Origin of the sequence: Flavobacterium sp., assembly GCF_043779715.1 — a bacterium.
Lineage (GTDB): Bacteria > Bacteroidota > Bacteroidia > Flavobacteriales > Flavobacteriaceae > Flavobacterium.
Genome location: NZ_JAYWDT010000106.1, coordinates 1 through 40,932, shown reverse-complemented (window position 1 = coordinate 40,932; position 40,932 = coordinate 1). Strand labels below are relative to the sequence as shown.

The window sequence follows — 40,932 nt, the reverse complement described above, 5'->3', positions numbered from 1 at the left end:
ATTATTGGGACAGAATATGCCGCGATGCTAAAAAATATTTATGCCATTGCAGCAGGAATTGCTCATGGTTTGGGTTATGGCGATAATTTTCAATCGGTTTTGATGAGTAACGGTATTCGCGAAATGAAAAAATTCATCAAGAAAGTACACAAAATGAAGCGTAATATAAATGATTCGGCTTACTTAGGCGATTTGTTAGTTACAGGATACTCGGTGTTTTCTAGAAATAGAATGTTTGGAAATATGATTGGAAAAGGATATACAGTAAAATCGGCTCAAATGGAAATGAGTATGGTTGCCGAAGGTTATTATGCTACAAAAAGCGCTTGGAAGCTAAACCAAGATTACAAAGCCAAAACTCCTATTATTGATGCCGTTTACGAGATTTTATACGAAGGCAAAAGTGCTAAAAAAGTATTTGAAAAACTAACTGATAAGTTGGATTAATTTTGAGCGAAAGATAAAAATAATAGAAATAATAAAAAAAGAGTTACAGAAATGTAACTCTTTTTTAGTTTAATTATTGAAAATTCTTAGTTTATAACAATATCATCTAACTGAATAGTAGTTGTTTTTCCTGTCGTTCCATCATATTCGAAAATGAAATAACCATTTCCTTCTAATGATGGAGGAATAGGATAAGTTCCACTACTTAAAAAATTTGTTGCGTAACCTGATGTAGATCCTGTAGATATTGCAAATTTAGATGTAATATCTACAAGCGTAGCTTGGCTCATATTTCCACTAGGAACATAATCAGTCGAATAGTAAACTTTTAAAGGATTTCCATCATTGAAACCATCTTTTGTTTTAAACGAAAAACCATTTGCAAGAGCAAAATTTACTGGTACTACGAAATAAGCTTTAGTACAACCATTGTTGAATGCAGATACTTGTAGGTATTTGTTACCGCTAAACAAAACAACATCCCAATATTTGAATCCTACTGCTGCATCATTTACATATTTAGGTAAATTTGCTCCTGTTGTAGTTGTAGCATAACTTGTAAAACCTTCATTTAGAGTTGCATCATATGTGATTGCGCTTCCTCCTTTTGGTAATGAAACTACTTGGGTTCTAGGCCCATTCATTTTCACATCTCTTTCGTTTCTAAGAACAAGCTGGTATCCGTTGCTATATTTAGCCAAAACCCCTCTAATAGTACCTCTTCCAGATGGAACATAATTTCCTGCAAAGTTTGCAAAACGACTTGTTCTAACATCTAAAGTTGTCGGTCCGTTTGTGATTTTTAAACTTGTATCGAAATCTTTTTTACTATATGTAGCACAATCTGTTTTAAACTGAACATCACTTATTTCTACAAGTGTGTTTAAATAAACATCACTTAATGCTTGAGAAATTGTAAGGTGTTTTACAAAAACCTCTTCGTTTCCAGATTCGCATGAAGGCAAAATACTTCCTTTGTAATTAGCAAGTCTGTCTACAGCATAAATATCTGTTGGAGGTGCCCCAAAAGTTAACCCTCTATCAAAACTTGTTGGGTTTGCATAAGCAAGTCCTTTTAGTTTTACAAACACTTTTCTTCCTGGCTCCATATGTTTCGTATAAACGTTTACTTCATCTATAGAAAGAATGAAGCCTTTAGATCCATCTACAGGTTGCAGATACATTTTTTTGTAGAAGTTTCCACCTTCGTCGCTAGAAATCACATAAGCTTCGATAATATCATCCGCAGCATAAATAGCTGTAGTATTTGTAGCAACGGCATAAATATCGCTTACTTCTTTAGTTTTCACCAAACCTGAATTAATACAATCGTCTTGTTTTGGATTTTCAAAAGTGTCGTTTACACAACTAGAAAATAGACCGAAAAGAGCAACGATAGAAAAAACATTTTTTATATTATTTTTCATAATCATTATTTTTTAGAAAGTTAAATAAACATTTACCATATAAGTTCTTCCGTAACCATAAAAATATTTCGGCGCAAAAACACTTGGTCCATTAGATTGATGGTCTTGATAATCTTGCTTATATGATGCATTTCTTGACTGCTCGAAGCCTCCTGTTTTATATGTAAAATCTAAAACATTGTTTACGTTTGCAAAAAGACCTAATGTTTTACCATCTATTCTCCAAGATTTTCCTCCTACTAAATTAAACAAACGGATTGGATTAAACTTCTCTTGTGACAAATATTTATCGGCAAGATCTTGATTTATAATTATACCAGTGTTATTTGATGGGTCATAATAATTTGATGTTCTTCTTATAGTTGAAACATCTAAATAATTATCTGCCATGTAGTTTGCGTTAGCACCAATCCACCAGAATTTAGGGTCTCTATATTCAACACCAACTGAATAGGCTTGTTGCGGCGTTCCAGCTTGTTTGTATCCTGTCATTTTAGCTAAACCATAAGATTTAGGATTTCCTCCAACTGAATCATCTGTAAGGCTTACATTAGGATCATTTGTAAGTGTAAATTCTCCGTAAGCAGCAACCCCTGTAAGTTTTATAGTTGATGTTACTTGGTACTCTAAACCAACTTCAACACCTCTGTTTTTCTTATTTATTCCAGTAACAATTTCCGATACAAATGCACCACTATCTGCTCCCAAACCATCAGCATAATAAAAATTGATGTCAGTAGCATTAGATGTTTCAGAGAAATATCCTGTAAAACGAGCTTTGAAGCTTGGCATTTTGATGATATAACTTAAATCTACTCCTTTTATGTTTTCGTTTGTAATGTCTTCTGTTACAGAATTATTTACACGTGCATTAGGAAATACATCTTTTGTATTTGGCGCTTTTGTCATGTAAATACTGTTGAAGTCAATAAAGTGTCTTCCAGAAATTTTGTATGTCATTCCTCCTTTGAATCCGAAATTATCGAAATTCTTTTTCTCGCTTTTTCCTAAAGAAGTTGTTGGGTAATATCCATTTTTATAAAAACCTTCTCTTTGATATCCTGAACGAGAAAATGTTTGAGCCAAATAGAAATCTACTTTTTTGTAAACAAATTTGAATTGTGTAAACGCTTCTAATCTAGTTGCGTCGATATCATAGTTATAACCATACTTATCGCCAATTCCAACTGTTCTGTTTGGATTGTTCAAATCAGATTGTTGTTGTGGCCCAAATCCAAATGTACTGATGTCTGTATAGTAAGTTCCTCCTAAAAGATCAAGCATGTTCTTGAAATTTTTAGTTTTAGACATTTGATAAGTTGCACCTGCATTTAATACTATATTGTCAGATAGTTGTGAAAACAAATTAGTACTTGCTGTAGCAATATTTTCATCGTTTCTGTCTTCGTATTGTACTATTCTGCTTCCGTTAGCTATATTTTCAGTATTTATTCTGTAAATATTTTTCCAATCTAATTGCTTGTTAGCAAGGAAAGATTCTTTTAATTCTGCAGCAGCAGCAATGTTAGCAGGTGTATTTCCTAGATAAACATTATTAAAAAATTCGTTTGTCTTGAAACTTGGTAGTTTTCTATAGTAAGTTGGGTCTGGATTATCAGCTTTTGTATAATCTAGACGGCTATTTCCTATTTGTCCTATTTGATAAGATACTGTAGTATTTAAATTCGTTTTAGGATTTACTTTCCAATAATGTGTTAACATCATTATTGGTTCTTCTGAGTTTTTAAAACGTGAGTTTCTTTTTTCACCTTCTTGGTAACCCCAATAAGAATTGTATTTTACACCCGCTAAATCTGATTGTTCATCAGTATTTGGAGAATTTTTCCCTCTTTTGTTTTGAGCATAAATTGAAGTAAAGTTCAAACTATGATTTTCGTTTATTTTTTTCTCAACACTAGCAAAGAAAGAGTTTGCACTGTAGTTAGTTCCTTCAAAATAACCATTTTCTGCCCAACGTCTTCCTGCTGAAATAACATAAGCCCAACCATCTGTTCTCATACCAGAAACATGGGTTCCCATCATTCTGAATGCGTAATTTGTGTTGGTATTAAGGAATGAAATTCTAGTTCCTTTTCTGTATAAAGAAGCTCTTGTATTTATTTCTTGTGTTCCTGCAATTCCTCCAAAAACATAATCAGAAGGCGCAGAACCGTTTGTGAATTCTTGGTTACGAGTTGCATCGTTCAATCCTCCCCAATCACCATATTGTGGTCTTCCGTCACCAACACGATTCATAGAAAGTCCATTAATCATAATATTAGAGTACTCATTATCAATACCTCTAACACTAAAACGAGCTTGACCAAAATTATAGGCAGCAGCTTGTAAAAAAGTATCACGAGAAGCTTGTAACAAACTAGCAGTTCCTTCAGAACCACTTCCTTCGTCACCTAAATCATTTTCGGTAATGGTAATTAAACTTGTTTGTTGTTCCTGAGTAATATCTTCCTCTAAAACAACAACACCTAAATCTAGCATTTGGTTCTCTAAAATTTCAATTGGAAATAACTGAATTTTGTAACCATCACTCTTGATTTGTAATAATTGACGACCTTTTGCAAGTCCAGAAAACGTAAATTTACCATCAGCATTAGACATCTGAGTGAAATTTGTGTTTTGAATCGAAGCAACAACATTTTGTAACGGCTTTTGCGTCTTAGCATCAACAACTTTACCTGTAATACCAGTAGTAGTTTGAGCGAAACCAAAAAAAGCTTGTAATACAAATAGTGTACTAATAACAAATTTTTTCATAAATTAAATTAAAGTTAATCCCTATTTAAGTTCATAAACAAATTTAAATGGGGCGACAAATTTACAAGTTTAAATTACATTTTGAACATTTTTTACAAAACTTATGTTAAATTTGATGTTATATTAACCTTAGCTAGCTAATTCCGAGGATTTCACTAACAATTTCTTGTCTGTTTATCAAAAACATACAAGATTTGGCACTCCTTTTGTTCTACTATTTTTTAAAATAAGTATTTCTTAACAAATGAAAATTAGGCTATATCTAATATTATTTTACATTTGTAGCCCCAAAAGCTAATTTAGCTTTTGTAATAACTAATAATATTATTTTATGAAAATTAGAAATTTATTTACTCTTTTACTCCTTTTGTCTTTTACAATAGGTGCAAATGCACAATCCAAAAAATTTGCGATTCACACGGTTGCTTTTTATAATACCGAAAATTTTTATGACACAATTAACGACCCTAATACTAGAGATGATGAGTGGGTGTATAGCTCAGAATATTATCATAAAAAAATTCAGAATCTTTCAAAAGTAATATCTCAAATTGGCGATGGCGAGAATTCGAACCTTCCAACGATTGTTGGTTTGTCAGAAATTGAACACAGAAGCGTTCTAGAAGATTTAGTAAAAGACCCACAACTTACTAGAGGCGATTATGGCGTTGTACATGCTGAATCTCCTGACAAAAGAGGAATAGATGTTGCTTTGATATATCAAAAAAAGCACTTTACTGTAACAAGTTATAACAACATTCCCTTGTATATTTATGAAAAAGACACAAAGGCAATTAAAGAAGATAAGAAATATGAAGATTCTTCAGATGACAAAAAAGAGGCACCTGAAAAAGATTCAAGAATATACACCCGTGATCAACTATTAGTTTCAGGACTTCTTGATGGCGAAGAAATGCATTTTATTGTAAATCACTGGCCTTCTAGAAGAGGTGGCGAAAAAATTAGTAGCTTATTAAGAGAAGCTGCTGCTGGATTAAATCTAAAAATAATAGATTCTCTTCAAAAAATTAATCCAAATGCAAAGGTCATCAGTATGGGAGATTTAAATGACGGACCATTCAATAAAAGTTTAAAAAAGGTATTAAATGCCAAAGGAGACAAAAAAGAAGTTCCTCTTTTAGGGTTTTACAATCCGTCAGAAGGCCTTTATAAAAAAGGATATTCAACATTATTCTATAGAGATGCAGGTGATGTTTTTGATCAATTATTTATAACTGAACCATTCATCAGAGAAGATTATACCTCATTTAGATACTGGAAAGCGGGAATTTGCAACAAGCCTTTTATGATAACAAAGTTAGGTCAGTATAAAGGATATCCTTTGAGAAGTAGTTCTACTTTTGTAGGCTTTAGTGACCATTTACCAGCATATATTTACTTGATTAAAGAAATAAAATAAAATTATTAAATACCAAAAAATCGAATGTCTAATAAAAAAGGCATTCGATTTTTTATTTATATTTATCCGTTATGAAAAATATTCTTATTCTATTTATTTTCTTTTTTTATTTAAACGGTTTCTCACAAGATACCATTACAACTGCAAAAGCAAAAGATTATATAAACAATTTAGCTTGTGTTACAGGAAAAGTAGTCTCGTATAAATTAGCTACTGGAGGGAAAACTACAAATTATATTAATCTAGACGCAACTTATCCCAACAACGTTTTTACCATTGTAGTCACAAACGAATATTTAGAAACAGCAAAAATAAAAATACAAGACTTACAAGATAAAATCATTTTCGCTTACGGACGTATTACCACTTACAAAAATGACCCAAAACAAATTCCACAAATATTTAATCCTAGATGGATTGAAGTAAAAAAGTAGTAATTTTATACTTTAAAAATAAAATTATGGCAATTGCAAAACCCTTTAACCTTAACAAATGGATTGACGAAAATCGTCATTTACTAAAACCACCTGTAGGGAACAAAAATTTGTATGTAGATTCTGGCGATTATATTGTCATGATTGTTGCTGGTCCAAACAACCGAAAAGACTACCATTATAACGAAACCGAAGAGCTTTTTTATCAATTAGAAGGCGATATTACAGTTTATATTCAGGAGGATGGTAAAAAAAGAGCCATGCATCTTTCGGCAGGAGATATGTATTTGCATCCCGCAAAAGTCCCACATTCGCCAGTTCGCTCTAAGGATTCCATCGGATTAGTTATCGAAAGAAAACGCAACGAAACTGATGCAAAAGACGGATTATTATGGTTTTGTGACGAATGCAACCACAAACTGCACGAAGTGTATTTCGGTTTAAACGATATTGAAAATGATTTTCAAAAACATTTTAATCATTTTTATGCTTCAGAAGATCTAAGAACGTGTCCCAATTGTTTAACGGTGATGAAATCGCTCTAAGTAGCGTCTTAAGAAATAATTAAGAATTTTGTGTTTTAAAAGTTTTACTTTCGCAGAAAATTAAATCATCCACATGGATTATTATTCGAGGAAAAGAAAAAATAAACAGGAATAGCTTTTGCATAATGTAATGGCTACCCCAAAACAGTGCTTTACATTATGATTACTTTTTACAAAAACAACAACGGGTTATTTCAAACTGAAAACTCTCAAAACAACTGCTGGATTAATGCAGTTTGTCCCACAAAAGAAGAAACCAAATACCTTCTTGAAGAATTACAAATCCCCGAAGCTTTTTATAACGACATTGAAGATATAGACGAACGTCCTCGTATCGAGACCGAAAACGGTTGGTTTCTTATTATAATTAGGGCACCATTTAAAAGCAATGATGAAAAACTCCCGTTCAACACTGCGCCTATTGGCTTTATTTTTAAGGAAAACATATTCGTATCACTTTGTTTCAGTCAAGTTGAAATTCTTTCTGATTTTGTTTTATATTCCCAACGCAAGAAAATTGGAATAATGAATCACTATGATTTAGTTCTTAAATTACTGTTATCTTCAAGCGTGTGGTTTCAAAAATACTTGAAACAAATCAACCAACGCATCAAGCAAGCTGAACATAATCTTGAAAAATCGATTAAGAACGAAGAATTACAAGCATTACTACAGATTGAAAAATGTTTGGTTTTTTTTATTACTTCATTGAAAGGAAATGATAACTTATTTCGTAGGATAAAAAATTTAAAAGTTTCAGTAGACACTTTCGATCCTGATTTGCTAGAAGATGTAGAGATCGAATTGCGTCAGGCCGAAGAAACCACTAATGTTTACAGCAACATCTTAACTGGTATGATGGATGCTTATGCTTCGGTGATTTCCAATAACCTGAATATTATAATGAAACGCTTAACTTCCATTTCGATAATTTTGATGATCCCAACACTTGTAGCGAGTTTGTACGGAATGAACGTGCCGAATAATTTACAGGAAAATAGTTATGGATTTATGATTATTTTATTAATCTCTCTGATAATTTCAATTTTGGGAGTATTCTTGTTTAAGAAAAAAAATATGTTTTAACATATCTAAAAATAGTTTAAATGAAAATCAAAAAAATACTACTTTTAATTTTTTTAGTAGCAATTTTCAGTAGTTGCAGCGTTTTTAAAGATTCATCAAAATATGAATTTTCTGACGGAAATTATAAAAGCAAAATCTTTAATCAAACAGAGCAAAACGTATATATACGTAATTATGAAGATGTAATAGAAGTGTATCCTATTAGTAAAGATCAAAACAATATATTTATTGTAGATACAATTGCTAATAAAAAACAAATTTTTTCTAAAGCCAATACTTCTAATCTTCAAAAAACAATGTTGTTTTCTCAAAATAGTTTTGACATAGATTTTTTAACGATTCCTTTCAAATATCGATCTTCTCAAAAAGATTTACCAAAACAATTTACAACTAATCTTAATGGGGAAATTTATTTGGGATACCGAACCGATTTTTACAATCTGAGATATAAAGGCAATCCGTTAAAAAAATTTGAACGAAAAATTACACATTACGGATTCTCTTTCGGTTTATTTACTGGTTTTGGTGCAACTGCGATGAATCCTTCAGTAACACAAGAGCAAATCGCGAAAGAATATGATGGTACGGTTTGGTCTAAAGGAATTGCAGGAATCATCGGAATTGATAATTTTACTATCGGTTTGGCTTATGGTTTTGATGATTTGATGGATAGTAATAAAAAGCATTGGATATACCAACAAAAACCTTGGTTCGGATTGGCATTTGGCTTGAATCTTAATTAAATTTTAAAAGTATTCTCGGTTTGAATGCTAAAAAATCAGTTAGAGTTAAAATATTCATCAAGAAATCATAACTTTGCACCAGAATTTTAAAAAACAACAATATAATGTCAACAATAGCACAACAATTCGGTATGACCGAAGCATTAGCACAATTGGGTGTAAAAGCCATCAACGAAGGAACTTCAACAGGAAGTGAATGGTTTTCAAATGGTGAATTATTAGAAAGTTATTCGCCAGTAGATGGTCAATTAATAGGAAAAGTAAGAGCAACTACTGCTGCAGATTACGAAAGAGTAATGCAGAGTGCGACTAAGGCGTTTATTAGCTTCAGAGCTATGCCTGCTCCTCAAAGAGGAGAAATCGTTCGTCAGTTTGGAAATAAATTAAGAGAATTAAAAGAGCCACTTGGTAAGTTAGTTTCTTACGAAATGGGTAAATCTTTACAAGAAGGTTATGGTGAAGTTCAGGAAATGATCGACATCTGTGATTTCGCAGTTGGCTTATCTCGTCAATTAAACGGACAAACTATTCCTTCAGAGCGTCCAGGTCACGTAATGAGAGAACAATGGCACTCTATTGGTGTTGTTGGAATTATTTCGGCATTTAATTTTCCAGTTGCAGTTTGGGCTTGGAATACAGCGTTAGCTTGGATATGTGGTGATGTATGTGTTTGGAAAGCTTCAGAAAAAGCACCTTTATGTTCAATTGCTTGTCAAAATATTATTGCTGACATCTTAAAAGAAAACAATTTACCAGAAGGTATTTCATGTATTATTAATGGAGATTATAAAGTAGGTGAAATGATGACTACTGATGTGAGAATTCCATTAATTTCCGCAACAGGTTCAACTCGTATGGGAAGAATTGTTGGTTCGACAGTTGCACAACGTTTTGGTAAATCTTTACTAGAATTGGGTGGAAATAATGCTATTATTATTACTCCAACGGCTGATTTAAAAGTAGTTGTTCCAGGAGCTGTATTTGGTGCTGTAGGAACTGCAGGACAAAGATGTACTTCAACTCGTAGATTAATCATTCACGAATCTGTTTATGACAAAGTAAGAGATGCAATTGTTGGTGCTTACGGGCAATTAACAATTGGTAATCCTCTTGATCAAAAAAATCACATTGGCCCATTAATTGACAAAGAATCAGTGAATACTTATTTAGCTGCAATTGAATCTGCAAAAGCAGAAGGTGGAAAAGTATTAGTTGAAGGTGGCGTTTTAACTGGCGAAGGATACGAATCTGGATGTTATGTAAAACCAGCCATTATTGAAGCTGAAAACACTTATAAAATTGTGCAACACGAAACTTTTGCGCCAGTTTTATATTTAATGAAATACAGTGGTGAAGTTGAAAATGCAATCGAAGTACAAAACGGAGTTGCTCAAGGATTATCTTCGGCAATTATGACAAATAGCATGAAAGAAGCAGAAAAATTCTTATCTTTTTCTGGTTCAGATTGTGGGATTGCTAATGTAAACATCGGAACTTCTGGTGCTGAAATTGGTGGTGCTTTTGGTGGAGAAAAAGAAACTGGTGGTGGGCGTGAGTCTGGTTCAGATGCTTGGAAAGTATACATGAGAAGACAAACAAACACAGTTAATTATTCGGATGAGTTGCCATTGGCACAAGGAATTAAATTTGATTTGTAATCAATAAATTAAGCATATAAAAAGGGTTCAAATTAATTTGAACCCTTTTTCGTTTTATAGAAATATTATTATTTCGTTTTCTTAACATATTGCGTCAAAATCACAATGTGTTGTCCTTCTACTCGACCTTCAATTTGCCCAGCATTGTCCCAAACTAGTTTAATGTTATGAACTGCTGCTCCGCGTTTTGCGGTAAACCCACCACCTTTCACATCCAAATCTTTTATCAAAACAACAGAATCTCCATCTTTCAGAATATTTCCATTACCATCTTTGTGAACTATTTTGCCATCTTCATCTTCGCCTTCGCCAGTTGCTCCTGCCCAAACTAAAGTTTCTTCGTCAAGATACATTATATCTAACAAATCTTGAGGCCAACCTTCAGATCGCAATCTATTTAGCATTCTCCATGCCACAACTTGAACAGGTTTGTTTTCATTCCACATACTATCGCTCAGACATCTCCAATGATTAGGATCAGTAGTGATAGTATTTTCTATTTGATTTTTACAAGTAGTGCATACCAATACCGAATTATCTACCGAAATGGTTTCTTCTTTGGTTAAATGTATTCTTAAATCTTCGTTAGAACCACATAATTCACATTTGGAATCGCTTCTATCGTATAATTTTTTTTCTATTGGAGTCATTGAGTTTTTTATTAAAAAAAAATACTAATTCACAAATATTTAGTGTGTAAAATTTGTGAATTAGTGGTTATGTTAGTTTTTATTAATTTATTACAAATTAAAAGATACACCTACATTAAATGTAAATTGATTATTATAATATTTAAATCCTTCCGTGTTTTTGCTGTATTTTGCAATTGGAATTCCTGCTTCTCCAAAAACACCAAAACCATCAGTAAAGAAATAACGGAAACCTGTGTGTGCACCAAAATTTCTTATTCCTAAATCTAATCCTGGATATACGTCCATTTTTTCATCAAGACCTATCACATTTCCTAGATTTATATTAAAACGAGCTTTTGCATCGATTCTATCTATAAATTCTGGTTTGTTCTCTTCAAATACTAATGTTGTTGTGTTGTATGTTAAATACGATTTGTTTGCTGATAACAAATAATTTGTAGAAAAACCAATAGACATATTTTCCCCAACACCAAAATCTCCAGAAACAAATATTCCTGTTCCTCCACTTTGAATATTTGCACCAACTTGCGCCTTAACATCTCCTTTTCCTTTGTATGCTTGCGCATTTGCAATACTTGCTGAAACAACAAGCAAGAGTGTAATAATTTTTTTCATCTTAAATATAAATTTTTAAATATTGGCAAATATATAAATTCGATAGCAATGACAACAGTAAAAATCAATTTCAATAACAAAATTCAATAAAATATAGAAATCTAATTTCTGCCTTTTTCGTTCGGATATAAATCAGATAAGTTTTCGCTTTGCCAAAACTGCTTAGTATTTACCTCGAGAATTGTTAGTGGTCCAGCAAAAGCGGCCCCAGTATCTATGTTCCAAATATTAGCTTTTTTTACGGGTGACGTTTCTCCAATTCTAGTCACAGGAGTATGACCAATATAAATTTCTTCATATATTGTAAATCGTTTTGGATAATACTTATGATTGGTTTCTAAACTTTCGTTTAATGCTAATGCCGTTTCCCAGAGCGTTCTGTCCCAATATAATAGTTTAGGAAAATATTCAAAATACACACCATTCATATTTGTAAAACCTGCGTGAACAAATAATCTGTTATCTGAATCTAAATAATAATTCTGTAACGATCTTAAGAATTGAATATGATTTTCTTTCACTTCTTTTGAAATATTTTGGTATGCTAAAACCGTAGCTTCTCCCCCATGTTTGTACCACATTTCTTGGTTAATATTCTCATTGTTATTTATAAGCCAATCTAGTAACAACTCATCGTGATTGCCTCGAATAAAAATGCAATGATGCGTTTTTTGTAAAGAAATCAGAAAATCTAAAACTTGGGGAGATTCGCTCCAACCATCTACATAATCGCCTAGAAAAATCAACAAATCGTTTTTTGCGGCTTTTGCTTTTTCTAAAATTTGTATTAATGCCTTTAATCCTCCGTGTATATCGCCTATTACTAATGTTCTCATTCTTTAATATTATAGGCGTGAATTTACATAAAATTTTGGTTTTAAATAAATCTTATTTTTTTGAAACTTTAACAAAATGTGAGGAAAAACCGTAAAATTTATTTTTCGAGAGGTTATAATTTTGATAAAATTATAAAGCTAAAAAAGTGCTTTGTATTTAAAAACTAATTTTAAATAAATACCGTAGAAATTATGAAAACTATCATTTACGCATTAGGAATTATCGTTTTATTACTAACATTCTCATCATGCACCGTCGAAGAGATATTAGCGAGCTCTAATAACCAAACAGTTTTGCCGTGTGATTCAGATATTGATCCACCAATTCCAGCGCCAAAACCAATGTAATAATAAAGATAAGCAAATAGTCTTAATCATAATTTTAAAAATAGTAAATTTGATTTTATTTAATAATAAAAGACTTTCCTTGTTTGAAAAAAATAATTCTTATAATCTTATTTCATTACCTTTTCTTAAGCTGTAATCAGAAAGAAAAAAGTGCTGTATTAAACTTAAACGATAATAATATAGATACTTTATTATCTAGATCATATGATTTTAAACTCGACAAGAAACTAAGAGATAAATATGCAAATCAGGTTTTATTCATTTTAAGCAGCAAAACAAATGATTCGCTAACAAGACATTATTATTTTAAACTAGCGGGAAGACATTATAATCTTAACGAAAGTGAAAAATACCTAAAAACATGCAGAAAAGTTTATACTTTGTCGCAAGAAAGTCAAGATTCACTTGGTATAGCAAAATCATTACAATATATAGGTGATTATCATTATAATAAATTTACTAATGACAGCGCTTATTACTACTATAGCAAAGCCGAAAAGACATATTTACGTTTAACTAACAATGAAAACATAGATAGACTTAAACTTTATAAAGCCAATATTTTATTCTACGAAAAAGATTTTTCTGGTTGCGAAACAGCAGTTATAAATATTCTAAAAACTATAAAAAACAAAAAAGACACTAGATTATTATATGATTGTTATATCACTTTAGGAAATGCTCTCGAAGGAAGTAATAATACAAAACAAGCCTTAATATATTACAACAAAGCAAATGAAATTTCGAATCAATTAAAAAATGATTCGCAATATTTATCGCTCAAAGCCCAAGCCTATAATTATTTAGGAAGGGTTTTTCAGAAAGAAAAGGAATACAAAAAAGCTATTTATTATTTCAAAAAAGCACTAAGCCTTTCAGATTTTCGCAACAACGAACCTTTGTTATATGCTAATTTAATTAATAATTTAGGCTATTCTAAATTAAAATTACATGACAAATCGGCTTTTGTATTATTAAATAAAGCATTGCAAATAAGAGACAGTCTGAACAATATTCCAGGAATAGTATCTAGTAAAATAAATCTTTCGGAATATTATTTTAATAATAATGACACTAAAAAAGCTTTATTATTTTGTACCGAAGCAAAAACACTAGCTCATAATAATAAAATATTTGAAGACGAACTAAAATCGCTTGAGTTACTTGCTAAAATTGATGTTATAAATATTTCTTTTTACAATAATCTATTTATTAAACTAACCGATAGTCTTCAGAATAACGAACGAAAAACACGTGATAAATTTGCAAGAATCGAGTTTGAAACCGATGAAATTTTAAATCAAAAGAATTATATTGAAGTCGAAAAAAATAAAATTTCTTCTCAAAGATGGATAATTCTCGGTTTTAGCTTGTTTTTTATATTAATTATAGCCTTATCCTATCTCGCAAAATTGCAACATGCTAAAAACAAGGAATTACAGTTTGAACAGGAACAACGAAAAGCAAACGAACAAATTTATCAGTTAATGCTAGACCAGCAAAGCAAAATTGACGAAGGACGACAAACCGAAAAAAAACGAATTGCACAAGAATTGCACGACGGAATTATGAGCAAACTAACCAGTACAAGACTAAATTTGTTCATCTTGAGTAAAAAAACAGATGAAGAAACTATAAAAAGATGTCTTTTGCACATTGCCGATATTCAAAATATAGAAAAAGAAATAAGAGCAATTTCTCATGACTTGAATAAAGATGTTTTTGCTAGAAAAGACAGTTTCAAAACAATCATAACCGCTTTGTTTGATAACCTAAAAACCATTTCGGAAATAAATAGTCATATCGAAATAGATGATAATATAAATTGGGAAAACATAGAAGCATCAACAAAAATGCATCTTTATAGAATATTTCAAGAAACATTACAAAACATTCGCAAGTATGCAAAAGCCGATATTGTTGCTGCACATATAAGTAAAGACGAAAACCATATTCATATTGAAATAACCGATAACGGAATTGGGTTTAATGTCAAGAAATCAAAATCAGGAATTGGACTAAAAAATATTCAATCTAGAGCAACAATGATTAATGGAACATTGGAAATCAAATCAAATATAGGAAAAGGAACTCAAATTAACTTGATTATTCCTACATAAATTGTATTTTAGTACTAGTCAATAAACCTATGCAAACGAAATTAAAAATCCTAATGGTCGATGATCATCCTTCAATGATTGAAGGATATAAAATTATTCTGTCCTACAACACTTTAGGATTTGAGATTGAAACCACATCTGCTTTTAATTGCGAAAGTGCTTATGAAATAATTACTGATAAATCAAAAAAATCATTCTTCGATTTGGTTTTTTTAGACTACAGTTTACCTCCATTCGAAAAAGAGAAAATCACATCTGGAGAAGATCTCGCTATCTTGGTTAAATCACACATGCCAAACAGTAAAATAGTTATAATAACATCGCATACTGAAGCGCTAGTGTTGTATAATATTTTAAGAAATGTTGAGCCAGCTGGATTATTGGTAAAAAGTGATTTTAGTGCAGATGAATTAATTGTTGCTTTCGATATAATAATGAGAGGAGCAATTTATCACAGCTTTACCGTAAAAGAATGTATGAAAGAGTTACTATCTAAAAAAATCTATTTAGACAACTTCAACAGAGAAATCATAAAACTACTAGCTCAGGGCATAAAAACAAAAAGTCTTCCCAATCATCTCAACCTTTCTATCAGTACTATAGAAAAAAGAAAAGTACAGATAAAAGATTATTTCTGTATTGAAAAAGGCACAGATGAAGATATTATTAGAGAAGCAAAAAGACTAGGTCTAATTTAAAACACAACTTTCCCACTCATCGTTTCATCCATAAATAAATAATATTTTAATCGATTTGATATAATAAATCGATTAAAATATTAACAAAATGTGAGGAAAAACCATAAAATTAGTTTTTTGATATTCTTTAATTTTACAAAAGATTTCTTTAATAATTCAAATATTAAAGACCATTACTAATCATTAAACCCCCAAATTATGATACGACATATCCAAAACCTAGACAATCAAACTAAATATAGTTTACTAATCACAACATTTGCTCTTGCCATATTCGTAATGTTTATTCTAAATGTAGCAGTATCAATTATTTATATGCTCGACCTTATTAAGCAACCAGATTTCGAAACTATTTCATTATCTGTCAAAGAAGGTTATTATGCCATAAATGATAAAATAATAGGTATTCCTATTGTTCTAAATATCATTGCTTTTTTTCTAGTATGGTTTATAATGATATGCCATACAATAAAAAGTATTTATGAGTTAGAGTATTTCCTAGATGAATTTAATAGTTTTAACTAAAATCTTGTTTATCATATTTCATTTTTCTCAAAACACGCAAAGCTTCTTTGAAGCTCACATAAATTTGAGAATATGGTTTTAATAAATTTTTTGCTTCAATTAGTTTTTGTTTTGCTTCATCAAACCCATTAAGATAACAAATCATGAGTGTTGACGGCAAGTTCTCAAGGTCTTTGGCCTCTCTTTCTGTCAATGTAAAACCATTTTCCATTTTTGAAATCAGAGCTAAATTTGCATTATAAATGTGATAAAGCATTTTTCTATTGAATTCTGGCGGTTCAAACAACATTTTATTTTCTATTTTGTAATAACCATTATCAAAAAAGGTAATTGTTACTCTCTCTAGCGGATAATAACTCGTTTTATCGTTTAATCCCAGAGAAATATATTCGGTAATGGCAAAATAATTATTATTGTACTCTATCAAAACTTCGTCTTGTGCCGAATAAAAAAGTTTAATTTGTTCATTTATTAATTCAATATCAACACGAGTATAATAAACATTTTCACGGATTTTTTTCTTATTCCCAGACCAGCAAACCACAAACAATTCTTTAAAAACCTTATATTCACTAAACATATCTTTGTGGCGAATGTTTATAAAGTCTAAAACACCTTCTAGGGTGTAACCTATACTATTTCGCGAATTATTTTCGATACTAATTACAGCTTCTGTATTTTGTTTAGAAAAAGGAATTTTGTCTTCGGTAGGAACGGTATTACTTCCCACACGTTTGAAAGTTGAATTGGCAACAATCGTATGAATTCCTTTCTTAAAAAAGGATACTTTATTGTTTGGTTTTATAGTAACTAAACCAACAACTTTATCTTTCGATAAATTAGGAAACGGTACGTTTTCATATTGAATTTTTGGTGGGTTTTCTAAAAAAGCATTTACTAAATTCTGAATTCTGCTGTCATCAAAAAAATCGTCTCCTACAATCTCATTATCAGCATCTTCAACTCCAACTACAATGTAAGAATTATTGGTAGGATTTGAGTTTGATAAAGCACAAATGTGTTTCAAAAATTTAGCTTTTCCTTCTCGAGAATGCAAGTTTAACTGACGTTTTTTGTCATAAAAACTACACTCATCATTGTGAGCCAAAAGGTTTTTTATAAGGAGTCGTTTGTTTATCAAAACCGTTACATTTTTTTCAATTCTTAAAAATAGGTAAATACTATCACAAATCATCCTTAAAATTGAATGTTTCAAAGAAGTTTTAACCATTTTTTAACATCTTACTTCTAAAAAAAAATTCAATTTGCACCGTAATAAAATACACACTAAATTCACGGCTTTAAAAAAATAGAAATGGAAGAAAACACAACGACTTTAGACATTAGAGCGATTAATGAAAAAATAGAAAGAGAAAGTGCTTTTATAGACCTTCTTACTATGGAAATGAACAAAGTAATCGTTGGACAAAAACACATGATTGAACGTTTGCTTATCGGGCTTTTGGGTCAAGGACATATCCTGCTTGAAGGAGTTCCTGGTTTAGCAAAGACTTTAGCCATAAACACATTGTCGCAAGCTATTGAAGGTTCTTTTAGTCGTATTCAATTCACACCAGACTTATTACCCGCTGATGTCGTTGGAACTATGATTTACAATATAAAATCGAATGAATTCTCTATAAAAAAAGGACCAATTTTTGCAAATTTTGTTCTAGCAGATGAGATAAATCGTGCGCCAGCCAAAGTACAATCTGCACTTTTGGAAGCCATGCAAGAAAAACAAGTTACTATTGGCGATACGACTTTCAAGTTAGACAGACCATTTTTAGTACTTGCGACACAAAATCCAATCGAACAAGAAGGTACTTATCCTTTGCCAGAAGCGCAAGTCGATCGTTTTATGCTTAAAACCGTTATCGATTATCCAAAAATGGAAGACGAGCGCATGGTAATCCGTCAAAATCTAAATGGTGGATTTACAAAAGTAAATGCAGTAGTTTCTGTCGAACAAATCGTTCGTGCACAAGAAGCAGTTCGTGAGGTTTATATGGACGAAAAAATCGAAAAATATATTCTCGATATTATTTTCGCTACCCGTTATCCAGAAAAATACAAATTAGAATCTTTAAAGCCACTAATCAGTTTCGGAGCATCACCTCGTGGGAGTATCAATTTGGCAATGGCAGCAAAATGTTACGCTTTTATAAAACGCCGTGGCTATGTAATTCCAGAAGATGTTCGCGCAGTGGTTCATGATGTTTTACGTCACAGAATTGGAATCACTTACGAAGCTGAAGCTGAAAATGTGACTTCAGTTGATATTATCAACAAAATCGTAAACGAGATAGAAGTGCCTTAATAAGTCATAATGTCTAAAAGCCGAACGTCAAAAGTCTAAATTACTTTAAACGAAAACCATTCGACATTAAGACATTCGACATTTGACTAAACTATGGATACAAAAGAACTCTTAAAAAAAGTCCGAAAAATAGAAATTAAAACCCGAAGATTGAGCGATCATATCTTCTCGGGCGAATATCACACATCTTTCAAAGGACGCGGAATGACTTTCTCGGAAGTGCGACAATACCAGTTTGGTGACGACATTCGTGCTATCGATTGGAATGTAACGGCAAGATATAACGAAGCGCATGTAAAAGTTTTTGAAGAAGAACGAGAGCTTACAATGATGCTCATGGTAGATATTTCTGGCTCGGAAAGTTTCGGGACAAAAAACCAACTAAAAAGCGAAATTGTAACTGAAATTGCCGCAACAATGGCATTTTCGGCAACTCAAAATAACGACAAAATAGGTTTAATTTTATTTACCGATGAAATCGAGTTGTATATTCCACCTAAAAAAGGAAAACCACATGTACTCAGAATTATCCGTGAATTAATAGAATTTAAACCCAAAAGTAATAAAACCGATATTTCGCAAGCGTTGAAATTCTTGTCTGGAACACAAAAAAAGAAAGCCATCGTTTTTATGATCTCCGATTTTATTACAGACGATGATTACGAAAAAACATTGAAAATCGCAGGAAAAAAGCATGATATTACCGGTGTTCGCGTGTATGATATTCGTGAAGAAAAAATGACAAATATAGGTTTGGTTGCTATGCAAGATGCCGAAACTGGCGATACACAATGGGTAAATACAAATTCTAAAAGTGTTCGTTTTGAGTATGAAAAATATTATAACGAAAAAGTAAATTATTTTAAAGATATATTTTCAAAATGCGGTTCAGGAACTGTAAGTACAAGGGTCGACGAAAGTTATGTTACAAAATTATTAGGATATTTTAAATCTAGATAAGGATTTAAGAATGTAGATTAACGATTTTTGATTTCAGATTTAAAAGATATGAATAAACAAGTTTTAGAAGACAGATTGATTGATTTTTCGGTATTGATAATTAAAGTAGCTAATTATTTAGAAAAAAGTTACACTGGAAATCATTTGTCAGGACAAATTATCCGTTCTGGAACGTCACCAGCATTAAATTATGGTGAAGCACAAAGTGCGGAAAGTAAAAAAGACTTTATTCATAAAATGGGGATTTGTTTGAAAGAATTAAGAGAAACATTTGTTTGTCTAAAAATCATCGAAAAAGCAACACTATCATCAAATATAGATATAATTATAAATGCAAAATCCGAAGCCAACGAATTAATATCCATTTTTGTTTCAAGTATTAAAACAGCTAAAACAAATCTTTAAATCATAAAAAATAAAGTAGAAGTAAACAATAAAGGTTTCAATTTTACCAGAATCAAAAAATCTGAAATCAAGAATCGTTAATCTTCAATCAAAAATCAAATGAATTTTAAACTATACATATTATTATTACTTATTTCGACTTCGCTTTTTGCTCAAAAAGTCGAAACATCTATCGATACTACTAAAAATAAGATTGGTGCACAATTTACATTAACACTCAAAGCGAAAGTAAAACCAACTTCGAAAGTTGTGTTTCCAAAAGCAAAAAATTTCGGAAGTTTAGAAGTTATCGAATCCTATCCGATAGATACTATTAAAGACAACGACAAATTTGAGCTAATTAAAAAATATGGTTTAACACAATTCGATTCTGGAAAGTATGTAATTCCTAGAATTCCAGTTTTAATAGATAGAATTCCAGTTTTTTCAGATAGTATAAAAGTGGAAATTTTTAATATTAAAGTCGATACATTAAAACAAAAAATGTACGACATAAAACCAATTATTTTAGTAGAAAAACCGATTGGAGATTGGTGGAAATATCTTTTAGGATTTGTGTTGTTTGTAGGTTTAGGATTTCTAGGTTATTTCCTTTGGAAAAAATACCGAAAAGTACCTGAAAAAGCGATTGTGTATAATTCTCCGATTGAAAAAGCAACGAGTTTATTACAATTATTAGAACAAAAACATTTGCTAGAAAAAGGCGAAATAAAAGAATATTATTCTGAATTAACAGATATTGCTCGTGATTATATCGAAGAAGCGATTGACATTCCCGCCAAAGAAAGCACCACTTCAGAACTGATTCTAGCACTTAGAGCAGCATCGACCAAGAAAAAAATGAAGCTTTCTAAAGAAACACTTTTAAGTTTAGAAAAAGTTTTAAAACAAGCCGATTTGGTAAAATTTGCGAAAGTAAAACCACTAGACTTCGAAATTGCCGATGATAGAGAAAGAATCGAAAAAACAATTGTAATACTCGACAAATCAATCCCTGTTATAGTCGATGAAAACAGTAAAAAGTGGGAATTACAACAACAAGAAATCAAACTTAAAAAAGAAAAAAGAAAGAAAAAAATGACCTTTGTAGGCGTATTGGTCGGAATAATAGCTTTCCTAATAACTTATACGATTACAACCAAAGGTTTAGATTATGTAATAAATGGATTTTCAGGATATTCTACCACCGAATTATTAGAAAGTGATTGGGTAAAAAGTGACTACGGAAATCCATCGGTAACAATCGAAACCCCAAAAGTATTAACACGTTTAGATACTAAAAAAGCGATCCCAAATGATGCAATGGCGCTCATAAAAGACATGCAAATGTTTGGTTATGGAAACTTAATTGGTCAGTTTAATATTATTGTTTCAACCATTCAATTCAAAAAAGAAACGCAAATAGATTTAACACAATCGCTCAACGGAACAATTCAAACATTAGAGTCTCAAGGTTGTCAAAATATCATTACAAAACAAGAAGAATTCACCACCGACAAAGGAATTAAAGGAATGAAAGGTTATGGAACATTTTTCCATAAAAACCACAAAATATATTACGAAATTCTCTTGTTTAGCCAATCCGGAGGATTACAACAAATTATGATTGCGCACAAAGAAGGTGAAGAAAATGCAGAAAAAATATCAGAACGAATGTTAAATTCTGTCGAATTACAAATCACGAATTAGTATGATCAATATCACTTTTTTAAATCCAGAATTTTTTTGGTTGTTTTTACTACTTCCATTTGCTATGGGTTGGTATTTCTTTAAACGAAAAGAAGAAAAACCAACACTGACAATAAGTTCATTACAAGGTTTTAAAGCATCTAAATCGGTTTTACCAAAACTAAAACCAGTATTATTTACCATGAGATTATTGGTTTTAAGCGCATTAATTGTTGCGATGGCAAGACCAAGAACGGTCGATGTGAGTAACAAAAGAAATACTACAAATGGTATCGATATTGTAATTGCAACCGATGTTTCGGGAAGTATGCTCGCCAAAGATTTGAAACCAAATAGAATGGAAGCGTTAAAAAAAGTAGCTGCCAATTTTGTAGAAGCCAGAGTAAATGACAGAATAGGAATTGTGCTATATGCCGCCGAAGCCTACACAAAAACGCCTGTTACCAGTGACAAAGCAGTTGTTTTAGAAGCCATTAATACCATTCAATATGACAATGTTATACAAGACGGAACAGGAATAGGAATGGGATTAGCAACCGCAGTAAACCGACTAAAAGACAGTAAAGCCAAAAGCAAAATTGTAATTTTAATGACCGATGGGGTAAATAATGCAGGATTTATAGAACCTATAATGGCATCTGAAATTGCAAATGAATACGGAATAAAAGTATATACGATTGGAATAGGAACAAACGGAAATGCTATGTCTCCTTATGCTATTGGACCTAACGGAGATTTTCTTTACAAAATGATGCCTGTACAAGTAGACGAACAACTCATGAAAGATATTGCCAAAAAAACAGGCGGAAAATATTTTAGAGCACAAACCAATTCGAGCTTAGAAAGCATTTATAACGAAATCGATAAGCTAGAAAAAAATGAAGTTGAAGAATTAAAATTTGTTAACTATGATGAAAAATATAGACCATTAGTTTGGCTTGCAGGTTTATTATTATTAATAGAAATTATATTGCGAATCACCATTTTTAGAAGTTTCATATAAAGTATTAAAGTCAAAAGTTTAAATGTCATAAAGTCAAAAGTCTTTATACTAAATAAAAAATAAATGAGAATGTCGGATTTAAGTTTTAGAAAAAATCTAAAATCTTAGTTCTAAAATCTAAAATTGAATGGAATTAGACGAATCAAAATATTTATACTTATTATTTCTGCTACCTATTTTGGCTGCAATTTTCTTATATGTCGAATTCTGGAAAAGGAAAAAACAACGAGAATTTGGCGATTTAGAATTAGTGAAAAAGTTAAGTCCTGAGAAATCAAATTTTAAACCCGCATTAAAATTTGGTGTCGTTTTATTAGGAATAGCCATGCTTGTTTTAGGATTAGTTAATCCAAAAATTGGAACTAAAATCGAAAAAGTAAAACGAGAAGGAATAGATATTGTTTTTGCAATCGATATTTCTAAAAGTATGCTTTGCGAAGACATTGCACCAAGCAGATTAGAAAAAAGCAAGCAAGTTGTATCTCAAATCATCAATAATTTAGGAAGCGATCGTATAGGAATTATCGCTTATTCTGGAAGCGCATTTCCAGTTTTGCCCATCACAACCGATTATAATGTGGCCAAAATGTTTTTGCAAAGTATGAATCCAGGCATGATTTCATCACAAGGAAGTAATTTTGACGAAGCTATTAAATTATCTGAAAAATACTTTGAAGGTAGCCCAAATACTAGCAAATTGATGATTCTGATTACCGATGGTGAAGATCATTCTGGAGGAGCAGAAAATGCCGCAGAAGAAGCCAAGAAAATCGGAATGAAAATTATAACTATTGGAATAGGAACAACAGCTGGCGGACCAATTCCTAATAAGAAAAATGGTGTGATTGAAAGTTTTCATCGAGACAAAAGCACAGGCGAAGTTGTAATTACTAAACTGCGTCCAGAAGCATTAGAGGCTATTGCAAAATCAGCAAAAGGTGGTTACATAAACGGAAACAACACGAAAGAAGCAGTGAATTTTATCAAAAAATCACTCAATAATATTCAAAAAACAGAATTTGACGCTACAGAAGTAGCTAGTTTTCAAGCACAATTTCAATGGTTTTTAGGAATTGGATTTTTCTTATTATTATTAGACACTTTTTTATTGGAAAGAAAAACAAAATGGGTACAAAAATTGAATTTATTTAACGAGAAAAAGAAGAATTAATATGAAAAATATCATTTTAATATTGATGTCGTTTTTTTCTGTATCAATATTTTCACAGAAAAAAGACTTCGATTTGCCACAAGCTAACGAAAATTATGTAAAAAAAGAATATGCTTTGGCAGAATCTAATTACAGAGTTTCTAAAGCAAACAATAAGAAAAGAGCTGCAGCTTCGTATAATTTAGGGAACTCTATTTATAAACAAAACCAACCAACAGAAGCAAAATATGCTTATTCGAAAGCGATAGAAAACGCAAAAGGAAAACAACAAAAATTTAGTGCTTTTCATAATATTGGTAATGTTTTTATGAAAGAAAAAGATTATTCAAAAGCGGTAGAAGCTTATAAAAATGCACTTAGAAATAATCCGAAAGATGAGCAAACACGGTATAATTATGCTTTAGCCAAAAAAATGCTTAAAGACAATCCTCCTAAAAAAGACGACAAAAAGAAGGATGACAAAAAAGATAAAAAGGACGAACCAAAAGACGACAAGAAAGACAAGCCAAAAGAAGGTGATGACAAGAAAGACGATAAAGGAAAGCCGAAAAATGACAAGCAAAATGAGCAACCAAAACCACAACAAGGTGGCGCAAATCAGGAAAGAATGAAGAATTTGTTGGATGCGGTGAATAATGAAGAGAAGAAAACACAAGAAAAAGTAAACGGAAAAAAAGTAAAAGGTAAACCTATCGAAACCGATAAAGATTGGTAGATTTGGCTAAAAATCCGTTAAACGATTAAACAAGAAATGAAGAAATACATTATTATATTATTATTAACCTGTCAAGGGATTTTTGCGCAAGTGCAATTCGTAGCACAAGTCAGCAAAAATTCGTTGGGTATCAATGAGCGTCTTCGCATCGATTTTGTCATGAACGATGACGGAGATAATTTTAGCGCACCAGCCTTTGAAGGATTCAAAATCATTGGTGGTCCAAACCAATCAACAAGTTATCTTTGGGTTAATGGCCGAAAATCATTCGAAAAAACTTACTCTTATTATTTGTCGCCTACAAAAAAAGGAACTTTTTTAATCAAACAAGCTTCTATCGAAATAAACGGGCAGGTTTATAAAACCAATCCAATAAAAATCACCGTAGGAAATGCCGTTGCCGAAGAAAGAGATCCTTATAATCCATATTATCAGCAGCAACAGCAGCAATCTCAGGCTTATGCTGGGAAAAGTGGCGTCCAATTGGTCGCAGAAATTTCTAATCCAAATCCATATTTAAACGAACCAATTACGGTAGTTTACAAAATATATGTAAGCAACAGATCGGCAGTTGGTGGTTGGCAAGTGACGGATAATCCGAAATATAATAACTTTTGGAGTCAAAATATCGATGTGAAACAGCTTCAAATTCAGCAAGGAAAATTTAAAGGAGAAGATTATCGATATGCTGTTCTTAGAAAAACTGTTCTTTATCCACAAAAATCAGGGAAATTAGAAATCGAACCATTAACATTAGATGTAGAGGTCGAAGTTCCATCAAATGAAGTAGACTTTTTCGGAAGACCTATTATGACAACTTCCAATAAAAAAATATCGGCTGGAGCAAAAATCATCAATGTAAAACCATTGCCAGAATCAGGAAAACCAGAAGGATTTACTGGAGCAGTTGGAGTTTTTGATTTTAAAGTAACTCCATCGAAAACAAAATTAAAAAACGGAGAATCTCTCGATTTGAATGTAGTTGTTTCTGGAAAAGGAAATCTAAAATTATTTACTTTACCCAAACCTGTTGTGCCAAGTTCACTAGAAATGTACGATCCTGTGCATAAAGAAAATGTAACGACTCCGCTTTCGGGAATGGCGGGAAGTATTTCGGATTTATACACTATAATTCCGCAATATAAAGGCAATTATCCTATACAACCGCTTACTTTTTCGTATTTCGATTTGGCAAGTAAAACCTACAAAACAATTACTTCTCAGGAAATAAATATCGAAGTTCTTGATGGCCCAACAGCAGCAAATAACAATGCCGTTGCAAGTAATAATACGAATAAAACAAAAGTGGCTTCGAACGCAACTTTCGGATTTATAAAGTTAAAAACAGTTTTATCAGATGCTAAAAATATCGATTTTTTAGGCTCCCGATTGTTTTACGGATTGTTGTTCTTACCCTTTTTATTAATTCCAATTATAATGGTAATTCGCAAGAAAAAAGAAGCGATAGATAGCGATGTTGTTGGAAACAGAATTAAACTATCTAATAAATTAGCAAAGAAATATTTATCGGAAGCCAAAAATCAAATTGCAAATAAAGAACCGTTTTACATTGCTTTAGAAAAAGCCATGCACAACTTCCTCAAAGCAAAATTACATATCGAAACTTCGGAAATGAGCAAAGACAAAATAACCGAAATCTTATTGTCCAGAAATGCCAGCCCAGAAGATGTAAGTAGTTTTATAGCTTTGACAGAAAATTGTGAATTGGCAAGATATGCGCCATCAACAAGTGTAACTATCCAACAAGATTATAATAAAGCCGTTGAAATAATATCAATTTTAGAAAAACAAATTTCGTAATTGATAATGAATAATTTAAAATTGATAATTTTAAAAAATCCGTAAAATCAGCGTTTTCGATTTATTGAATCCGTGAAATCCGCGTTCCAAATGAAAAATATACTCTATATATTCCTTCTTATCACCCAAACATTTTGGGCACAAACTGCTTTCAATAAAGGAAATAATTTGTACCAAAAAGGGAATTATGAAGAAGCGATAACCGTTTACGAAAGTGTTGTAAAATCAGGAAAACAATCGGCCGAATTATACTTTAACTTAGGAAATTGTTATTATAAATTAAATAAAGTAGCACCCGCAATTTTTAATTTTGAAAAGGCTTTATTGCTAAATCCTAACGATACCGAAATTCAAAACAATCTCGATTTTGCTCAAAAAATGACGATCGATGAAGTTGTAGAAGTGCCCAAAGTAGGTTTTGCGAAAATCATAAGAGATTTCACTTCAAGTTTTCATTATGACACTTGGGCTTGGATAGCAATTGTATTTTCGGTATTCTTTTTAATCTGTTTTGTGGGTTATTATTTTTCGAATACCACAATGCTAAAAAGGATTTTCTTTACAACTATGCTTTTTGTATTGTTGTTTACCATCATGAGTGTTTTTGCAGGATTTTTCGAAAAAAATCAAAGCATTAATGACAGACCAGCTATTGTTTTTGCAGACATTACATCGGTAAAAAGCGAGCCAAAATCATCAGCTCAAGATGCTTTTGTGTTGCATGCAGGGACTAAAGTTTTTGTTTTAGAGAGTTTAAATAATTACAAAAAAATACAGCTTTTAGACCTAAAACAAGGTTGGATAGAAAAAAGTGCTATTAAGGAGTTGAAGTAAATTATTTGTTAAAATGTTGTTACAAACTAAAGGCAAGTACATTCCCGAACAACATACCGATTACATTTTTATAACAACAAACTCAGAGCTTGAAGTTTCTGTATGGTTTTACGTTTACATTTTAATATTAGTTATTGGAGTTTTTATTTATTTCAAAAACAGAAGAAAAAAATCATAACTAAACCGATTCTTTATCATTGGTAGCTTCCTCTTTCAAATCAGTAAACCAATTCGTTAATGTGGGCAATAAAGCTTCCGATGTATTTATACAAGTATTAAAAAGCAAAGAATTTTCCTGAGTTTCTTTAGAAACAATCATGTCGTTTATGTTCACTTTCTGAAACAAACTCAGCACAATTCCAATCAACAAAGCGGTTTTAATCGTTGCAAAAAGACCCCCTGCCAAAGTATTTGCACAACCTAAAAAAGCAAAACTTACAATGCCTGTAAAAACTTTAGCCAGCAAATGTATTGCAATTACAACAAGTAATAAAGTAAAAATAAATGCCGAAACTTTAATGGTTTTAGGAGACCAAGAAACATTTTTTTCTAAAACAGCAATTATTATATACGAGAATTTGATTGCAACAAAAATTCCAACAAAAAATGAAATCAAAGAAGCCAATTCTACAAAAAGTCCATTTTTGAAACCTTTGTAAAACCCAAAAACTAATAAAGCTCCCAGAACAATATCAATAATTCCCATAAATATATTTTTATCAAATATATCAAAATTGTTTATTACAAATACAACTCACTATCTTTGTAGCCAAGAAAATTTTGTTTTTAGAATAAATCTAAAATCTAAAATCTAAAATCTAAAATTAAAATGTCAAGAGATATACAACTCAAAGAACGCTGGGAACAGCTTGTAAACATATTATCAGATCAGTTTTCGCAAGGAGAAGATTTAGATTTAGACGCCATCATTTATTTAATTGGCGTACAAGAATTAGGAAAATTTCATCAAACTTATAAAAAAGATGAAAAATTAAACCTGATGCATATTGCCATTTGCCGTTTGCTAGAACCCTATGGTTACTACGAATTCGAATTTTTCGATAACGATGGTTGGCCACATTATAAGGTAAAAGAAGAGTTGCCACCACTAAAAGCAGGAGAACAATCGGTATTGATGAAAGATGCTATTGTAAACTACTTTTTAGAGAAAAAACTAATTGAATAAATTGGTGAAAATTCATTAAATTTGCACCTTTATTACCTGAACGATGACAGACAAGATTAAAGAATACATTGCCGAAGCAAAAGCCTTTTCGACACAAAACAAAGAAAAACTCGAAGAATTCCGAATCAAATTCTTAGGAAGCAAAGGATTGGTTAAAGATATTTTTGCCGAATTCAAAAACGTGCCAAACGATCAGAAAAAAGAATTTGGGCAAGTAATCAATTTACTAAAAACCATTGCAGAAGAAAAGGTAAAAACTATTCAGGAAGAACTAGAAAGCAAAGAAGAAATAAAAAGCTTCTATGGTGATTTGTCACGACCTTCAGAACCTATAAAAATAGGCTCTCGTCACCCAATATCTTTGGTAAAAAACCAAATAATCGACATCTTCTCTAACATCGGATTCAACGTTTCCGAAGGACCAGAAATTGAAGACGATTGGCATAATTTTACCGCATTAAACCTGCCAGAATATCATCCGGCACGCGATATGCAAGACACATTTTTCATACAAACCAATCCTGATATTTTACTCAGAACGCATACCTCATCGGTGCAAGTGCGTTATATGGAAAACAACAAACCGCCAATAAGAACTATTTCGCCAGGGCGTGTTTTTCGTAACGAAGCTGTTTCGTCGCGTTCTCACTGTATATTTCATCAAGTGGAAGGATTGTACATAGACAAAGACGTTTCCTTTGCCGATATGAAGCAAACTTTGTTATATTTTACCAAAGAAATGTTCGGAAAATCGAAAATCCGACTACGACCATCATATTTCCCGTTTACCGAACCAAGTGCCGAAATAGATATTTATTGGGGACTAAAAACCGAAACCGATTACCGAATCACAAAAGGAACGGGTTGGCTAGAAATAGGCGGTTGTGGCATGGTCGATCCCAATGTACTAAAAAATTGTGGTATCGATTCTGACGAATTCAACGGATTTGCCTTCGGAATGGGAATCGAAAGAATTGCCATGTTGCTTTATCAAATAGGCGATATTAGAATGTTTTACGAAAATGACGTTCGTTTCTTAGAACAATTCAAATCAAATATATAAATAGTCGAATGTCATAAAGTCAAATAGCAGTTTTTTTGATTTTATGACATTCGACTTTATAACATTATGACCAAATATGAAATCCGACATCAACATACCAACCGTAGAAAACGTTTTCCTTGCCGCTATTCAAGAATGGAGCGATGATTTTATGGAAAAAATTTGGAATATTTATCTCATAAATGATTCCGATTTTCAGCTCGATGGCGTTATGTTAGTCTCGAAAGCTTTTGGAACTATTGACGGCGAAATGAAAAAAACATCATCACTTCGTCACGCTTTTGTAGAAATACCACCAGTTTCGGTAAAAAAAGTCGAAATGATAGAAAAAAGTGTCCTAAGACTTAATAATGAGTTTATGGTGACTTACTTTATTGGAAATACTTTATATGATAAAAAATTTATTTTCAAAACTAATTTTGCAAACGATAATCCTCTAGAGGAAGTGCCAATTTTGTTTGTAGATGGTGTGATTATAAGGTGAATTATTTTTATAATACCATCAAATTACAACCGCGAATATCGGAATTATCGAAACGTCCTAAAATCTCGAACGTATTATTTGTGTATTTCTTGCCTAAATCCTGAGTGGCAATAAACGAACAGGAATTTATATTGGCTAAATCAATCACATTGACTCCACCAGTTTTTCCAGTTGCAATGTAAGTTAAGGCATCTTCGGTATCACGAACTAAGATTTGCATCCAATTAGGACATTCAAACACACCCTTTCCAAGAGAATAAGCTTGCGAAAGTAATTCGGTCATTCCGTATTCAGAATGTATCGCATTTACACCAAATCCATCGCAAAGCTGCTCATGTAATTCTTCTCGAATCATTTCTTTACGCTTGCCTTTCATACCACCAGTTTCCATGATAATGGTGTTGTTTAGGTTAAATTTCTGTTTTTCAACCAAATCTAACAAAGCATAAGTCACACCAATAAGGATTACGTTTTGTCCTTCATTATCTAAAGCAATCAATTTTTGGATTAAATCCTCGTGATTGTGCAGATAAAAGCCACTGTCAGAATTGTTTGATTGCTTTATCAAATCATCGACCATATAAATTAGCGAAGAACCATCGCGCTCTAAATACGATGGAAGCAATGCCAAAACCACATAATCTTCTATATTTCCGTAAAATTGTGAAAATGCATTGCGGTAACTGTCTTCATAGAAAGAAACATCAGTAACCAAATGTTTGCTGGTAATCATTCCTGTGGTTCCGCTACTGCTAAAAGTCGCTTCAATAGGATTTGAATTTGAAAGAACAGCATGGCTTTTGAAAAACTGAATAGGCAAAAATGGGATTTGTTGTATTGTTTTTACTTTATGAACTTCGGTTTTTAAGTAATTACAAAATTCATGATATACCCTATTGTTCTCGTATTGAGAACGAAAAGTTTTTAAAGCTATTTTCTCAAATTGCTTCTGATTTGAAATGCTAAATATATCGGTTGAAGAAATCAAGTCTTTTTTTTACAAAAATACATAAAATAAAAAAGCTCCAACGTAAATTGGAGCTTTCTAATATATTTTAAAAACGAATTACTCGATAACTAATTTTCTAGTAGCTGTTTTTTCAGATTCAGTAACTTTTACTACATAAACACCTTTTGCAAGATTTGCAACGTTTATTGGCGCATTTGTAACATTTGCAGAAAGAACTACTTTTCCTAAAACATTGTAAATTACTACAGTTTTTGTTTCAAAACTATCAGAAGTAATGTTTAATAAGTTTTTAGCAGGATTTGGGTAGATATTTAAACCGTTAATGTTTCCATACTCATTTCTAGATAAATTTTGAGGAGTTACATCTGCCCAAGTTTGTCCGATTCTAAATTCGTCAATTTCAACTTTTGGCGTAGCTGCAGTGTTTCTTAAGAAAATAGAAGCAAAAGCAGTAAATGTCCCTGTTCCTGAGTTATTGCTTACTGATCCTACTGGTTCAGTTGCTCCAAAACTTGCAGAAGAAGGATTAACCCATAAAGATGCAACAGTTGGAATAGCAGCTCTATCATATTTAACAACAACTAAATAAGTGGTCCCATACGCTAGGTCTGTTGCAAAATCAGTAAAAGTTGGAGTTCCTCCAGATATATTTTGTATACTTAATCTGTAGTTTGCACCAGTATTTGTTGAATAAACTCCAAGTCTAGCTCCCAAGGTAGTTACACTAATACCTGCAGTGGCTCCAATTCCAGTAAAATAGTTTGGAGTGGTTGTACTTAATTGAGAATTGTCTACAACATTTAGTAAAAGAGAATAATAGACTGTAGTTACAGAAGTAGTGATAGATCTGTTAATATCTCTAGGCACAGTCGCATTTGAACCTGGTAATAAAACTCTATTTCCAGTAGAAACTTGAAGCCCTGTATAGTTTAAACTTCCCGAAACCAAATCAATAGTACCCGTGTTTCCCGAAGTATTACTATGTGTTATCCAGTTGTTTACTGCAATTCCGTCTAATGGAGCAGTTACTCCAGAGTTTCCTCCTATGTTTCCTGGAACAGTATAATTAAAATCTTCATTTAAAATTGTTTGTCCAAAAGACAAAGTACAAGCTAATAAAGCTCCTAAAAAGTAAATTTTTTTCATTTTTCTATTTTTTAAATTTGGACTACAAAGATAGGCAGTAATTTCTTTAAGATAAAAGAAACCAATGTAAATAAAATATTAAATTTAAATAATCAGTAAATAATCAATTACTTGATAATCAGTTTTCTGGTAGCGCGTTGCTCGCCTTCCTTAATTTTTATAATATAGACACCTGGGGAAAGTGAAGACACATTCAATTCTTTAGTCGAAATTGTGAGTTGCATCACACGCTTTCCTAACACATCAAAAATTTCTATATCTTTAGGCGCAGTGGTTTTTGAAGTAATATAGACATGACCATTTCCTACTGGATTTGGATACACGTTTAGGCTGTCAAACTGTTGCTCTTGGTTTTTTGCGGACAATGAAGACTGCTTCCCGTCTTGAGCTAAGGCGCTCAACGAAAACAAAAGGCTAAATAATGTAATATAAATGTAGTTTTTCTTCATCTAAATGTATAATAATGTAAAGGTATAAAATTAATTCAAATACTGTACCAAAAATTACCTCAATTCTGTTTTAACATTTCATTATGTTTCAAACTCTAGTAAGTTTTAAATTTATCTTGTTTTTTGTTTATATTTGTTTTAACCTAAAAACTAAAAAATGTACGAATTTATTCAAAAATTTCACTCTGGCTGGGCATATTTAGCCTTATTACTTCTAGTTGTAGCTGTTATAAACAGTGCTTTGGGATTCTTTTCTAAAAGAAATTTTACCGCAAAAGACAAAAAAATCGCATTATTTGCACTTATGGTAACGCACATACAACTTACCGTAGGGTTGGTCTTGTATTTTCTGTCACCTTTGGGCCTGTCAGCTTTTGGTGATATGAAAAATGCCGCTTTGCGACTAACTTCTCTAGAGCATCCGTTAACTAATATTATAGCGATTGTCCTCATCACAATAGGCTGGTCTAAACACAAAAAGGCCTTAGAAGGTAAAAAGAAATTTAAAAATATTACCCTATTTTATGGTTTGGGATTGTTACTTATATTAAGTAGAATTCCGTGGTCATTGTGGTTTTAAATAATTTAAAAAAGTCCTATTTATTTAGGACTTTTTGTTTTTGGGTATGGTATTTGACAAGTGTGTAATAATAATTAATTAAAATTATGATGAAAGATAAATTTTTTCTGGTAATTACCACAACAATAGCGGCGATACTAATTTCTAATTTTTCGTTCAAAAAATTCGAAAAGCAATCTTTTTCCGTAAGACCAGTTCAAGATACTGTCAAGGTCGATACTATCGTGATAGACAGCCTACTTATAGAAGGCGATTTTACTTACAAACTGCACAAAAAGAAAGCCCACGCTTCGTATTACGCAAAAAAATTTCACGGAAAACGTACTGCAAGCGGTACTCGTTTCGATAATAACAAACTTACGGCTGCTCATAGAAAATTTGCTTTTGGAACCATACTTCGCATAACAAACGAGCGAAACGGAAAATATGTCATAGTTACAGTAACCGATCGCGGCCCTTTTGTAAAAGGTCGAGAAATAGATTTATCCCGACGCGCATTTATGCAAATAACCTCTAATAAAGGCGGAGGAGAAGTATCAGTAACTATTGAAGAAGTTATGAAGAAAAAGTAATTTTACCAATTTCCAAAAGGATTATTACTCAAATAAGCATTGTAATATCTATTATCGCCTGTAACTTCTTGACCTAACCAATTTGGTTTTTCGAAACTTTCATTTTCGGCAGATAGTTCTATTTCCGCAACAACCAAACCGTTGTTTTCTTCAGCAAAAACGTCAACTTCGTACGTGTGTTTTCCTGACGGGATTTCGTATCTAATTTTGTCAATCACGCCGTTTTCACAAATAGACAATAGTTTTTCGGCTTCTGCCAATGGGATTTCGGTTTCCCATTCCAATCTTGTCGTTCCTGAGTCATTTCCTTTGCCTTTTATAGTCAAAAAACCCTTGTTAGCTTTAATTCTTACCCGAACCGTTCGCTCAGGATTAGAGTTTAAGTAACCTTGTACGATTCTGTTTTCGGCAACAGCCAAAGCAATAAAATCATTATTTAAAACTAAAAACTTACGTTCTATTTCTATCATTTTTAGGAGCTATTTCCAGCTTTACACTACAATCTTTTTCTCTTGTTCTCGATACACCTCGCGAAAAAACGAGGAGCTCGAACTGACGAGAAAAAGGATTTCCGTTGCAATCTGGGCTATGGGTTTCGTTACCAAAGATATGATTTTTTAAAATCAAACTAATCCGTTTGTACATTCCGACGAAGAAACAATCTCACAGAATTAGCAAATGAGATTCTTCGTTCCTCAGAATGACAACTAGTTTTGATAATTTAACTAAAATGTAAAAACAAATAAATGATTTTTTGGAGGAATCATTTTTTAATAATTTGCGGGAATTTGTAAAATCTGTGTTTAAATTTGTACCATGTACGAAAATATACACCGAAAAATAATCCACATAGATATGGATGCATTTTATGCATCGGTCGAGCAAATGGACAATCCTGATCTAAAAGGAAAACCATTGGCTGTTGGCGGAAGCGAAATTCGCGGAGTGGTTTCGGCAGCAAGTTACGAAGCGCGTAAATTTGGAGTTCGTAGTGCTATGAGCGGTGCACAAGCTAGACGAAACTGTCCTGATTTAATTTTCGTTCCGCCTCGTTTTGATAGGTATAGAGAGATTTCTAAAAAAATTCAGAAGATATTTTATGAATATACGGATTTGGTAGAACCTTTATCGCTCGACGAAGCTTATCTAGATGTTACCCAAAACAAAAAAGGAAATCCTAGCGCGACACTTATTGCGCAAGAAATCAGAAAACGCATTTTCGATGAAGTTGGCCTAACGGCTTCGGCAGGAATATCGTCCAATAAATTTGTGGCAAAAATCGCTTCCGATTATAACAAACCCAACGGACAAAAAACCATCAATCCAGAAGAAATTGAAGATTTTCTGGAAGCTTTAGATATTAAAAAATTCTACGGAATTGGGAAAGTAACCACCGAAAAAATGTACCAACATGGAATTTTTACAGGAAAAGATTTAAAAAGAAAAACGACCGAATATCTCGAGGAACATTTTGGCAAAAGTGGCGCTCAATATTACAATATCGTTCGAGGCATTCACAACAGTGAAGTAAAACCCAACCGGACTACAAAATCGGTCGCTGCCGAACATACTTTTGACACCAATCTTACTTCCGAAATATTTATGTCCGAACGATTAGAACGAATTGCTGCCGAACTCGAACGAAGACTTCAAAAACACAAAATATCAGGAAAAACCATCACATTAAAGATAAAATACAGCGATTTTACCCAACAAACACGAAGTAAAACTTTACCTTATTTTGTGTCTGACAAAGGGATTATTTTTGAAACCGTCAAAGAATTATTATATCAAGAACGAATGAAAGATTCAGTGCGATTACTCGGGATTTCTCTCGCTAATTTGAATACGGAAATAAAAAAAACCGTAGTCGTGCAACTACGGTTTGAGTTTTAATTCTCTCTCTTTTCCGCAAAGGCGGAAATTTAGTTACTCAATTTCCGAAACCCTTAACGTATTTACCATTCCTTTGTCAGTTACTGGCATAGCTGCTAAGTTTATTAAGAAATCGCCTTTTTCTACAAAACCTTTTACACGAGCTATTTCGTTTACATCAATTACAGTATCATCGGTACTTACAAATTTGTCATAATAAAATGATTTTACACCCCAAAGCAAATTGAGTTGAGTAAGAATCCTTTTGTTAGATGTAAAAACTAAAATATGAGCCGATGGTCGCCATGCAGAAATCTGAAAAGCGGTATATCCGCTATTGGTTAAGGTACAAATTGCTTTTGCATTAATCACATTTGCCATAGTGGCAGCGTGGTGGCAAATTGTTTTTGTAATAAATCGGTTTGTTTTTATTTGAGGTGTGTTTTGCGGAACATGAATTAATGGAGAATCTTCAACAGCGTCAATAATTCTAGTCATTTGTTCGATAACCTGAACAGGATAATTCCCTACTGATGTTTCGCCAGAAAGCATTACGGCATCGGCACCATCCATAACAGAATTGGCAACATCATTTACCTCAGCACGAGTTGGCGTGAGACTTGTAATCATCGTTTCCATCATTTGTGTGGCAACAATTACTGGAATTCTAGCGGTTTTTGCTTTTAGTATTAAATCTTTTTGTACTAAAGGAACTTCGTGCGCGGGAAGTTCTACACCTAAATCGCCACGGGCAACCATCAAAGCATCGCAATGTGCGATAATTTTATCTATGTTTACTAATGCTTCGGGCATTTCTATTTTAGCTATTATTGGGATCTTATATTCCGAATTTTTAGCAATTAATTCCTGTAAATCTTGTAAATCTCTTGGTGTTTTTACAAAAGAAAGCGCAACCCAATCTAGTTTGTGTTCTATGGCGAATAAGGCGTCTTTAATATCTTTCTCGGTTAGTGCCGGTAACGAAATTTTGGTGTTTGGTAAATTTACTCCTTTTTTAGATTTTAGCGGCCCACCTTGAATCACCTTACAAATTACTTCAGTTTTTCTATTAGTCTCAATAGCCTCGAACATTAGTTTTCCGTCATCAAGAAGGATTTTTTCGCCTGGATTTACATCTTTTGGAAATTCTTTGTAGTTCATGTAAACTCTTTCAGCAGTTCCCGGAACATCTTCTGCGGTTTGAAAAGTGATTATATCCCCAGGATTTACCACCACATCTTCTTTCATCACACCTACTCTAAGTTTAGGGCCTTGCAAGTCGCCAAGAATAGCAGTTGTGTAACCAAACTCTTCGTTTAATCCTCGAATTATATCTATTTTAGATTTTACATCATCATAATCGGCATGCGAAAAATTAATTCTGAAGACATTTACTCCAGCTATAATCATATCGTTTATTACTTCTTTTGTGCTACATGCTGGACCAAGTGTGGCTACAATTTTAGTTTTTTTATTTGTTGGCATTTCTTAAAAAATTAAATTATTTTTTGATTTTATTTCGTTTGCATTTATTTCATAAACGGCACTTATAGAATCAATTTTGTTTATTTTGCTTATAATATCTTTTATTTTATACTGAGAATCATGTTCTATTTTTAGAAAAAAATCTACTTTTTTTAGTTCAGAAACCAAAGAAACTCGTCTTGTGAAATTTTTATTTTCAAATAAATTTGCAGGCAAATTCTGAACAGGCAAATCTATTTTTTGTTTGTTTTGAATTAAATCCCAAACGACCATTTTTTCTTCATCATCATAAGTAAAACGAGAAAAATATGTCAGTTTTTCCTGAATCTCCACAGGGATTTCATTTTCGTTTTTACTAAGCGAAATAATCAGTTTCTGGTTTAGTTTGAATGCTAATTTATAATCTTCTTGTACCGTATGAATGGCAATTAAGTTATAATCAACTTGATCAAAATCCTCGAGATGTAATTTATGAATCGCCATAAAACACTAAAAAAATAAGATGTAAAGATAGCGTTTCTATCATTTAAAAACCACTTAACAAATTAGGTTTTTGTTAAATTTATGAATGACGATCTTCTAATTTTAATTGTTTTTTATTTAAAATGAAGATTCAAAATGAAAAGTGAAACTTAATTTGGTTTAAAAATTTCTCTAAACTGATATAATATTCTTTCTAATAATCGTAAGTCTTCCGTAATAATTTCGGCAGAACCTTTCATTTCTTGCTGAAATGGAATTTGTTTTCTATAGGATGTTTGCAAGCCTTTTGGCAAAATTACATCTATTAATAAATTGCCATCTTTGTCTGGAACAAGAGAAATGTTTTTCACTTCCCCTTTTAGAACACCAAATTCTCTATCAGGAAAATTTGCCAAACGAGTATTTACTTGTTGTCCAATTTCTATCTTACCTGAATTTAAGGCTGGTGCTTTCACTTTTCCTACAAAACCTTTTTGAGTCGTTGGAATAATCGAGAACACATTATCTCCTGAAATTATGGTTTGATTTTCTGTCCAAACTTGTAAAAAGGTAACTTCTCCAGCAATAGAAGATTTTAAAGTGTAGTTCAATTCCCAATCTTTTATAGCTTTTTTTAGTTTGTGAGTACTTTGAGATTAGTTTAAGTGATTTTTTTGTTCTGGTAGAAAAATAGCACCATTTATTTTGAAGTTGAAAATGGAAATTGAAAAGTTGCGCTTAATTACTTACTTCCCATCTATTTTTGTTTGAAATGCAAAATATGCTCTTTTTGATGCTATTTCTTCGGCTTTCTTTTTTGATGTTGCTCGAGCTTTTGCAATAACTTTACCATCAATACTTAATTTTACAGCGAAATATTTTAGTTTTCCTGCATCGTCGTCTTCATAAATATCATAGTGAAATTGTCTTTTTTCTTTCTGACACCATTCTATGAGTAAACTTTTGTAGCTAATAACTTTACCCTCCAATTTATCAATATCCACATACGGTTTGATGACTTTTTTATGGATGAATTTTTCGCAGTACGCAAAACCTCTATCAAGATAAATTGCTCCAATAAATGCTTCAAAAAGATTTCCGTGTATATTTTCTCCAAAATTTTGAAGCGTAACTTTACTTTCTAAAAACTGAATCAGATTAAGGTCTTTTCCTAACTCGTTTAGGTGTTCTCGGCTTACAATTTTAGATCGCATTTTAGTCAAATAACCTTCGTCACCGGTAGGAACCATGTTGAATAAATGAGCCGCGATAACGCTTCCCAGCATAGCATCACCCATAAACTCTAATCGCTCATAATTCATTGGGTTTCCTTTTTCATCTAATTTATTCATCGATCGATGTGTAAATGCTTTGCGAAAATGAATAAGATTTGAAGGTTTAAATCCTAATATTTTTTCAAGTTTATCAAAAAAAAGCCCGTCCTCTGGAGAACGGGAATTTGAAAATATTTTTTTAATAATACTCATACGAGATATTAGACTAATTTTTTGAACAAAACACAAGCATTATGACCACCAAAACCAAAAGTATTACTCATAGCCACTTTTACGTCTCTTTTTTGAGCGATATTTAGTGTTAAGTTTAATTCTGGGTTAATGTTTTCGTCGATAGTAGTGTGGTTTATTGTAGGAGGAACTATACCGTGTTTAATAGATAATATAGAAGCAATAGCTTCTATAGCACCAGCAGCACCAAGCAAATGTCCTGTCATCGATTTTGTCGAATTGATATTTATATTTTTAGCATGAGCCCCAAAAACATGACTTATCGCTTTCAATTCGGCAACATCACCAAGCGGAGTTGATGTTCCATGTGTATTTATGTGATCTACATCTTCAGGCTTCATTCCTGCATCACGAAGTGTGTTGTTCATTACCGCAATTACACCCAATCCTTCAGGATGCGGTGCGGTTAAGTGATAAGCATCAGATGACATTCCACCACCACCTACTTCACAATATATTTTTGCACCACGGGCTTTTGCGTGTTCATATTCTTCTAAAACTAATGCTCCAGCGCCTTCGCCAAGAACAAATCCGTCACGTGTTGCGTCAAATGGTCTTGAAGCAGTTTCTGGACTTTCATTTCTAGTAGATAATGCTTGCATCGAATTAAATCCGCCCATTCCTGCAATAGTTACAGCAGCTTCTGAACCACCAGAAATGATGATGTCACACATTCCCAATCGAATGTAATTGAAAGCGTCAATTAATGCGTTTGCAGAAGAAGCACAAGCAGAAACCGTAGTATAATTTGGACCCATAAAGCCATTTCTCATAGAAATATGAGCAGGTGCAATATCGGCAATCATTTTTGGGATAAAGAAAGGATTAAATCTTGGTGTTCCGTCGCCTTTAGCATAACTTAAAACTTCTTCTTGAAAAGTTTCTAGTCCGCCTATTCCAGCTCCCCAAATAACGCCAACTCTGTGTTTGTCCACATTGGTATCGGTTATTCCAGCATCTTTTATAGCCTCTTCACTCGCAGCAACAGCATATTGAGCAAATTTATCCATTCTTCTGGCTTCTTTGCGATCCATAAAATCTTCAATATTGAAGTTTTTTATCTCGCAAGCAAACTTGGTTTTGTGCTTTTCGGTATCATAATAAGTGATTGGAGCAGCACCGCTTTTTCCACTTATTAGTGCGTCCCAATATTCTTGAATATTATTCCCAATTGGTGTAAGAGCACCTAATCCTGTTACTACTACTCGCTTTAATTGCATAGTTTAGTTCGTTTTGTTTAATATAAAAAAACCCAAAGCACTTTTAATTATTACTAAAAGAAACAATGGGGTATTACATAAATATTTTTATGATTGTAATACAATCAATGTTTTTTACAAATCTACAAAAGATTTTAAAGACATTAAAAAATAAAAAAACATCTGCAAGCTATTTCACTTACAGATGTTTGAAAATATTATTTTTTAGCTTCTTCGATGTAAGAAATTGCTTGACCTACCGTAGCAATGTTTTCAGCTTGGTCATCTGGAATTTGAATATCAAATTCTTTTTCGAACTCCATTATTAGCTCAACAGTGTCTAATGAATCAGCTCCTAAATCGTTTGTGAAGCTTGCTTCTGTTACAACTTCGTTTTCGTCAACGCCTAATTTGTCTACGATAATCGCTTTTACTCTTGATGCAATGTCTGACATAATCTTTAATTTTAAATTTTAATTGATGGCAAAAATAAAAAACTTTATCTTAAAACCACATTTTAGTTAATAAATCTGACTACGAATTTAAAAAAATATTTTCACAAAGAGCAATTATTTTTATTTATTATCATTTATTATTCTTTTTTTTGCGTAATATAAATTACCGTATAAATGAAAAAGGTTGTAATATTTGCTTCTGGATCGGGTTCTAACGCCGAAAATATCATCC

The 40,932-nt window shown here is 32.1% G+C and carries 43 protein-coding genes; 26 read left to right on the top strand and 17 right to left on the bottom strand.

What is annotated here, in order from left to right; all coding sequences use genetic code 11:
- Window positions 1-447: NAD(P)H-dependent glycerol-3-phosphate dehydrogenase (locus ACH2BG_RS05535; RefSeq protein ID WP_395046721.1), on the top strand; the 447-nt coding region annotated here is incomplete at its 5' end.
- An 86-nt stretch (window positions 448-533) separates the two neighbouring features.
- Here the strand turns inward: ACH2BG_RS05535 and ACH2BG_RS05530 are convergent.
- Entirely contained in the window at window positions 534-1,874 is a 1,341-nt protein-coding gene (locus ACH2BG_RS05530) for a DUF5689 domain-containing protein (protein ID WP_395046720.1), read from the bottom strand.
- Between the two features lie 12 nt (window positions 1,875-1,886).
- Complete coding sequence (locus tag ACH2BG_RS05525; protein WP_395046719.1) at window positions 1,887-4,649, bottom strand: carboxypeptidase-like regulatory domain-containing protein; 2,763 nt, start codon at window positions 4,647-4,649, stop codon at window positions 1,887-1,889.
- 331 nt (window positions 4,650-4,980) lie between these two features.
- On the opposite strand from ACH2BG_RS05525, the gene ACH2BG_RS05520 reads away from it, so the two are divergent.
- The 6 genes from ACH2BG_RS05520 (at window position 4,981) to ACH2BG_RS05495 (ending at window position 10,535) form a co-directional block, all read left to right on the top strand.
- A complete protein-coding gene (locus ACH2BG_RS05520) occupies window positions 4,981-6,069 on the top strand; it encodes an endonuclease/exonuclease/phosphatase family protein (RefSeq protein ID WP_395046718.1) in 1,089 nt (362 codons plus the stop codon).
- Between the two features lie 71 nt (window positions 6,070-6,140).
- Window positions 6,141-6,503, top strand: a complete 363-nt coding sequence (locus ACH2BG_RS05515) for a hypothetical protein (RefSeq protein ID WP_395046717.1) — start codon at window positions 6,141-6,143, stop codon at window positions 6,501-6,503.
- 26 nt (window positions 6,504-6,529) lie between these two features.
- Window positions 6,530-7,048, top strand: coding sequence for a 3-hydroxyanthranilate 3,4-dioxygenase (locus ACH2BG_RS05510; RefSeq protein ID WP_395046716.1), 519 nt, complete (start codon window positions 6,530-6,532; stop codon window positions 7,046-7,048).
- Between the two features lie 159 nt (window positions 7,049-7,207).
- On the top strand, window positions 7,208-8,134 hold the full coding sequence (locus ACH2BG_RS05505) for a magnesium transporter CorA family protein (RefSeq protein WP_395046715.1): 927 nt from the start codon (window positions 7,208-7,210) through the stop codon (window positions 8,132-8,134).
- Between the two features lie 20 nt (window positions 8,135-8,154).
- Window positions 8,155-8,877, top strand: a complete 723-nt coding sequence (locus ACH2BG_RS05500) for a hypothetical protein (protein ID WP_395046714.1) — start codon at window positions 8,155-8,157, stop codon at window positions 8,875-8,877.
- Window positions 8,878-8,981: 104 nt separating this feature from the next.
- On the top strand, window positions 8,982-10,535 hold the full coding sequence (locus tag ACH2BG_RS05495) for an aldehyde dehydrogenase family protein (protein WP_395046713.1): 1,554 nt from the start codon (window positions 8,982-8,984) through the stop codon (window positions 10,533-10,535).
- A 68-nt stretch (window positions 10,536-10,603) separates the two neighbouring features.
- On the opposite strand, the gene ACH2BG_RS05490 is transcribed toward ACH2BG_RS05495, so the two are convergent.
- The 3 genes from ACH2BG_RS05490 to ACH2BG_RS05480 all read right to left on the bottom strand — a co-directional run bounded on the left by ACH2BG_RS05490 (window position 10,604) and on the right by ACH2BG_RS05480 (window position 12,639).
- Entirely contained in the window at window positions 10,604-11,185 is a 582-nt protein-coding gene (locus ACH2BG_RS05490; protein ID WP_395046712.1) for a PhnA domain-containing protein, read from the bottom strand.
- Window positions 11,186-11,275: 90 nt separating this feature from the next.
- Entirely contained in the window at window positions 11,276-11,803 is a 528-nt protein-coding gene (locus ACH2BG_RS05485; protein WP_395046711.1) for a DUF6646 family protein, read from the bottom strand.
- A 101-nt stretch (window positions 11,804-11,904) separates the two neighbouring features.
- Window positions 11,905-12,639 (bottom strand): metallophosphoesterase family protein, encoded by a 735-nt coding sequence (locus ACH2BG_RS05480; RefSeq protein ID WP_395046710.1) that lies wholly within the window; start codon window positions 12,637-12,639, stop codon window positions 11,905-11,907.
- 192 nt (window positions 12,640-12,831) lie between these two features.
- Between ACH2BG_RS05480 and ACH2BG_RS05475 the strand changes: the two genes are divergently transcribed.
- The 4 genes from ACH2BG_RS05475 (at window position 12,832) to ACH2BG_RS05460 (ending at window position 16,330) form a co-directional block, all read left to right on the top strand.
- On the top strand, window positions 12,832-12,987 hold the full coding sequence (locus ACH2BG_RS05475) for a hypothetical protein (protein WP_395046709.1): 156 nt from the start codon (window positions 12,832-12,834) through the stop codon (window positions 12,985-12,987).
- Window positions 12,988-13,070: 83 nt separating this feature from the next.
- Window positions 13,071-15,107 (top strand): ATP-binding protein, encoded by a 2,037-nt coding sequence (locus ACH2BG_RS05470; protein WP_395046708.1) that lies wholly within the window; start codon window positions 13,071-13,073, stop codon window positions 15,105-15,107.
- A 29-nt stretch (window positions 15,108-15,136) separates the two neighbouring features.
- On the top strand, window positions 15,137-15,805 hold the full coding sequence (locus tag ACH2BG_RS05465) for a response regulator (protein WP_395046707.1): 669 nt from the start codon (window positions 15,137-15,139) through the stop codon (window positions 15,803-15,805).
- 198 nt (window positions 15,806-16,003) lie between these two features.
- The gene (locus ACH2BG_RS05460) at window positions 16,004-16,330 is read left to right on the top strand and encodes a hypothetical protein (protein ID WP_395046706.1); all 327 of its coding nucleotides are present in this window, start codon (window positions 16,004-16,006) and stop codon (window positions 16,328-16,330) included.
- Here the strand turns inward: ACH2BG_RS05460 and ACH2BG_RS05455 are convergent.
- Window positions 16,323-17,471 (bottom strand): ATP-binding protein, encoded by a 1,149-nt coding sequence (locus tag ACH2BG_RS05455; protein WP_395046722.1) that lies wholly within the window; start codon window positions 17,469-17,471, stop codon window positions 16,323-16,325. The genes ACH2BG_RS05460 and ACH2BG_RS05455 overlap by 8 nt on opposite strands.
- 174 nt (window positions 17,472-17,645) lie before the next feature.
- Between ACH2BG_RS05455 and ACH2BG_RS05450 the strand changes: the two genes are divergently transcribed.
- The 9 genes from ACH2BG_RS05450 (at window position 17,646) to ACH2BG_RS05410 (ending at window position 27,248) form a co-directional block, all read left to right on the top strand.
- Window positions 17,646-18,650 (top strand): AAA family ATPase, encoded by a 1,005-nt coding sequence (locus ACH2BG_RS05450; protein WP_395046705.1) that lies wholly within the window; start codon window positions 17,646-17,648, stop codon window positions 18,648-18,650.
- A 93-nt stretch (window positions 18,651-18,743) separates the two neighbouring features.
- Window positions 18,744-19,610: a DUF58 domain-containing protein gene (locus tag ACH2BG_RS05445; RefSeq protein WP_395046704.1), complete on the top strand. Its 867-nt coding sequence runs from the start codon at window positions 18,744-18,746 to the stop codon at window positions 19,608-19,610.
- Between the two features lie 48 nt (window positions 19,611-19,658).
- Entirely contained in the window at window positions 19,659-20,015 is a 357-nt protein-coding gene (locus ACH2BG_RS05440; protein WP_395046703.1) for a four helix bundle protein, read from the top strand.
- A gap of 99 nt (window positions 20,016-20,114) precedes the next feature.
- Window positions 20,115-21,704 (top strand): hypothetical protein, encoded by a 1,590-nt coding sequence (locus ACH2BG_RS05435; protein ID WP_395046702.1) that lies wholly within the window; start codon window positions 20,115-20,117, stop codon window positions 21,702-21,704.
- Between the two features lies 1 nt (window position 21,705).
- Complete coding sequence (locus ACH2BG_RS05430) at window positions 21,706-22,707, top strand: VWA domain-containing protein (RefSeq protein ID WP_395046701.1); 1,002 nt, start codon at window positions 21,706-21,708, stop codon at window positions 22,705-22,707.
- 127 nt (window positions 22,708-22,834) lie between these two features.
- A complete protein-coding gene (locus ACH2BG_RS05425) occupies window positions 22,835-23,878 on the top strand; it encodes a VWA domain-containing protein (RefSeq protein WP_395046700.1) in 1,044 nt (347 codons plus the stop codon).
- 1 nt (window position 23,879) lies between these two features.
- A complete protein-coding gene (locus tag ACH2BG_RS05420) occupies window positions 23,880-24,593 on the top strand; it encodes a tetratricopeptide repeat protein (protein ID WP_395046699.1) in 714 nt (237 codons plus the stop codon).
- Window positions 24,594-24,629: 36 nt separating this feature from the next.
- A complete protein-coding gene (locus tag ACH2BG_RS05415; protein WP_395046698.1) occupies window positions 24,630-26,414 on the top strand; it encodes a BatD family protein in 1,785 nt (594 codons plus the stop codon).
- A gap of 90 nt (window positions 26,415-26,504) precedes the next feature.
- Window positions 26,505-27,248, top strand: coding sequence for a tetratricopeptide repeat protein (locus ACH2BG_RS05410; protein WP_395046697.1), 744 nt, complete (start codon window positions 26,505-26,507; stop codon window positions 27,246-27,248).
- A gap of 178 nt (window positions 27,249-27,426) precedes the next feature.
- Here the strand turns inward: ACH2BG_RS05410 and ACH2BG_RS05405 are convergent, their stop codons facing one another.
- Entirely contained in the window at window positions 27,427-27,954 is a 528-nt protein-coding gene (locus ACH2BG_RS05405; protein WP_395046696.1) for a CvpA family protein, read from the bottom strand.
- Between the two features lie 123 nt (window positions 27,955-28,077).
- Between ACH2BG_RS05405 and ACH2BG_RS05400 the strand changes: the two genes are divergently transcribed.
- The 3 genes from ACH2BG_RS05400 to ACH2BG_RS05390 all read left to right on the top strand — a co-directional run bounded on the left by ACH2BG_RS05400 (window position 28,078) and on the right by ACH2BG_RS05390 (window position 29,981).
- A complete protein-coding gene (locus ACH2BG_RS05400; protein WP_395046695.1) occupies window positions 28,078-28,434 on the top strand; it encodes a hypothetical protein in 357 nt (118 codons plus the stop codon).
- Window positions 28,435-28,477: 43 nt separating this feature from the next.
- Window positions 28,478-29,497, top strand: a complete 1,020-nt coding sequence (gene pheS, locus ACH2BG_RS05395; RefSeq protein ID WP_395046694.1) for a phenylalanine--tRNA ligase subunit alpha — start codon at window positions 28,478-28,480, stop codon at window positions 29,495-29,497.
- Window positions 29,498-29,573: 76 nt separating this feature from the next.
- A complete protein-coding gene (locus tag ACH2BG_RS05390; RefSeq protein WP_395046693.1) occupies window positions 29,574-29,981 on the top strand; it encodes a hypothetical protein in 408 nt (135 codons plus the stop codon).
- Between the two features lie 7 nt (window positions 29,982-29,988).
- Here ACH2BG_RS05390 and ACH2BG_RS05385 read toward each other — a convergent pair whose 3' ends face one another.
- From ACH2BG_RS05385 to ACH2BG_RS05375, 3 genes are all read right to left on the bottom strand, one after another.
- The gene (locus ACH2BG_RS05385; RefSeq protein ID WP_395046692.1) at window positions 29,989-30,969 is read right to left on the bottom strand and encodes an acyl transferase; all 981 of its coding nucleotides are present in this window, start codon (window positions 30,967-30,969) and stop codon (window positions 29,989-29,991) included.
- Window positions 30,970-31,047: 78 nt separating this feature from the next.
- Complete coding sequence (locus tag ACH2BG_RS05380; RefSeq protein ID WP_395046691.1) at window positions 31,048-32,097, bottom strand: T9SS type A sorting domain-containing protein; 1,050 nt, start codon at window positions 32,095-32,097, stop codon at window positions 31,048-31,050.
- A 107-nt stretch (window positions 32,098-32,204) separates the two neighbouring features.
- Window positions 32,205-32,546, bottom strand: coding sequence for a T9SS type A sorting domain-containing protein (locus ACH2BG_RS05375; protein WP_395046690.1), 342 nt, complete (start codon window positions 32,544-32,546; stop codon window positions 32,205-32,207).
- A 157-nt stretch (window positions 32,547-32,703) separates the two neighbouring features.
- Between ACH2BG_RS05375 and ACH2BG_RS05370 the strand changes: the two genes are divergently transcribed.
- Complete coding sequence (locus ACH2BG_RS05370; protein ID WP_395046689.1) at window positions 32,704-33,126, top strand: hypothetical protein; 423 nt, start codon at window positions 32,704-32,706, stop codon at window positions 33,124-33,126.
- Between the two features lie 86 nt (window positions 33,127-33,212).
- Window positions 33,213-33,698 (top strand): septal ring lytic transglycosylase RlpA family protein, encoded by a 486-nt coding sequence (locus ACH2BG_RS05365; protein WP_395046688.1) that lies wholly within the window; start codon window positions 33,213-33,215, stop codon window positions 33,696-33,698.
- 2 nt (window positions 33,699-33,700) lie between these two features.
- Here the strand turns inward: ACH2BG_RS05365 and ACH2BG_RS05360 are convergent, their stop codons facing one another.
- Entirely contained in the window at window positions 33,701-34,168 is a 468-nt protein-coding gene (locus tag ACH2BG_RS05360; protein ID WP_395046687.1) for a CYTH domain-containing protein, read from the bottom strand.
- Window positions 34,169-34,514: 346 nt separating this feature from the next.
- Between ACH2BG_RS05360 and dinB the strand changes: the two genes are divergently transcribed.
- Window positions 34,515-35,594, top strand: coding sequence for a DNA polymerase IV (gene dinB / locus ACH2BG_RS05355; RefSeq protein WP_395046686.1), 1,080 nt, complete (start codon window positions 34,515-34,517; stop codon window positions 35,592-35,594).
- Window positions 35,595-35,627: 33 nt separating this feature from the next.
- Here the strand turns inward: dinB and pyk are convergent, their stop codons facing one another.
- From pyk to ACH2BG_RS05325, 6 genes are all read right to left on the bottom strand, one after another.
- Window positions 35,628-37,058 carry a pyruvate kinase gene (gene pyk / locus ACH2BG_RS05350; RefSeq protein WP_395046685.1) on the bottom strand — a complete coding sequence of 477 codons (1,431 nt, stop codon included), beginning with the start codon at window positions 37,056-37,058 and terminating at the stop codon, window positions 35,628-35,630.
- A gap of 3 nt (window positions 37,059-37,061) precedes the next feature.
- A complete protein-coding gene (locus ACH2BG_RS05345) occupies window positions 37,062-37,541 on the bottom strand; it encodes an IPExxxVDY family protein (protein ID WP_395046684.1) in 480 nt (159 codons plus the stop codon).
- A 149-nt stretch (window positions 37,542-37,690) separates the two neighbouring features.
- Window positions 37,691-38,131, bottom strand: a complete 441-nt coding sequence (locus ACH2BG_RS05340) for an HlyD family secretion protein (protein WP_395046683.1) — start codon at window positions 38,129-38,131, stop codon at window positions 37,691-37,693.
- 135 nt (window positions 38,132-38,266) lie between these two features.
- Entirely contained in the window at window positions 38,267-39,007 is a 741-nt protein-coding gene (gene rnc / locus ACH2BG_RS05335; RefSeq protein ID WP_395046682.1) for a ribonuclease III, read from the bottom strand.
- Window positions 39,008-39,015: 8 nt separating this feature from the next.
- The gene (gene fabF, locus ACH2BG_RS05330) at window positions 39,016-40,266 is read right to left on the bottom strand and encodes a beta-ketoacyl-ACP synthase II (RefSeq protein ID WP_395046681.1); all 1,251 of its coding nucleotides are present in this window, start codon (window positions 40,264-40,266) and stop codon (window positions 39,016-39,018) included.
- A 197-nt stretch (window positions 40,267-40,463) separates the two neighbouring features.
- Window positions 40,464-40,700 carry an acyl carrier protein gene (locus ACH2BG_RS05325; RefSeq protein ID WP_007137004.1) on the bottom strand — a complete coding sequence of 79 codons (237 nt, stop codon included), beginning with the start codon at window positions 40,698-40,700 and terminating at the stop codon, window positions 40,464-40,466.
- Between the last annotated feature and the right edge of the window lie 232 nt (window positions 40,701-40,932).

Excerpts from the sequence above, each read along its gene's own strand:
- ACH2BG_RS05500 (WP_395046714.1), top strand. The coding sequence starts at position 8,155 with ATGAAAATCAAAAAAATACTACTTTTAATTTTTTTAGTAGCAATTTTC.
- ACH2BG_RS05475 (WP_395046709.1), top strand. The coding sequence starts at position 12,832 with ATGAAAACTATCATTTACGCATTAGGAATTATCGTTTTATTACTAACA.
- ACH2BG_RS05485 (WP_395046711.1), bottom strand. The coding sequence starts at position 11,803 with ATGAAAAAAATTATTACACTCTTGCTTGTTGTTTCAGCAAGTATTGCA.
- pyk (WP_395046685.1), bottom strand. The coding sequence starts at position 37,058 with ATGCCAACAAATAAAAAAACTAAAATTGTAGCCACACTTGGTCCAGCA.
- ACH2BG_RS05435 (WP_395046702.1), top strand. The coding sequence starts at position 20,115 with ATGAATTTTAAACTATACATATTATTATTACTTATTTCGACTTCGCTT.
- ACH2BG_RS05430 (WP_395046701.1), top strand. The coding sequence starts at position 21,706 with ATGATCAATATCACTTTTTTAAATCCAGAATTTTTTTGGTTGTTTTTA.
- ACH2BG_RS05525 (WP_395046719.1), bottom strand. The coding sequence starts at position 4,649 with ATGAAAAAATTTGTTATTAGTACACTATTTGTATTACAAGCTTTTTTT.
- ACH2BG_RS05520 (WP_395046718.1), top strand. The coding sequence starts at position 4,981 with ATGAAAATTAGAAATTTATTTACTCTTTTACTCCTTTTGTCTTTTACA.
- ACH2BG_RS05480 (WP_395046710.1), bottom strand. The coding sequence starts at position 12,639 with ATGAGAACATTAGTAATAGGCGATATACACGGAGGATTAAAGGCATTA.
- ACH2BG_RS05325 (WP_007137004.1), bottom strand. The coding sequence starts at position 40,700 with ATGTCAGACATTGCATCAAGAGTAAAAGCGATTATCGTAGACAAATTA.
- dinB (WP_395046686.1), top strand. The coding sequence starts at position 34,515 with ATGTACGAAAATATACACCGAAAAATAATCCACATAGATATGGATGCA.
- pheS (WP_395046694.1), top strand. The coding sequence starts at position 28,478 with ATGACAGACAAGATTAAAGAATACATTGCCGAAGCAAAAGCCTTTTCG.
- ACH2BG_RS05515 (WP_395046717.1), top strand. The coding sequence starts at position 6,141 with ATGAAAAATATTCTTATTCTATTTATTTTCTTTTTTTATTTAAACGGT.
- ACH2BG_RS05445 (WP_395046704.1), top strand. The coding sequence starts at position 18,744 with ATGGATACAAAAGAACTCTTAAAAAAAGTCCGAAAAATAGAAATTAAA.
- ACH2BG_RS05510 (WP_395046716.1), top strand. The coding sequence starts at position 6,530 with ATGGCAATTGCAAAACCCTTTAACCTTAACAAATGGATTGACGAAAAT.
- ACH2BG_RS05415 (WP_395046698.1), top strand. The coding sequence starts at position 24,630 with ATGAAGAAATACATTATTATATTATTATTAACCTGTCAAGGGATTTTT.
- ACH2BG_RS05345 (WP_395046684.1), bottom strand. The coding sequence starts at position 37,541 with ATGGCGATTCATAAATTACATCTCGAGGATTTTGATCAAGTTGATTAT.
- ACH2BG_RS05390 (WP_395046693.1), top strand. The coding sequence starts at position 29,574 with ATGAAATCCGACATCAACATACCAACCGTAGAAAACGTTTTCCTTGCC.
- ACH2BG_RS05530 (WP_395046720.1), bottom strand. The coding sequence starts at position 1,874 with ATGAAAAATAATATAAAAAATGTTTTTTCTATCGTTGCTCTTTTCGGT.
- ACH2BG_RS05410 (WP_395046697.1), top strand. The coding sequence starts at position 26,505 with ATGAAAAATATACTCTATATATTCCTTCTTATCACCCAAACATTTTGG.
- ACH2BG_RS05375 (WP_395046690.1), bottom strand. The coding sequence starts at position 32,546 with ATGAAGAAAAACTACATTTATATTACATTATTTAGCCTTTTGTTTTCG.
- ACH2BG_RS05505 (WP_395046715.1), top strand. The coding sequence starts at position 7,208 with ATGATTACTTTTTACAAAAACAACAACGGGTTATTTCAAACTGAAAAC.
- ACH2BG_RS05360 (WP_395046687.1), bottom strand. The coding sequence starts at position 34,168 with ATGATAGAAATAGAACGTAAGTTTTTAGTTTTAAATAATGATTTTATT.
- ACH2BG_RS05465 (WP_395046707.1), top strand. The coding sequence starts at position 15,137 with ATGCAAACGAAATTAAAAATCCTAATGGTCGATGATCATCCTTCAATG.
- ACH2BG_RS05400 (WP_395046695.1), top strand. The coding sequence starts at position 28,078 with ATGTCAAGAGATATACAACTCAAAGAACGCTGGGAACAGCTTGTAAAC.
- ACH2BG_RS05425 (WP_395046700.1), top strand. The coding sequence starts at position 22,835 with ATGGAATTAGACGAATCAAAATATTTATACTTATTATTTCTGCTACCT.
- ACH2BG_RS05370 (WP_395046689.1), top strand. The coding sequence starts at position 32,704 with ATGTACGAATTTATTCAAAAATTTCACTCTGGCTGGGCATATTTAGCC.
- rnc (WP_395046682.1), bottom strand. The coding sequence starts at position 39,007 with ATGAGTATTATTAAAAAAATATTTTCAAATTCCCGTTCTCCAGAGGAC.
- ACH2BG_RS05460 (WP_395046706.1), top strand. The coding sequence starts at position 16,004 with ATGATACGACATATCCAAAACCTAGACAATCAAACTAAATATAGTTTA.
- ACH2BG_RS05440 (WP_395046703.1), top strand. The coding sequence starts at position 19,659 with ATGAATAAACAAGTTTTAGAAGACAGATTGATTGATTTTTCGGTATTG.
- ACH2BG_RS05405 (WP_395046696.1), bottom strand. The coding sequence starts at position 27,954 with ATGGGAATTATTGATATTGTTCTGGGAGCTTTATTAGTTTTTGGGTTT.
- fabF (WP_395046681.1), bottom strand. The coding sequence starts at position 40,266 with ATGCAATTAAAGCGAGTAGTAGTAACAGGATTAGGTGCTCTTACACCA.
- ACH2BG_RS05450 (WP_395046705.1), top strand. The coding sequence starts at position 17,646 with ATGGAAGAAAACACAACGACTTTAGACATTAGAGCGATTAATGAAAAA.
- ACH2BG_RS05495 (WP_395046713.1), top strand. The coding sequence starts at position 8,982 with ATGTCAACAATAGCACAACAATTCGGTATGACCGAAGCATTAGCACAA.
- ACH2BG_RS05380 (WP_395046691.1), bottom strand. The coding sequence starts at position 32,097 with ATGAAAAAAATTTACTTTTTAGGAGCTTTATTAGCTTGTACTTTGTCT.
- ACH2BG_RS05420 (WP_395046699.1), top strand. The coding sequence starts at position 23,880 with ATGAAAAATATCATTTTAATATTGATGTCGTTTTTTTCTGTATCAATA.
- ACH2BG_RS05365 (WP_395046688.1), top strand. The coding sequence starts at position 33,213 with ATGATGAAAGATAAATTTTTTCTGGTAATTACCACAACAATAGCGGCG.
- ACH2BG_RS05490 (WP_395046712.1), bottom strand. The coding sequence starts at position 11,185 with ATGACTCCAATAGAAAAAAAATTATACGATAGAAGCGATTCCAAATGT.